Source organism: Pseudomonas sp. GM41(2012) (assembly GCF_000282315.2).
GTDB lineage: Bacteria > Pseudomonadota > Gammaproteobacteria > Pseudomonadales > Pseudomonadaceae > Aquipseudomonas.
The window spans coordinates 2,169,444-2,226,945 of the sequence record NZ_AKJN02000006.1; the positions used below are offsets into that span (position 1 = coordinate 2,169,444).

Annotated in this window: 50 protein-coding genes, 2 tRNA genes, 3 rRNA genes and 3 pseudogenes (2 of these 58 only partly in view); 20 read left to right on the forward strand and 38 right to left on the reverse strand. The window is 55.3% G+C overall.

Annotation, left to right across the window (positions count from 1 at the left end; translation table 11 throughout):
- Positions 1-127, reverse strand: a pseudogene (locus PMI27_RS32480) (LysR family transcriptional regulator) (its annotated part extends 29 nt beyond the left edge of the window); the annotation flags it as partial.
- A 144-nt stretch (positions 128-271) separates the two neighbouring features.
- Here PMI27_RS32480 and PMI27_RS16170 point away from each other — a divergent pair.
- Positions 272-925 carry a TetR/AcrR family transcriptional regulator gene (locus PMI27_RS16170; RefSeq protein WP_008145384.1) on the forward strand — a complete coding sequence of 218 codons (654 nt, stop codon included), beginning with the start codon at positions 272-274 and terminating at the stop codon, positions 923-925.
- Positions 926-994: 69 nt separating this feature from the next.
- On the opposite strand, the gene PMI27_RS16165 is transcribed toward PMI27_RS16170, so the two are convergent.
- Entirely contained in the window at positions 995-2,197 is a 1,203-nt protein-coding gene (locus PMI27_RS16165; protein WP_008145386.1) for a pyridoxal phosphate-dependent aminotransferase, read from the reverse strand.
- Positions 2,198-2,544: 347 nt separating this feature from the next.
- Here PMI27_RS16165 and PMI27_RS16160 point away from each other — a divergent pair, with 347 nt between their 5' ends.
- The 6 genes from PMI27_RS16160 to PMI27_RS16135 all read left to right on the forward strand — a co-directional run bounded on the left by PMI27_RS16160 (position 2,545) and on the right by PMI27_RS16135 (position 5,959).
- Entirely contained in the window at positions 2,545-3,186 is a 642-nt protein-coding gene (locus tag PMI27_RS16160; RefSeq protein ID WP_202962618.1) for a TVP38/TMEM64 family protein, read from the forward strand.
- An 81-nt stretch (positions 3,187-3,267) separates the two neighbouring features.
- Complete coding sequence (locus PMI27_RS16155) at positions 3,268-3,651, forward strand: nuclear transport factor 2 family protein (RefSeq protein ID WP_008145391.1); 384 nt, start codon at positions 3,268-3,270, stop codon at positions 3,649-3,651.
- A gap of 57 nt (positions 3,652-3,708) precedes the next feature.
- Positions 3,709-4,095 (forward strand): nuclear transport factor 2 family protein, encoded by a 387-nt coding sequence (locus PMI27_RS16150; protein ID WP_008145393.1) that lies wholly within the window; start codon positions 3,709-3,711, stop codon positions 4,093-4,095.
- Positions 4,096-4,158: 63 nt separating this feature from the next.
- Entirely contained in the window at positions 4,159-4,830 is a 672-nt protein-coding gene (locus tag PMI27_RS16145; protein ID WP_008145396.1) for an NAD(P)-binding oxidoreductase, read from the forward strand.
- Positions 4,827-5,471, forward strand: coding sequence for an NAD(P)H-binding protein (locus PMI27_RS16140; protein ID WP_008145398.1), 645 nt, complete (start codon positions 4,827-4,829; stop codon positions 5,469-5,471). The genes PMI27_RS16145 and PMI27_RS16140 overlap by 4 nt, the downstream gene beginning before the upstream one ends.
- 44 nt (positions 5,472-5,515) lie before the next feature.
- Complete coding sequence (locus PMI27_RS16135) at positions 5,516-5,959, forward strand: SRPBCC family protein (RefSeq protein ID WP_008145400.1); 444 nt, start codon at positions 5,516-5,518, stop codon at positions 5,957-5,959.
- 49 nt (positions 5,960-6,008) lie between these two features.
- On the opposite strand, the gene PMI27_RS16130 is transcribed toward PMI27_RS16135, so the two are convergent.
- The 3 genes from PMI27_RS16130 to PMI27_RS16120 form a co-directional block, all read right to left on the reverse strand.
- Positions 6,009-6,590, reverse strand: a complete 582-nt coding sequence (locus PMI27_RS16130; RefSeq protein WP_033053207.1) for a TetR/AcrR family transcriptional regulator — start codon at positions 6,588-6,590, stop codon at positions 6,009-6,011.
- Between the two features lie 147 nt (positions 6,591-6,737).
- Positions 6,738-7,124 (reverse strand): nuclear transport factor 2 family protein, encoded by a 387-nt coding sequence (locus tag PMI27_RS16125; RefSeq protein WP_008145403.1) that lies wholly within the window; start codon positions 7,122-7,124, stop codon positions 6,738-6,740.
- Positions 7,125-7,169: 45 nt separating this feature from the next.
- Positions 7,170-8,615: an APC family permease gene (locus PMI27_RS16120; RefSeq protein ID WP_008145405.1), complete on the reverse strand. Its 1,446-nt coding sequence runs from the start codon at positions 8,613-8,615 to the stop codon at positions 7,170-7,172.
- A gap of 435 nt (positions 8,616-9,050) precedes the next feature.
- Between PMI27_RS16120 and PMI27_RS16115 the strand changes: the two genes are divergently transcribed.
- Both PMI27_RS16115 and PMI27_RS16110 read left to right on the forward strand, forming a co-directional pair.
- Positions 9,051-10,064 (forward strand): helix-turn-helix domain-containing protein, encoded by a 1,014-nt coding sequence (locus PMI27_RS16115; RefSeq protein WP_008145407.1) that lies wholly within the window; start codon positions 9,051-9,053, stop codon positions 10,062-10,064.
- A 63-nt stretch (positions 10,065-10,127) separates the two neighbouring features.
- The gene (locus PMI27_RS16110; RefSeq protein WP_008145409.1) at positions 10,128-11,003 is read left to right on the forward strand and encodes a LysR family transcriptional regulator; all 876 of its coding nucleotides are present in this window, start codon (positions 10,128-10,130) and stop codon (positions 11,001-11,003) included.
- Positions 11,004-11,064: 61 nt separating this feature from the next.
- On the opposite strand, the gene PMI27_RS16105 is transcribed toward PMI27_RS16110, so the two are convergent.
- Complete coding sequence (locus tag PMI27_RS16105) at positions 11,065-11,934, reverse strand: isocitrate lyase/PEP mutase family protein (RefSeq protein WP_008145411.1); 870 nt, start codon at positions 11,932-11,934, stop codon at positions 11,065-11,067.
- Positions 11,935-12,415: 481 nt separating this feature from the next.
- Here PMI27_RS16105 and cnbZ point away from each other — a divergent pair, with 481 nt between their 5' ends.
- Positions 12,416-13,201 (forward strand): 2-amino-5-chloromuconate deaminase CnbZ, encoded by a 786-nt coding sequence (gene cnbZ / locus PMI27_RS16100; RefSeq protein WP_008145414.1) that lies wholly within the window; start codon positions 12,416-12,418, stop codon positions 13,199-13,201.
- A 162-nt stretch (positions 13,202-13,363) separates the two neighbouring features.
- Here cnbZ and PMI27_RS16095 read toward each other — a convergent pair whose 3' ends face one another.
- The 8 genes from PMI27_RS16095 to PMI27_RS16060 form a co-directional block, all read right to left on the reverse strand.
- Positions 13,364-14,392, reverse strand: coding sequence for an ABC transporter permease (locus tag PMI27_RS16095; protein ID WP_008145416.1), 1,029 nt, complete (start codon positions 14,390-14,392; stop codon positions 13,364-13,366).
- Positions 14,393-14,401: 9 nt separating this feature from the next.
- Positions 14,402-15,370 carry an ABC transporter permease gene (locus tag PMI27_RS16090; protein WP_008145418.1) on the reverse strand — a complete coding sequence of 323 codons (969 nt, stop codon included), beginning with the start codon at positions 15,368-15,370 and terminating at the stop codon, positions 14,402-14,404.
- Positions 15,367-16,938: a sugar ABC transporter ATP-binding protein gene (locus PMI27_RS16085; protein ID WP_008145420.1), complete on the reverse strand. Its 1,572-nt coding sequence runs from the start codon at positions 16,936-16,938 to the stop codon at positions 15,367-15,369. Before PMI27_RS16085 ends, PMI27_RS16090 begins: the two co-directional genes overlap by 4 nt.
- Before the next feature lie 56 nt (positions 16,939-16,994).
- Positions 16,995-18,155 (reverse strand): ABC transporter substrate-binding protein, encoded by a 1,161-nt coding sequence (locus PMI27_RS16080; RefSeq protein WP_024164564.1) that lies wholly within the window; start codon positions 18,153-18,155, stop codon positions 16,995-16,997.
- Positions 18,156-18,359: 204 nt separating this feature from the next.
- Complete coding sequence (locus PMI27_RS16075; RefSeq protein WP_008145424.1) at positions 18,360-19,481, reverse strand: LLM class flavin-dependent oxidoreductase; 1,122 nt, start codon at positions 19,479-19,481, stop codon at positions 18,360-18,362.
- Positions 19,482-19,527: 46 nt separating this feature from the next.
- Positions 19,528-19,944: a carboxymuconolactone decarboxylase family protein gene (locus PMI27_RS16070; protein WP_007988516.1), complete on the reverse strand. Its 417-nt coding sequence runs from the start codon at positions 19,942-19,944 to the stop codon at positions 19,528-19,530.
- Positions 19,945-20,041: 97 nt separating this feature from the next.
- Entirely contained in the window at positions 20,042-20,689 is a 648-nt protein-coding gene (gene ribB / locus PMI27_RS16065) for a 3,4-dihydroxy-2-butanone-4-phosphate synthase (RefSeq protein WP_008145428.1), read from the reverse strand.
- Positions 20,690-20,756: 67 nt separating this feature from the next.
- Positions 20,757-21,260, reverse strand: a complete 504-nt coding sequence (locus tag PMI27_RS16060) for a flavin reductase family protein (protein WP_008145430.1) — start codon at positions 21,258-21,260, stop codon at positions 20,757-20,759.
- A gap of 148 nt (positions 21,261-21,408) precedes the next feature.
- Here PMI27_RS16060 and PMI27_RS16055 point away from each other — a divergent pair, with 148 nt between their 5' ends.
- Both PMI27_RS16055 and PMI27_RS16050 read left to right on the forward strand, forming a co-directional pair.
- Entirely contained in the window at positions 21,409-22,035 is a 627-nt protein-coding gene (locus PMI27_RS16055) for a glutathione S-transferase family protein (RefSeq protein WP_008145432.1), read from the forward strand.
- A 16-nt stretch (positions 22,036-22,051) separates the two neighbouring features.
- Positions 22,052-22,813 carry an SDR family oxidoreductase gene (locus tag PMI27_RS16050; protein ID WP_008145434.1) on the forward strand — a complete coding sequence of 254 codons (762 nt, stop codon included), beginning with the start codon at positions 22,052-22,054 and terminating at the stop codon, positions 22,811-22,813.
- A 120-nt stretch (positions 22,814-22,933) separates the two neighbouring features.
- On the opposite strand, the gene PMI27_RS16045 is transcribed toward PMI27_RS16050, so the two are convergent.
- The 7 genes and pseudogenes from PMI27_RS16045 to PMI27_RS16015 form a co-directional block, all read right to left on the reverse strand.
- A complete protein-coding gene (locus PMI27_RS16045; RefSeq protein ID WP_008145436.1) occupies positions 22,934-24,175 on the reverse strand; it encodes an alpha/beta fold hydrolase in 1,242 nt (413 codons plus the stop codon).
- Positions 24,176-24,383: 208 nt separating this feature from the next.
- Entirely contained in the window at positions 24,384-25,121 is a 738-nt protein-coding gene (locus PMI27_RS16040) for a GntR family transcriptional regulator (protein WP_008145439.1), read from the reverse strand.
- Positions 25,122-25,522: 401 nt separating this feature from the next.
- Complete coding sequence (gene ggt, locus PMI27_RS16035; RefSeq protein ID WP_008145441.1) at positions 25,523-27,259, reverse strand: gamma-glutamyltransferase; 1,737 nt, start codon at positions 27,257-27,259, stop codon at positions 25,523-25,525.
- Positions 27,260-27,444: 185 nt separating this feature from the next.
- Entirely contained in the window at positions 27,445-28,704 is a 1,260-nt protein-coding gene (locus PMI27_RS16030; RefSeq protein WP_008145443.1) for a cation:dicarboxylate symporter family transporter, read from the reverse strand.
- Between the two features lie 110 nt (positions 28,705-28,814).
- Complete coding sequence (locus PMI27_RS16025) at positions 28,815-29,240, reverse strand: VOC family protein (protein ID WP_008145445.1); 426 nt, start codon at positions 29,238-29,240, stop codon at positions 28,815-28,817.
- Positions 29,241-29,467: 227 nt separating this feature from the next.
- A complete protein-coding gene (locus PMI27_RS16020) occupies positions 29,468-30,394 on the reverse strand; it encodes a LysR family transcriptional regulator (RefSeq protein WP_008145446.1) in 927 nt (308 codons plus the stop codon).
- Between the two features lie 421 nt (positions 30,395-30,815).
- A pseudogene (locus PMI27_RS16015) lies at positions 30,816-31,148 on the reverse strand (transposase); the annotation flags it as partial.
- Positions 31,149-31,673: 525 nt separating this feature from the next.
- Between PMI27_RS16015 and PMI27_RS16010 the strand changes: the two are divergent.
- Positions 31,674-32,591 carry a LysR family transcriptional regulator gene (locus tag PMI27_RS16010; protein WP_008145450.1) on the forward strand — a complete coding sequence of 306 codons (918 nt, stop codon included), beginning with the start codon at positions 31,674-31,676 and terminating at the stop codon, positions 32,589-32,591.
- 9 nt (positions 32,592-32,600) lie between these two features.
- Here the strand turns inward: PMI27_RS16010 and PMI27_RS16005 are convergent, their stop codons facing one another.
- The 7 genes from PMI27_RS16005 to PMI27_RS15975 form a co-directional block, all read right to left on the reverse strand.
- Positions 32,601-33,911 carry an OprD family porin gene (locus PMI27_RS16005; RefSeq protein WP_008145452.1) on the reverse strand — a complete coding sequence of 437 codons (1,311 nt, stop codon included), beginning with the start codon at positions 33,909-33,911 and terminating at the stop codon, positions 32,601-32,603.
- A gap of 48 nt (positions 33,912-33,959) precedes the next feature.
- Positions 33,960-34,580, reverse strand: coding sequence for an RraA family protein (locus PMI27_RS16000; RefSeq protein ID WP_008145455.1), 621 nt, complete (start codon positions 34,578-34,580; stop codon positions 33,960-33,962).
- Complete coding sequence (locus tag PMI27_RS15995; protein WP_008145457.1) at positions 34,573-34,965, reverse strand: RidA family protein; 393 nt, start codon at positions 34,963-34,965, stop codon at positions 34,573-34,575. The genes PMI27_RS16000 and PMI27_RS15995 overlap by 8 nt, the downstream gene beginning before the upstream one ends.
- An 18-nt stretch (positions 34,966-34,983) precedes the next feature.
- Positions 34,984-36,363, reverse strand: coding sequence for an MFS transporter (locus PMI27_RS15990; protein ID WP_008145458.1), 1,380 nt, complete (start codon positions 36,361-36,363; stop codon positions 34,984-34,986).
- 127 nt (positions 36,364-36,490) lie between these two features.
- Complete coding sequence (locus PMI27_RS15985; protein ID WP_008145460.1) at positions 36,491-37,432, reverse strand: 2-hydroxyacid dehydrogenase; 942 nt, start codon at positions 37,430-37,432, stop codon at positions 36,491-36,493.
- Positions 37,429-38,184 (reverse strand): class II aldolase/adducin family protein, encoded by a 756-nt coding sequence (locus PMI27_RS15980; protein WP_008145462.1) that lies wholly within the window; start codon positions 38,182-38,184, stop codon positions 37,429-37,431. The genes PMI27_RS15985 and PMI27_RS15980 overlap by 4 nt, the downstream gene beginning before the upstream one ends.
- Positions 38,181-39,482 (reverse strand): MFS transporter, encoded by a 1,302-nt coding sequence (locus tag PMI27_RS15975; protein WP_008145464.1) that lies wholly within the window; start codon positions 39,480-39,482, stop codon positions 38,181-38,183. The genes PMI27_RS15980 and PMI27_RS15975 overlap by 4 nt, the downstream gene beginning before the upstream one ends.
- A 156-nt stretch (positions 39,483-39,638) precedes the next feature.
- Between PMI27_RS15975 and PMI27_RS15970 the strand changes: the two genes are divergently transcribed.
- Positions 39,639-40,598: a LysR family transcriptional regulator gene (locus tag PMI27_RS15970; protein ID WP_008145467.1), complete on the forward strand. Its 960-nt coding sequence runs from the start codon at positions 39,639-39,641 to the stop codon at positions 40,596-40,598.
- 12 nt (positions 40,599-40,610) lie between these two features.
- Here the strand turns inward: PMI27_RS15970 and mrdA are convergent, their stop codons facing one another.
- Entirely contained in the window at positions 40,611-42,503 is a 1,893-nt protein-coding gene (gene mrdA, locus PMI27_RS15965) for a penicillin-binding protein 2 (RefSeq protein ID WP_008145469.1), read from the reverse strand.
- Between the two features lie 273 nt (positions 42,504-42,776).
- Between mrdA and PMI27_RS15960 the strand changes: the two genes are divergently transcribed.
- Positions 42,777-43,700, forward strand: coding sequence for a TIGR03571 family LLM class oxidoreductase (locus PMI27_RS15960; RefSeq protein WP_008145471.1), 924 nt, complete (start codon positions 42,777-42,779; stop codon positions 43,698-43,700).
- A gap of 114 nt (positions 43,701-43,814) precedes the next feature.
- Here PMI27_RS15960 and rrf read toward each other — a convergent pair.
- The 5 genes from rrf to PMI27_RS0229415 all read right to left on the reverse strand — a co-directional run bounded on the left by rrf (position 43,815) and on the right by PMI27_RS0229415 (position 49,032).
- Positions 43,815-43,930 (reverse strand): 5S ribosomal RNA (rrf, locus tag PMI27_RS0229395).
- 158 nt (positions 43,931-44,088) lie between these two features.
- A 23S ribosomal RNA gene (locus tag PMI27_RS0229400) occupies positions 44,089-46,980 on the reverse strand.
- 249 nt (positions 46,981-47,229) lie between these two features.
- Positions 47,230-47,305, reverse strand: a tRNA-Ala gene (locus PMI27_RS0229405).
- A 27-nt stretch (positions 47,306-47,332) separates the two neighbouring features.
- A tRNA-Ile gene (locus PMI27_RS0229410) sits at positions 47,333-47,409 on the reverse strand.
- 84 nt (positions 47,410-47,493) lie between these two features.
- Positions 47,494-49,032 (reverse strand): 16S ribosomal RNA (locus PMI27_RS0229415).
- The 16S, 23S and 5S rRNA genes sit together here with 2 tRNA genes alongside, the layout of an rRNA operon.
- Positions 49,033-49,692: 660 nt before the next feature.
- On the opposite strand from PMI27_RS0229415, the gene rhtA reads away from it, so the two are divergent.
- Both rhtA and PMI27_RS15950 read left to right on the forward strand, forming a co-directional pair.
- Positions 49,693-50,580: a threonine/homoserine exporter RhtA gene (rhtA, locus tag PMI27_RS15955; RefSeq protein ID WP_008156221.1), complete on the forward strand. Its 888-nt coding sequence runs from the start codon at positions 49,693-49,695 to the stop codon at positions 50,578-50,580.
- A gap of 168 nt (positions 50,581-50,748) precedes the next feature.
- Complete coding sequence (locus PMI27_RS15950) at positions 50,749-51,030, forward strand: hypothetical protein (RefSeq protein ID WP_008156219.1); 282 nt, start codon at positions 50,749-50,751, stop codon at positions 51,028-51,030.
- 15 nt (positions 51,031-51,045) lie between these two features.
- On the opposite strand, the gene PMI27_RS15945 is transcribed toward PMI27_RS15950, so the two are convergent.
- Positions 51,046-51,606, reverse strand: coding sequence for a TetR/AcrR family transcriptional regulator (locus tag PMI27_RS15945; RefSeq protein WP_008156217.1), 561 nt, complete (start codon positions 51,604-51,606; stop codon positions 51,046-51,048).
- 92 nt (positions 51,607-51,698) lie between these two features.
- On the opposite strand from PMI27_RS15945, the gene PMI27_RS15940 reads away from it, so the two are divergent.
- Entirely contained in the window at positions 51,699-52,427 is a 729-nt protein-coding gene (locus tag PMI27_RS15940) for an SDR family oxidoreductase (RefSeq protein WP_008156215.1), read from the forward strand.
- A gap of 36 nt (positions 52,428-52,463) precedes the next feature.
- On the forward strand, positions 52,464-53,054 hold the full coding sequence (locus tag PMI27_RS15935; RefSeq protein ID WP_008156213.1) for a 2-hydroxychromene-2-carboxylate isomerase: 591 nt from the start codon (positions 52,464-52,466) through the stop codon (positions 53,052-53,054).
- Here PMI27_RS15935 and PMI27_RS0229420 read toward each other — a convergent pair.
- Positions 53,051-54,049 (reverse strand): annotated as a pseudogene (locus PMI27_RS0229420) (zinc-dependent alcohol dehydrogenase family protein). The gene PMI27_RS15935 and the pseudogene PMI27_RS0229420 overlap by 4 nt on opposite strands.
- 104 nt (positions 54,050-54,153) lie before the next feature.
- Between PMI27_RS0229420 and PMI27_RS15930 the strand changes: the two are divergent.
- Entirely contained in the window at positions 54,154-55,074 is a 921-nt protein-coding gene (locus PMI27_RS15930) for a LysR family transcriptional regulator (protein WP_008156209.1), read from the forward strand.
- Here the strand turns inward: PMI27_RS15930 and PMI27_RS15925 are convergent.
- Both PMI27_RS15925 and PMI27_RS15920 read right to left on the reverse strand, forming a co-directional pair.
- Entirely contained in the window at positions 55,067-56,875 is a 1,809-nt protein-coding gene (locus tag PMI27_RS15925; RefSeq protein WP_008156207.1) for an aminopeptidase P family protein, read from the reverse strand. The two genes, PMI27_RS15930 and PMI27_RS15925, sit on opposite strands and share 8 nt — an antisense overlap.
- Before the next feature lie 64 nt (positions 56,876-56,939).
- Positions 56,940-57,502: the final stretch of a cysteine desulfurase family protein gene (locus PMI27_RS15920; RefSeq protein WP_008156206.1), read on the reverse strand. The gene runs 595 nt beyond the window's last position; 563 of the gene's 1,158 nt are visible here — the last part of the coding sequence; the start codon falls outside the window, past its right edge; it ends in the stop codon at positions 56,940-56,942.

Here is a 57,502-nt window from a genome sequence, read left to right on the forward strand (position 1 = left end):
GGAATGCTTTCTCGTTCAGCTTATCCATGACCATTGCAATGAACGCTGTTACCGCCAGCGGCAAATGTTGCCGACTGAGGTAAAGCACATGCAAGCCGTCACCCGTGCTGTGGTAATTCGGTAGCACAGAGTGATAAACCCAATCGACTGTCTGCTATGAAGGGGCTAGCAAGGCCCGTATCCATGCCTTTTGTGTATCATTCGATTCTACAGACCATAACTGAGCAGTTTCTTCAGCTGATTGGCCCTGCATCATCGAGGCAACGCACGAATGACCGACCCCATACCCACGCTGGCCGTCCCCCCTAAAAAAGGACGTCCACGCGCCTTTGATCGCGAGCAAGCCCTGTTTAATGCGCTCGAAGTGTTCTGGAAACGCGGATACGAACCGGCCTCCGTGGCGGAATTATGCACGGCCATGGGCATCAACCCGCCAAGCCTCTATGCCGCGTTTGGCAATAAATCAAAGCTCTTCCTCGAAGCGGTCAATTATTACGAAGCCAGATTCTGGGATGCTACCTGGGAACGCATGGATAGCGAGCCGGACCTGTACCGTGCCATCACCGATTTTTTCCATTCCGCTGCTGCGATCGTCACTGAGCCCGAGGCACCATGCGGCTGTATGGTCGTATTGGCGGGTGTCAATGTGTCAGAGAGCGCTCAAGAGATCACCAACGCCCTCAAGGCACTTCGCCAGGAAGGTCGGGATTATCTGCAGCAGCGCCTCGACCGCGCCGTGGAAGATGGACAACTGGCGGCTGATGTTGACACCCTCATCCTTGCCGCCGCGTTGAATACACTGTTGGAAGGCATGTCGTTGCAGGCGCACGATGGACTTTCACGGCAAACCCTGGAAGGTATCGCGGCAACGGCCGTCGGCATGCTTCCATTACCTGCAATTCGCTCAACCAAGGAATACTCGTAGCGCTTGCTCCTTCGACAGCGGCAACCTCTCGGCCTCAGCGCTACGCCTCGGTATCATCCGGAAAGCGGATCAGACGAGCTGGTCACAAGCCTGGCGTATCCGCGAACAAGCGTGTTCAAGCACTGCTGTGGAGGTAGCAAAGGAAATTCGGAAGTACCCCTCCAAACCAAATGCACTACCCGGCACGACCGCCACCCTGGCCGCCTCCAGCAAATAGCGACTGACCTCTACATCATTTGTGAGCTCGACACCCACAGGCGTCTTGCGCCCGATAAGGCCGGCACAAGAAGGAAACAGATAGAACGCCCCCTCGGGACGGCGACACATCAAGCCAGGTGTATCGTTGAAAGCATCCAGGCATAGATCTCTGCGCTGACGGAACACTTCGTTGCGTTCGGCCAGGAAGTCAATCGGGCCATCCAGAGCGGCAACCGCGGCGGCTTGGGATATCGCGCAGGGATTGCTGGTGGTTTGGGATTGGATAGTTGCCATGGCCGCTATCAGATCCTTTGGCCCGCCGGCGTAACCGATGCGCCAGCCGGTCATCGAGTAGGCTTTGGACACCCCATTTACTGTCAGAACCCGATCGCGTAACGCCGGCACCTGCGAAGCCATGGTGGAAAACACCCAGCCGTCGTAACTGAGGTGCTCATACATGTCATCCGTCAGCACATAGACCTGTGGATGGCCGAGAAGTACGGCGCCCAATTCCTTCAGTTCAGTCACGCTGTAGCCGGCCCCGGTTGGATTGCTCGGGGAGTTCAGGATCACCCACTTGGTTCGCGCAGTAATGGCCTTCTGGAGCTGAGCTGCCGTGATTTTGAAATGTTGATCCGCCGGGCAACTCACCTCCACCGGGGTCCCCCCCGCCAAGCGGACCATGTCCGGGTATGACACCCAATAAGGTGCGGGAATGATGACCTCATCTCCCGGATTGAGAGTGGCCAGCAAAGCGTTGATCAGGACTTGCTTGCCACCGGTCCCTACGCTGATTTCACTGGTGTCGTAGGTCACGCCGTTTTCGCGCTGAAACTTGCGCACAATCGCCGCCTTGAGCTCGGGGGTGCCATCGACATCGGTGTAACGGGTTTGTCCTGCATCAATCGCAGCCTTTGCCGCTGCATTGATGTGGTCGGGTGTCGGAAAGTCGGGCTCTCCGGCCGACAGACTAATCACATCAACACCTCGGCGGCGCAATTCAGCCGCCTGACGTGTGATCGCCAGCGTTGGTGATGGTTTGACCGCGTGCAGCAGATGTCCCAGCAATTGCATGAAGCCACCCTTCAGTTGTTGTTGATTGCTGAAGGGATCCTAACGGGCTTAAAACAGCAATAAAAACAATATATTTCTTTGTAATACATAATATTTATTTGCTTATTGTCCCCTGCGTACTGCCCCGCTCTCCCGTCCATCCAGGCGTTTTGTCAAAGAACAATGCAGCGAAGCGATCAAACGCCTTGACACTATCTGTAGTGCTCGCTATAGAATAGCCAGCCTAATATATAGCGCTCACTACAAATAGTTTTTATCAACGCCGTTCGGATGCGGTCGGAGCACCCAATGCTGCAATGTGCCATGTCATTCACAGTAGACCGATGGGTGTGCGCGGAGTCGATGGTGTGATCGAAGTGATCATGCAGTCAGCCACCCAATGGGTTGAGGCTTTGCGCTCAATGGGCGGAACAGGCAGCGCCTTGTATGCGCTGGTCTTCCTGCTGGCAACAGTGGCCTTTGTGCCCGCCTCGCCCCTTACGGCTATTGCCGGTTTTTTATACGGGCCGGTAGGGGGAACTCTGCTTGTGTCGCCTGTCGGTATGGCGTCGGCAACGATCGCATTCGTCATGGGGCGCACTTTTTTGCGCCCATTTGTACTGAGACGACTGGCAACTCGCCCTCGGCAAGCCGCGATTGACAGAGCGCTCGCCCGAAATGGCTTTCGAATTGTCTTGCTTCTGCGCCTGGCTTCCATCGTGCCCTTCGCCCCTCTGAGTTACGCCCTCGGCGCAAGCCGTATCAGTGCTCGGGATTTTCTACTGGCGTCCTGGCTCGGGCTGCTGCCAGGCACTTTTTTGTACGTTTATCTGGGGTCACTGGTTTCCAGTGTCAGCGACATCCTCAGTGGCGAAGCCACTGCCGGCAATGCAACCCGCGTGTTGACTGGCATGGGGTTGGCGGCAGCGGTGCTGGCATTGCTGAGCATTGCTCATTGCGCACGCAAGGCCGCCAACCAATCCATCGAGAAAGAGTTGAAGCATGAATGAACGGTGGAAACCGGCCCACTCAATTCAGGTTTCGGCGTGGACCGAGCCTTGTCATTCCCCCCTTAAATCAGGAGAAACACCATGACCAAGCCTACTTATGTGCAGGAATACAACGCCATCGTTGAGGTACTGAACCAGTACAACGAAGGTGGTAAACAGGCCAAAAGCAGCATCATGAAACCGGCCTTCAGCGAGCAAGCGACCATCTTTGGAGTCGATGCCGATAACAAATTGGCGGGCGGCCCCATCCAGGGTTTGTTCGACATCATCGACAGCGCGTTTCGTCCATCGCCTGAAGCCCAGGGCGTGATTGTCAATATCGATATCGTCGGCACTGCCGCCAGTGCTCGTATCGACACCAACGATATTTCCGGCTTCTGCTTCACCGATTTCTTCAACCTGCTGAAAGTTGAAGGCAAGTGGACCGTGGTGAGCAAGATCTACCACACCCACGTTGCCCCTTAACCCTGACCGCAAGCCAACCGGGCGCCGTTGGCGCCCAGTCCAAGAAGGATTTTTTCGATGAGCAAGAACATCAAAGCGGTACCCACCCAGGAATACAACGCCGTTATCGCCGTTGCCCAGCAGTATGCTGACAGCCTCAAAGTAGGCAGTGCTGACGGTTTGGCTGAAGCCTTTCACAAGGACGCGGTCATGTACGGCTTCACCAACGGCAAGCTTTTAGGCGGCTCGATCACCAACCTGTTCGACTTCGTTCGTAGCAACGGCAAGGCACCGGACATCACCACTCGCCTCGACGTCCTGGCCATCACGCCTACGACTGCGGTAGTGCGCGTGGACATGGAAAATGATGCCATCGGCGCCGACTACAACGACTACCTGACGCTGATCAAAATCGACGGTAGCTGGAAAGTCATCGCCAAGGTCTACCACCAGTTCGAAGGCTGATCAGTCTGTATCGGCCCGCCGTAGCGGGCCGGTCTGTGCAGCGTCGCTCGATCAGGAGGAACCATGAACACAGTTTTTATCGTCGGTGGTGCGGGCAAAGTCGCCCGACGCCTTGCTCAGCAGCTGGTGGCACGCGGTCACGAACCTCGCTCGCTTTACCGTCATTCGGAACAAGCCGAGGAGCTGAAAGCACTGGGCGCCACACCGATAGCCGGCAGTTTGCTTGAACTCGATGCGAAGGGGCTGGCTGGACTCATGACCGGCAGCGACATCGTGGTATTCGCGGCCGGTGCTGGCGGCAAGGGCGGATCGCAAATGACCAACGCCATTGATGGCCGCGGACTTGAAATGGCTGTGGCGGCGGCTGCACTTGCGAACATCAAGCGCTTCATTCTGGTATCGGCCTTTCCGGAAGCCTCACGCGGCGAAACCGTCTCCGAGACCTTCGAAAACTACATGAAGGTCAAGAAGCTAGCGGATATCCATCTGGCCGAGACTGATCTTGACTGGGTCATCCTGCGTCCTGGCACGCTACGGGATTCCCCCGGCACCGGCAGAGTCCGTGCAGGCCTCGCAATCCCCTATGGCGATGTGCCCCGCGACGATGTAGCGGCGGCCTTGCTACAGATTATCGAAAGGCCCGCCGTGAACCGAATCATCATCGAACTGACCCAGGGCGATACACCGGTCGGTGAGGCGATTCAGCGACTCACTCGCGATTGGAGCCAACAGTGAAATTGCTGCTCATCGGTGCGAGCGGATTCGTCGGACGCCATGTTCTGGAACTGGCACTGTCGGATCCACGCGTCAGCGTCGTATACGCTCCGACACGTCGTGCGTTACCTCAAGACCCGAAGCTCATCGCTCCTGACATAGATTTCGACCGCCTCGACCAGCAGGCCCCTTGGTTGCATGTCGATGCGGTGATCTGCACGCTGGGCACGACCCTCAAAACGGCGGGGTCCAAAGCGGCATTCAAGCAAGTCGACCATGATTATCCGCTGGCCGTTGCCCAACTGGCACGAGCGCATGGCACGCCCACTTATGTGCTCAATTCAGCCATCGGCGCAAATGCCCAATCCCCTTTCTTTTACAACCAGGTCAAAGGCCATCTGGAAAAAGAACTGGCGGACTTGGGCTTTGAATCGCTGACGTATGTGCGGCCAGGGGTCATTGGTGGAAAGCGTGAGGAAATTCGTAATGGAGAACGCGTGCTGGTGTTCTTCCTCAAGGCGGCAGCTGCACTCTTACCTGCACGTTGGCGGCTCAATCCGCCTTCTGCCATCGCTCATGCATTGCTGGAGGCGGCCATTGATCCTGCCTCTGGCGTTCATGTGGTGCCGTCCGACCGCCTGGTCCAGATCGGCAAGCCATAACGAATTCACATTTGCAACATAACGACAGACAGAGGTTTTAAACCATGGCAAAAATTGAGTATTGCGCCCTCATTGACGGCGAAGCCAGTCGTGTCTGGGATGTGCTGAAGCAATTCGGCCAGATCAGCAAGTGGCACCCTGCTATTCCTGAAAGCATTATCGAGGATGGCCAACCTGACGGACTGGTTGGCTGTATTCGCCGTCTGACTTTGCAAGACGGAGCGGTTCTGCGCGAGAAGCTGCTGGCGGTTGACGAAACCAACCTGCTCTTCTCCTACCGCTTCGAAGAGGCGCCGCTGCCGGTGGACAACTATGTGGCCATTGTGAAGCTGCTGCCACTGACAGGAGAAAACAAGACTGTCGTCCTGTGGTCGGCAAGTTTTGATACCCGCGATCCCGATCCACAGGGCGAGCAGACTGCTGTTATTCAGTCGCTCATCGTCGGTGGCCACGAAAGCCTTCAGCGCTATCTGAACGAGACTGCGTAAGCAAAATGCCCCGAACAACCATGCGGTTGCCGGGGCGTTTAACTCAGGGCTAAGACAGAAGACGTCGACTCATCTCAAGCGCGCCTTCAAAAGGTTGATGGGTTCTGCCGACCTTGACGAGCAAAGAGGCCCCTAACCACATCTGGTAAAGCCCTTCTGCCAGCGTGGGTGCGTCAGCAGTTGCCGTGATGGACCCGTCCGCCTTCCCCTGCTCAACACAACGTGTAATCCGCTGAATGATCAGCGCGGTGCCTTTTTCGAGAACGGTGCGCATGTTTTCGGACAGATCACAAACCTCAGCACCTAATTTGACCACCAGGCATTTCTGGTCAGTGTGATCGAATGCCTGTGTCTCAGCCCAATATCGCAGATAGCTCAGCAGTCGCTCAGCCCCTGTACCCTCCCCGGCCAACAGCAAATCGACCCGCCCGATGTACTCCTGAAAGTACTCATCAAGCAGGGCCTGGCCAAACTCGTCCTTGGAACGGAAATAGTGATAGAAAGAGCCTTTGGGCACGCCAGCCGTAGCGAGGATTTCGGTCAGGCCGACAGCCGTGTAGCCCTTATGGGTCATAAGCGCTCTGGCGACATCAATGATGTGCTGACGCATGTCGTGGAGGGGTTTCTTCATAATGCGCCGCATGCTATCAAAAAATCGATCAATCGTCTGGTGCCTAGGGACGCAGTCGTTTGTTCGAACTTTCACATGGGTGCATGTTAGTGCGGCGAAGGCTGCCCGCCACTTCGAAAAGCGGGCAGCGTGCAAGCAGGGTGTCAATCAGTCCTGAAACTGGTGATACACCTTGGCGATCACCTTCCAGGCACCATCAATGCGGATCAACGTCAGGTAATCGTTATAGTCAGCGCCAATGGCGTCCTGTTCCATGTCCACGCGCACTACTGCGGTGGTTGGCGTGATGGCGAGAACGTCCAGTCGAGTCGTGATGTCCGGCGCCTTACCGTTATCGCGAACGAATTCGTACAAGTTGCTGATCGAACCGCCCAAAAGCTTGCCATTGGTGAAGCCATACATCACCGCTTGTTGATGAAACGCCTCTTCCAGGCGTTGAGGACTGCCAATACGCAAGCCATCGACATATTTCTCGGCAACAGCAATGACCGCGTTGTATTCACTTGTTGCGACCGCTTTAATATTTTTGCTCATGGTTGTTTTACCTTCTTCAGACTTTAACGACAGGCATAAAAATTTTCAGCCTACTTGTTTTAATAAAGCGAACCGTGCAGGACTCATGACTTTCATCAGCAACGCTGCGATACACCCGACCACAAAGGAAACCATGACAATCACTTCCATGATTGATGCCGCAACGGCTGCATTATCGCCCCCAATTAAAGCGGGCAAATTCTGAACTGCAACGATTAAACAAGCGACCAATCCGATAAGACCACCTATGGGTGCTACGACAGTATTCAAGACGGGGTGAAACTCAACGCTCCTTCTAAAAAATACCAGTACAGAAACGCAAGTCAGGGAGAGAATCACCATATACCCGAGTGTTCCCGCTGTTGCACCCCAGGCGTAAATCTGTGTGACCGGATCCATTCCGATCATTGCGCAAACAGCGACAGCCAGCAAGGACAGTGTTGTTTGCAATACCGAGGAGACAAAAGGCGAACCATGTTTCTCATGAACACTGCCAAGCTTCGAATGCAAAACCCCAAAGCGCCCCAACACGTATTGGTAACGAACTACGATATTATGCAGAGAGAGCACACAGGCAAATAAACTGGTCACCAACAACACCTGCATGACATCAACAAAAGCTTTATTGGTATATCTTTCCACCATAGTCAAATACATATCACCAGGATGCTCAGAGGCTTGCTGCACGACCTGTGATAGCCCAATACCGTTCACTTGGCACCACATGGATACTGCGTAAAACACACCAATCAGGAACACCGCAATGTAGGTTGCCTTAGGGATCGTCACATTGGGGTTTTTCGCTTCCTCCCTGTAGACCACCGTCGATTCAAAACCGGTAAAACAATAAATTGCAAACATGATGCCCAAGCCTGGTGAACCTGAAAGAATGGTCGCTGATGAAAAAGGTTCCAGGGCATCCGAGCCAACACTACCACTGCCTATAATCGCCGCGTCTACCACCAGCACAATCACTATCTCAAGCACCAGCGCTACGCCCAAAAACTTACTGCTCAATTCAATTTTCTGATAACCCAAAACACCCACAATAGCCGTAATCACTAGTGCAAGCAGCCACCACGAAATACTAATACCCAAGGTCGTCAGCAACAGCTGAGACAGTGCATAGCCTATATAAGCCTCCAGCGCGACCAGTATCATAAAATATGAAATCACTGCCATCGTCGCCGAACCCAGCCCTATGGATCGACCCAGCCCTTTCTGGATATATGAGTAGAACGCCCCTGCATTGGTGATATACCTCGACATGTAGATAAATCCCACACTGAAGAGAAACATGATCACCGTTGCAACCATTGCATCAAACGGCGCCGCCGCCCCGTTACCCATCGAAATAATTAACGGGGTATTGGCCACCATGACCGTCAGAGGTGCGGCCGTTGCGACTACCATCAGCACTATCGAAGTCACACCCAAGGATCCGGACAGCCCCGGTTTATTATTAATAATTTCAGGTTCTGTAGTGTGCATATTCGCCCCTATGGATATCGTTTTCCATACAAATAGATCACTGAATATTCCAGACCTCCCTGCCCTGGCGGCGAGTTGGATTTCGTGGAGCGAGCAAACGGGTTCGACGCTCTTTAAACTTATCAAATCGCCACTTCAGTAAGTCTGCATATATCTCTATAGCGATGAGGCATTAGAGTCAGGCACTGTTGACCACCTGAAACTTTAGTTTTTTGCCTGTCATCCACTTAGACTAATTGCATCGCGTTCATTCTTACGCCTGGGGCGAAGGGTTCGCTATCAAATATCGGCGCGTTTTGATGCGTCGTGCGTCTCTTTTTTCAAAGTGCACTAAAATGACGCACCCATGAGCGGTGTCTATGCTTTAAATGCGTTAAATGACTCGAGGTTGGAACGAAGATTGCTGCATTACAAGCAGTCCTCGGAGATTGCAAAATGCAGCAAAGTCCAAATACGACCCATTCGTCTTCGATCCCCGCGAGAGTGGCGTGCGTAAGGTCAAATGATCCGTTTCTACAATCGAGAATTCTTCCTGACTGGGTGCAAGATTACACCCAGCTTTCATGTGGCAACTTCGAGGGAGGTGTCGCACGTGCCTCTCTCGGACGAGTCCAGGTATTCCGCGAATGGATCAATCAGGCCATTGACCAACGATCGGTTGCCGACACCGATATTCTGATGATTGGAGTCACCCTGCATCAAGGCACGTGCTCCTGGCAGAATCGAGAGATGCAGGCTGATTCGTTATTCATCATGCGCCAGGGTGAGGAAGCGCGCTTTCGTGCAACCGCTGAATCGGACATTCTCGCTGCGACCATCGACGCCTCGTTTCTCGAAACGCTTTCTCAAGGCCTCTACGGGGTTGGCACAACCCGCCTGATCAACGGAGCGTGCATGCTCAAGGGGGATGCTCAAGGGATATCTCGATATAAATCCCTTCTGCTGTCGGCACTCGGCTCAGCAGTCCAGCACCCGGAATCGATGGACAGTGAGTCCGCACGACTACAGCTTTCCGAGGATGTGGCCGTAGCAGCGCTTCAAGCGATGGGGAGTCTGTCGATAAACACAACACACTTACCCAGGGATCATCGAGTTCATCGAGCGATGGTGGACAGGGCGCGGTTGTTTATTTTGAGTCATCAGACAGGCAGCCCGACGGTAGAGGATCTGTGTGAACACTTGCACATGAGCAGGCGCGGACTCCACAGCGCTTTTATGCAAGTGGTCGGGGTAAATCCTTGCACCTACATTCGCCAGATCCGCCTCCATGAAGCCAGAAAAGACATCATCAATGGCGCGCCCTCGGTATCCGAAGCGGCCATGCGATGGGGGTTTTGGCACTTCGGAATGTTCTCTCAGTATTACAAAACCCAATTTGGAGAGTTACCTTCCGAAACGCATCGCAACCCTCCAGGCGTTGCAATGGGAACTTGGCCCCCATTGTCCTGACGCACCACCAAAGCGCAAAAAAAATAAATGTATTTCAACCAAAAACACAATTAATATTTGCCGATGATTAAAGAACTGAAAACATTCATCGCCGTGGCGAGAGAAGGCACTTTTGCTGCTGCCGGTAGCAAAATAGGACTTACACAAGCGGCAGTCAGCGCACAAATGCAACGCCTCGAGGCAGAGCTAGGGATCGAGCTGTTCGATCGCAAAGGACGCTCGGCTCATCTGAACCGAATGGGGCATCAGGTTTTACTGCAGGGGCAGGAACTGGTCCGTCAGTTCAGTAATCTAGGCACTACGACGGTAGGTCTCCCCGCCAGCATTTTGGTCACTGTCGGTGCCATTGCCTCCGTGCAGCGCTCTTTTTTGCCTGACGCCCTCGCTCATTTTCATCAGCAATGTCCTCAGTGCCGAACTCGCGTCATTCCTGGCCTGTCCATGGAATTGGTCAACCAGGTTGATTCTGGCGAGATCGATATGGCTGCAATCATCCGCCCTCCGTTCTCACTTCAAAGCGATTTGCGCTGGACCACATTGGCACGTGAACCCTACCGCCTGATTGTCCCGGTCGACATGCCGGGCGATGACTGGTCCGAACTGGTTTCCAGCCAGCCTTTCATTCGCTATGACCGATCTTCTTTTGGTGGTCGGCAGGTCGATAGATTCTTGCGACAAACGCATGTGTCTTTACGAGAGGTGTGCGAGCTCGATGAGCTGGACGCGATCATCAAATTGGTTGCCAATGGGGTCGGTGTAGCATTGGTCCCTGAAACAGCGACACATCAAGGATGGCCTGCACAAGTACGCGCTATAGACTTGAAACAACGCACCTTCCACCGAGATATAGGCCTCGTGCACCGCGCACGCAGAAGCCTGACGGAACCGGTGAAGGTGCTTGCTCAATTGATTACCGAACAGGTCCACAAAAATCAGTAAACACCGCCACGGCCTAACTTGCGTTTTTTTACTGGCAGGCGTGACAGTCAAAAGTAATCCACTACTCATCAACATTCATGAACGCTTTGGCCCACACCTGGAAACGCTCTGGTCGCGTATAGGTGTGGGTCAATTCTGTAGCGCTCAGGTCAGATGTGCTACGAGTGACATTGCGCTGTTCGCGCAAACAGTCATAAGTCGCTTTGATCGAAGCGAAATAGGCGGCATGGCCGGCAACAACAATCCGTACACCCAGCGAACCTAGGCGTTCGCTGTCGCAAAGTTGAGGATTTCCATAAGTCACCAGCATCAGAGGAAGCGTCATGCCTTCGGCAATCTGCTCCAAATGCTCAAAATCCTTCACACCTACGAGGCAAATGGCATCGGCACCGGCAGCTGTGTAGGCCTGAATGCGGCTCGCCACTTGTGCGACGGATAACGAGCTTGCGTTGGTGCGGGCAATGATAGCGAGCTGCGAATCAACTCGAGATTCAACGGCCGCTTTGATTTTTCCGGCGCCCTCCTCAATGGAGATGAGATCTGTCGATTTACGGCCAAACTGCGCCGGCAAGAGCGTATCTTCGATAGTCAGTGCAGCGACTCCAGAACGCTCCAGCTCAGCGACTGTACGCATGACATTCAGTGCATTGCCATAACCATGATCCGCATCGGCAATAATCGGTAGTTGTGCGACTCGTCCAATCCGCGTCGCCTGCTCTGCAAATTCACTCAGCGTAATAAGGGCGAAGTCGGGCGCAGCCAATACCTGCAGTGAAGCGACTGATCCGCCGAGAATGCCGACTTCAAACCCCAGGTCCGCAGCAATTCTTGCGGACATAGGGTCGAACACAGATGCCGTGTGGTAACAGGCAGACGATGCAAGCAGCTTACGAAATTCGCCCCTCAGCGCTTGATGGGAAACTCTAGACATGATCGCTCCTCTGGCGAGTGACACTGACTAATTTAGTGGCAGGACGATCACGACTCCGGCGGATGTTGACTCCAACATGCCCAGACACCCGTCGACTTTTACAAACTCAGGTAATTAATCATTTTCGGCGCTATCTACCACGCATTTTACGTATTGAAAAAATGATTAAAAAGCTGAGATTTTTTTACCTGACCATAAATTTTATCGATGAATCCCACCTGTGATTACTGAGTTGAAAATCTTGTCGGCCCAGAGCAGATTCCAGCCTCAGCGCCGGTAGACGACGCTCGATGTTACACACTCGACATCCCAACCAGTAACGCGCCTAAATCGTGCATATTTTGCACGACAGTTATGCGTTACAGCTCCGTTATTTTCTTTTTATGCAGCACTTACACTTCATCCAAGGATCCGGTCGGGAAGATACCGGCCTGGCGCAACTCCCGCGATTTAACTGTTCACACTTTGCAGGAATCCAGCAATGACCCAAGACTTTTGTTCTTCCCAAGGCCCAGACGCGGTGCTCCTGCTCGACAACGCGGCGGGTAACTACAAAGTCCTGCCTGGCGGTGTGGCGTATTGCACCGGCATCGTGCCCCATGAGGGTTTCGAGGTGATCCGGGTACAGTTGCAGACATGGCTGCCACTGGATCAAGCCTATCCATTCATCGAAGCTTTTCTGAGCAAAGTCGGGCGACCTGTCCAGGCCTTCTGTGGCATCGAGATGCGCGTGCCGGCGCAATTGACCTCGCAAGACTGGTCTGACTTCAATACTCCATACCTGGCGCAATTGCGTCGCTGGGGATTGTTGCATGGAGACCTCAGTGGAGTGTGCCGCTCGAACATCGCGCTCGCGGATCACCCCCCGCAGACAGCATCTATGTGCGCCTTCAGCTACACAGCGCCTACGACGTCGAAAGAGGGAGGGTTTTGCCTGTCCGGCACAGCGGATATTACGCCGGATGGCAACGTCATCGCCGAAGGCGACACTGGCCCGACGGCCATGCATCAACGTGCCAGGTATACCATTGACGTGATCAGCGCGAGCCTCTCCAGACTGGGCCTGTCCTGGAGAGATGCCAACCAGATAGCGATTTTTCATGTGCATGAGATTCCCAATCTCTGGGGGAGCACGTTGCTTGGAGAATTGGGCGAAACACTGAGTCGGGGGGTGGTCGTATACAGAGCACGTCCACCGATTTCGGGTGGTGAAGTGGAACTCGAGGCGAGAGGGGCAAGGCGTGAACTGATTTTGGCAGGTGATTAACGCATGCCGATCAACTAACCACTCCTGCCCTCCTGCGAACTAACAGGCTTTAAAGTGCAACTCATCAGGCCCCCTGCCTTATGAGTTGCACATTATCTGCCCGGGTTGCAGTGCATTCCATTCTGTTAAGAGGCACCGCTCCGCTCCTGTCACTGCTACTTATCAGATTTGATTACGGATATGAGGAAGACGTGCATAGACCGCAACCATGGGTACGATCAGCAATCCGATCACTGCCTGCTGGCCGGCATAAGTCATCCCCATGCCAACCAGCAATGAACTCAGAACGGTCAGTACCAGTACGCCCAAAACGGTGGCACCGTATCCTCCCGCTCCCCCCAGAAGAGACGTACCGCCGATGACCACTGCGGCAACGGTACTGAACAGGTAAGGATCTCCCACACCGACATAACCGCCCCCGGAAAATCCCAGCAGCAGCACACCCGTCAGTGCTGACATCACACCGGAGATACCATGCACCGCAGTCCAGGTGCGTATTTCCGATATCTGCAGGCGCGATGCCGCAGTCCGACTCCCACCGAGGGCGTAGATACTCCTGCCAAACCAGGTATTTTTCATCACCCAGATGATGCCAACGCTAATCACTAACCAGACAATCACAACGGGCGGGATTGGCAGGCCGAAAAACGTTCCATTAAAAGCCGAGAAGTTAGTGAGCCATGCCGGAACCGGCGCGAAACTATTGCCTCCGAATGCAGAGCCCAGCGCTGTATAGATCTCGGTTGCCCCAACTACCGCGAAGCCCAGCCCTAATGACATGATCAACGCCTGGCCTTGTAATCGATAGCTAAGCAAGCCGTTGATGCAACCAACCACCAGCCCCAGTGCCAGAATTATGATGATCGCCGCGGCGGGTGGTAATCCGTTATTAAGCAGTCTAGGCAAAAGAATATTGGCGGCGCCGATCACAAATGGAATAGAGAGATCCAGTCCACCCAACAGCGAAACCATTGTCTGCCCGATCGACGCCAAGCCCAGGAACGCAGCAAGCAACAGAATCGATCTGGCGTTTTGCAAGGAAAGAAATCCACTTACGGTCAATGCACCGCACACGACAAGCATAATCAACAGCGCAGCACCGATGGCGATGGCTCGATTCTCGCGCAGGCTATCGTGCAATCGGCTCGCGGGGGCTTGCTTCAACTGCGGAAAAAGTCGGAACACAGTCATATGAGACTCCTATCGGGCTGGCACCCGGCTGACCGCCAGTACATTTACCAAGAGGGAAATAATCAGGATCAGCCCGAATGCGAACTTGGTCGCTGACCCCGAAATAGTCCCAAAGTTGAATGTCGCCAGTAGGTTGGCAATCAGGAACATATTCAAAGCGCCAAGGATCGACCCTATCGCCCCACCACGTCCTCCCGCCAAACTTGCGCCCCCAAGAACCAAAGCCGTCACCGCCTGAAGCGTGTAGGTGCTGCCCTGGGTCGGATCTCCAGAAGAAATTAACGCGGTGTAACTCACTGCCGCCAACCCTACAAAAACGCCACTCAAGATATGAGCACCAATACGTACGGTCTCAATCTTGACTCCCGCGGTATAGGCCATTCTTTCATCGGCCCCAGTCAAGCGTAGATGGGTGTGAAAGGCCGATCTCCAGAACAGGAACCACAGAGCAATAGCCCCTAACAGCACAAAACTCACCGGTGACAGAAGACTGATACCGGCCCCCCAACTCATCATCCAATCAGGCGCCAAACCGCCAGCCCGTTGCATGATCAGTAGATTGACGCCTGTCAATATGAGGTAGCTGGACAACGTAACGATGATTGGTGCGACGCGGACATGGATAATGATCAAGGCTTGTCCTATTTGCCATAAGACCCCTATCAACATGGCCCAGCCAAAAATTGCTATGGGATGAGTGACTCCGTTCTTTGTGAGCCAGGCTATCAACGTCACGTTGATGAATCCCATTAACGGGCCCACTGACAGGTCTACGGTTCCTCGTCCCGCCATGACTGTTGGAGTAAGCGCCAGGGTGCAAAGGATCAGAGGGGTCGCCACCAGTACCGCACCCGCCAGACCACTGAACGAAAATAAGTTGGGCGTTCGAAACAACGCCAGCACCGCCAAGGCAAAAAACAGTGCGCAAGGCACCGCCAGGTAGCGATACTGCACCAGCAATCGTTGTGAAGGACTCATGCGCCTACGCCCTCCCGACGGCCAGATGGCTGATGCTCGCAGGATTCCTGCCCAAACATCGCGGCCAACATTTCATCCTCATTTATAGAGTTGTCACTTAGGGATCGGAACACCGTGTTTTTTACAAACACGTCAACCCGGTCTACGAACCCCAGGAACTCCTCCATTTCAGAAGACATGTAAATGACGGCGCCTCCCGCATCGGCGAAGCGTCGTAACTCTGCATAGAGGTCACGTTTCGTACCTAAATCGACGCCGCGGGCGGGATCGTTCAACACGATCACCCTCGGGTTGCGCGCAAACGCACGACCAATCAACACTTTCTGTTGATTACCTCCTGACAGCGACGTGATTTTATTCGACGCCAGGCCAATCTTGATGTGCAGACGATTCACCTCCGCCTGGTAGATCTCGTTGATACCAGACCGTCGAATGACTCCAAGCGGGCCAAGGCAACTGCGGTATATTCCGATAGCCAAGTTCTCGAAGATGCTTTGATCGGGGAAAATTCCTTCGCGTTTTCGATCGCCTGATACATAGGCCACACCCAACCGCTCGGCGTCCGCGAGGCTAGACAGTCGGGAGGTACCGTCCTCAGCGTGAACCTCAAGTACACCGCTGTTAGCCACTTCGATTCCGGCGACTGCACGCAAGAACGCATCTTGCCCCTGCCCGTCCAGACCGGTCACACCGATAATCTGTCCTTGCAGCAGTGAAAAGTTAAAAGGTTCGGCACCCGCCGATAACTTCAGATCATTGACCGACATGATTCGCCCCCCCTCGATCCTCCGCGCAGTACCAGCCACGTGGCATGCCGAAATCACTTTGCGCTCGTGCGGCGTCATCATCGCCAGCAGATTCTCTTCAGTGATTTGCGACTTCTCAAGAACGCCGACGCTTTCGCCGTCGCGCAAAATCGTTGCACGATCAGCAATGCGTACAAGTTCAGCGATTCGATGCGTCACGATCAAAATCGTTGCGCCGTCAGACCGCAAACGATCTATTTCCGTGTGCAACCGGGAAGTTGCATCAAGATCCAGCGCCGCGGACGATTCATCAAGAATCAAAACCTTGGGACAACGCAAAATAGCGCGAGCAATAACAATCCACTGCTTCACACTTAGAGGCAACGTGCCAACCAATGCATTTATGTCCACTGGTTGACCGACTAAACGCGCCATCAATTCAGCCGCTGCGCTTTCACGTTCTGCTCGAGTAGAGACTGTTCGAAAAAGCTTGTCGTGACCGACATAAAGGTTGTCAAGAACGCTTGCCTCCTGAGCGACGAGCACCTCCTGAAAAATCGTCGCCAGGCCCGCGTCACGTGCCTCAATCGGTGAACGAGGGCTTCGCCCCAGAATGGAGACCTCCCCCAGGTCCGGTAAAAGTACACCGGACATGATTTTTGCCAGCGTGCTTTTTCCTGATCCATTCTCACCCACTATGGCATGTACTTCACCGGCACGAGCCTCCAGATCCACTCCTCTGAGTGCTCGTGTTTCTCCGAAGGACTTGGCAACACCCTTTAGACGCACAGTGGTAATACCGACAATCTGTTCAGAACTCATAGCAGGTCCCTTCTTCCAGGCTGGCTAGTTGAGCGTTAAGCGAATTGGCTTTTGAATTAAGGCTTGGGACGCCAAGTGAGCGGATCTTCAGGGCGCAGGAAGTAACCTGCTGCCACTTCCTTTGGCCACCATCCATCATTCGCCGGCTCTAACCAAGCCGTAGAGTTGGGATCACAGTTCTCCCCAAGGGTGGCGTTCACTTCATCAATGCTGTAAGTGATAACCGGGCGCGGAATAGATTGAACCTTGGGACCCTGCCCCTCTAAGGTGCGCATCATTACGTCCCAGACCATGCGAGCTTCGGCGCGAGGAGGCCAGAAATGAAAGCTTTGCTCAATGAATCCCGGATTATTGCGCCAAAAACAGGCCGCTGATGCCTCGCCACCAAGCACGACCGGCATCAGATCGCGACCCGACTGCCGCACGGCATTCAAAACACCATTTTCCGAGGCTGACTGCACGATAATGCCATCCACCTTGCCGGGGTTTGTGGCCAGGAATTTTTGCACCTCGACCTGAGCCACCTGATCGGTCCAATTACCTGCGACATTGCCTACAAGTTTGATATCGGGGAATTCAGCCAATACGCCCTTCGCGCCTGCATCAAAGCTGTCTGAGGATGCAAAACCCGGGATACCCGACACCAACAGTACGTTACCCTTACCGCCGATTTTCTCGGCCAACCATTTGCCCGCAGCGTAACCGCCTTGGGTGTTATTTTCGGTAACGTTGATGGCATAAGGCGATGTGACATAACCCGAGAAAGAAAATACCGGGACGCCTTTCGAATGGGCATATTCGATCGTCTGATTGATGGCCGTAACATTTGAGCAGCAGATGATGATTGCATCAACACCGCTATCAACCATTTGGCGCATTTGTTGGATTTGGACTGCGTCTTTCAAGTCGGACTGAGTGACGACCAGATCCGATATAAGCCCTGCTTTTTGATAGGCAGGCAGAATAACATTAGTCATCTCATCCTGAATGGAGGCTCGCCACGTGTTACCCGCATATGTCGAAGCATAGCCGATCTTCCAAGGTGGCTGTTTTTTCGCGACAAAATCTCGAAATGCACTGGGCCCCAAAGGAAGTTGAGGATCAACTCGTTGATAAAGCGCCTGTTGGTCCGTGGGTAGTTCATCGACCCCCTTAGCACTAACAGCACTCGCCAGCAAAAAAATTACGGGAATTGCCGCATAAGCAAATCGCTTCATTTCATTGTCCGCCTAATATTATTGTATTTATTATTGACGCCTGACTTAATACAAACTCAGCAAACTACTGCATCGTCTCCTTTTTAAAACGCCCCCGAATACGCACGGGCAAATGGGGCTACGATTACTGCGCCGACAACGCGAAAATTTTTGACGTGTTACTCATAAAGGGTGTTTGCAATCTGCAAACACCCTTCGATGCCATTACTGTCGCAGACCCGCCTGCTTAAGCAAAGGCATGACCCGCTCATTAAAGAAAGGAAGTTCTTCATTATAATCGACCATCGTCAACAGCGTTCCGTCGACACCCGTCTTCTTCAGATCGATCAATCCTTGAGCGACTTGCTCAGGCGAACCTACAATCGGGAAGCCCCCCCAACCCGCGATAAAACGCTCCTTAAACTTCTGATACATTTCCGGAGAGTGATTTTGCGACTGTACTTGCAAGACCTCAGCGAGGTTGTCGCACGCCACCATGTCACCCTTCTCTTTCACGTAATAATCATAATATTCACGTGCTTCCTTTTCTGTTTCGCGAACGATGACCGGGCACGAGGTAAACGTTCCCAACTCTCGGCCAAATTTTGAGCGAGCCAGTTCTTTAACATGCTTGACCCAGGCGGCGCCCTTTTCCATGTCTTGCATGAAACCAAAGTTGAAGTCACAGTGTTTCGCTGTGAAATCCAGTCCTTTGCCAGACGATCCTGCGCAAATCATTACCGGGCGACCGGCCTTGTTATAAGGCTTCGGCTCCATCACGGCGTCTTTGGTCTTATGGAAGTCGCCATTGTAGTCGACACCATTGCGTTCCCAGAGAGCGGCCACGATATCCATCCACTCGTCAGCGTATTCATAACGCTGATCGTGCTCCATCATTTCACGGCCAAACATTTCCATTTCCGGCGTAAACCACCCGGTGACCAGGTTGAGGCCGAAACGCCCCTTGGAAATATGGTCAATCGTGGTCGCCATTTTTGCGGCAACGATCGGGTGAATGGTCGGTACGTGAGTGGTGGAGAAAAACTGTAGTTTGGTGGTCACCGCGGCCATGGCGGCTGCCCAGGTGAATGTTTCCATGTTACTGCCGTTGAAGTTTGTCTCCCCGCCAAATCCACGCCAGCGAGCGATGGGCACCATACACTCCCATCCCGCTGCTTCAAGCTGCTTGGCGATTTTGACGTTGTGTTCAAATGTGGGCTCAAATGTTGACTCGGCAGTCGTAATAGCACAGGCATTTGAACAGTTGGTTCCGAAAACGCCCAGTTTAAGCGCGTTATCGTTGAACATCGGGTTACCCGTTTCGTGAAAACGTTCCTGCATGTCCATTTTTCATTCCTCTTTTTATTTTTTTAAACATTTAAGTGCCGTTGGATTAAACGCCCATATCGTCGAAAACTTCCTGAGCCAAACGGAAGCCATCAATGGAAGCTGGCACGCCACAGTAAATAGCCACTTGAAGGAGCACCTCTCGGATTTCTTCTTTGCTCAAACCATTATTAATAGCGCCGCGCACATGCAACTTCAATTCATGCGGGCGATTCAGTGCGGAAATCATACCCAGGTTCAAGAATGAACGCGTGCGGCGATCCAGGCCCGGACGATTCCAGATAGCATCCCAGCAGTATTCGGTTACCAGCTCCTGAACCGGCCAGTTAAAATCAGTCGCCTTTGCAATAGAGCTATCGACATAGGCTCCACCCAAAACTTCACGGCGGGTTTTAAGGCCTTCGTGAAATCGCTCAGACAGTTGGCTTCCGTCGGGTGAAGTGATCTTGGCTTGACTGTTCATTCTATCTTCCTCGAGGTGAGTTATAACCTTCGTAACCATACGGCCACGTAAGTAGCCATCGTGCTAGAGGTTTTACGGTTTAAAAAATCATGTAGGTTTATGCAACCAGACTAGGTCTTACATATTGAAACTGAAGAGATTTCCTTGCTTTCCATGCAATCAGGTCAGCAATCGAAATAATGATGAGTCCGTTATCACGCGCGAAGATCTCCAGGTCCGCACGACGCGCCATGCTGCCGTCGTCCTTCAGGATCTCGCAGATGATGCCCACCGGCGATAGACCTGCCAGTTCAGCCAGATCTACAGCAGCCTCGGTGTGACCGGCTCGCTCCTCAACGCCACCTTGGCGAGCAATGAGTGGGAAAATATGCCCAGGTCGGGCCAGCGATTCAGCCTTGGTTTCAGGTGCGGAGAGTGCTCTGAGTGTCAACGCGCGTTCGGCAGCCGAAACGCCGGTGGTAATCCCCGCGATGAGATCAACCGACACGGTAAATGCCGTTTTCATAGAGTCGGTATTTCGTTCCACCATCAAAGGTAATTCGAGTCGGCGTGCGACAGGTTCTGGCATAGGCGCACACACAATGCCTCGGCACCGACTCACCATGAATGTCAGCGCTTCTGTCGTCGCGAACTCTGCGGCCATGACGACATCACCTTCATTCTCACGCCCCTCATCATCCACCACGATGACCATCCCGCCAGAGGCAATCACTTTTAATGCGTTTTCAATCGTTGCAAAGACCATAACAACCTCTACTGAACGCTAACGGCATGCCGCTCAAGAGATGACACCAAAGCGCCAGACAACAGCATCATTTGATGGCCGCGGATCTTGCGAAGCCACCGTTTTCGTAAAGCAGCGGGGAGATATCCAGGCGCGTATCGACCCACAGCACTCTGCCAAAGATCACGTCGTGCGAGCCGATGGTTGTGACCGAACTGACCTCGCACACCAGCGAAGCTTGGGCATCCACCAGCACAGGTACACCGTGTTCTTCGATCCATTGACCGTGCTCGAAACGCTCCTCGCCCTTCAACTGGCCGCTGAAAATCGGCACGAGATCGACGTGGGAGTGATGGAGCATATTGACCGCGAACCGCCCGCTCTCCTCCAACGCAGCGCTGATGGACGCAGAGCGGTTAACACAGACCAGAATGGTTGCAGGATCAGTAGTCACTGATTGCACAGCGGTGGCAGCCATTCCGAAAGGCTGCCCGAGGTGGCGGGTGGTGATCAGCGAAATCGTCGAGGTCAATCGACGCATCGCTTGCTTGAAGTCGTTAACCAGCTCTATTTCTTGTTCTTGTTTTTTCATGTCTGCCTCGTCCAAGGAGTCGCATGGGTCATGTGAAACCAAACGTACAGATCGTCAGACAATCTGTCAAAACTATTTTGGCTGATTGACAGATTGTCTGACGATACTTATAAAGAATCTCGAATTTCATTCAACAAAGGACGCAGACATGCCACGCACGCTGTTTGGCCACATGAAATCCAGCAATGTCATGAAAGTCGTCTGGCTTATGGACGAGCTGGGCCTCGAATACGAGAGGGTCGATATCGGGAACGTCTTCGGCGGGCTTGAAGAAGACGACTATCGGAGCAAAAACCCGACCAGCCTCGTTCCTACGCTGGTCGATGGCGATTTCACTCTCTGGGAAAGCAATGCTGTGCTGCGCTATTTGTGCAACGCCTATGCCCCCGACAGCTCGCTCTACCCCGCTGACCCGAAAAGACGCGGTGTGGTCGACCAATGGCTGGACTGCCAGCAAACTCAGTTGACCCGACCGCAAACGGTGGTGTTTTTTCAGTTGATTCGCACACCGCTGGAGAAGCGCGACACGCAAGCGCTGGAAACGGCAATTCGGGAAGCCGGTAGAGTGTGGAACTGGATAGAAACCCGACTCGGCGAGCACGATTACATCTGTGGCAGTGAGATGACCATCGCTGATATTGCCTGGGCCGTTCATGGGCACCGCTGGCTGAACATGGACTTTTCGCGAGCAGATCTGCCCAACGTGAAGGCATGGTATGAGCGAATGCTGACGCACGATTCGTTCCGCCAGAAATGGGCCGGACCGGTGACTTGATCAGGGGATGACGACAATGGAATTAGAAAACAAGGTATGCATCGTGACTGGCGCAGCCAGTGGCATTGGCAAAGCCATCGCGACAATATTTGCGAAGAATGGCGCTTCGGTCATCGTGGCAGATGTGAACGTCGAGGCCGCACAGGCGACCGCAGATGAGATTGGTGCCACCGCTATTGGCTGCAATGTGGCGATCAATGCAGAGGTGCAGGCGTTAGTCGAAACGACGGTTGCCCGCTTCGGCCGTATCGATGTGCTGGTCAACAACGCCGGTTTCGGTCTGACCGGGAACGTTGTCACCATTGAAGAGCAGGATTGGGACCGGCTGATGTCGGTCAACCTCAAGGGCATGTTCCTGTGCGCCAAGCATGTCATACCGATCATGGCCCGGCAGAAGTCCGGCTCGATCATCAATACCACGTCGTATACGGCCACCAGCGCCATTGCAAACCGCACGGCCTATGTTGCCTCCAAAGGCGGCGTTTCAGCGCTGACGCGAGCGATGGCACTGGATCATGCGGCGGATGGCATACGCGTAAACGCGGTAGCGCCTGGCACTATCGACAGCCCTTATTTCGACCGGATCTTCGCTCAATCTGAAACACCGCAAGCATTGCGGGCCGCTTTGGAGGCACGGGCGGTGATGAATCGAATGGGCAAGCCCGAGGAAATTGCAGAAGCCTTCCTGTTCCTCGCTTCTGACCGCTCTCGCTTTGCCACCGGCAGCATCCTGACCGTGGACGGCGGTTCTTCAATTGGCAACCACTTGGTCGACTAACCCTGTACCTGTGACCTTTGGCCCGGTGAATAACCGGGCTTTTTTTTCGTCTGTCGAGTCCACCACTCCAATAGAAAGCTGACCCGCCGGAGGGGTTAAGGTCAGCTTTCCTGCCGATATTCAGGCCCCCTTCAGCTCCGTCTTGCTTACGACATGCTCGAGCCCCTGCATCAGGTACGGTCGGAAGTTATCCGGGTGCTCCGTCATGGGGAAGTGCCCCAACCCCTCCATGACCAGGTGCAAGGCACCGGGAATCAGATGGGCCAGTTTGGCGCCATCCGCCGGGGTTGCGGAATAGTCATAATTGCCTGAGAGCAGCGCGACTGGTGTGCGCGCGGCATCGATACGCGGCGCGGTCTCGGCACCATCGAACTCATCACTGTAAAACGCCAGATCGCCTGGGTAGACACCAGGTCCTCCCTGCGAATAAATCCAACTGGCGCGGCGGCGATCCTCAATGGGGCTGGTCGGACTCATCAGGCCTCGAACATAAGCGCCGTTGTGTAGCCCCCCATGTACTTGCACATGGTTCTGATAGGGATTTCGGCGGCCACGGGACTGGAAAGGAGGCTCCAGCGCTACAACACCGATCAGGTGTTCAGGGTGCTCGGCCGCCAGCACCAAGGACATTGCAGCGCCCATCGAGCCCCCGACGACGATGGCAGGGGCGCCTATCACCTGCTCAATAAACGCCGTACACCATTGCTGGTAGCATTCGCTTGTCAGCAAATATGGGGCACCGTCCCAGTCGCGGGGTGGCATCGATTTACCGTGAAATGGAAGGTCGATCGCATACATGCGAAATTGCCGAGCCATTTCGATATCGGCCATTTGTCCAAAATACTGGCGGCCGTCTGCACCGGCAGTGTGGAGGAACAAGATCGGCACGCCCTCCCCGGCTACTTCGTAATAAATCTCATATTCCCGCCCCAGTACGCTGACAGCAGCATACTGCCCTTGAATTTGCGAAATCGATCGCTGCACAGGCAGCGCTGGAGCCGCAGGAGTCAAGGTGATCAGTTCGAACAAGCGCTCAAGAAACGGCCGCGCCTGGGCGATCAGTTGTGCATCGCCGCTCACTTCGAAAGCAGGATTGGCAATCTGTAAAGCGGTGAAACTATGGTAGGTCGCGACAGGCGGTACGCACAGCACATGCCCCCATTGCTCTTCGGCGGCCTCGATGCGGATGGCTGGCTGGCCGGAAAAGCCTTTGAACAGATGACCTTCGGCAACACTGAGTCCAGTGCTTTGCGATCCGACGCTGAACTCGACGGTTATTGAGAGCCCCGGGGCAAGCCGGCGCAGTTCGGGGTCGGGGTAGGCGTTAACCAGCCTCTCTTTCAAACTGATGAATGCAGTCATTATTTTTCTCCTGCGTCACTCTTGCAGTGACGAGTCATCACGTCAGTGTCTTACAGCCCAAATGGGGCCGTACCGATTTCAACCGGTCACGCGCTCTTCTGTTACCTGTCCCGAAAGCGGCACACGAAGCACTGGCTTACGGGCAACCGAGCAGCAGAAAAACGGCGCAACCACGCCGTGATGAATATCCAGATTTGCAGACAATCTGTCAATCAGACATAACTGGGTCTTCCTGCTCGACGCTTTCCAAATAATTGATGGCCACCCTGGCCGACAACTCGATGTGTGCTCGGCAAGCTTCTGCCGCCCTGGCACCATCCCTCGACTTGATCGCTGCCACGATCTCTTTGATTTCCTTGACTGAGTGCTGGAGACGACCGGGCTGGGTCATGGAGGTGGCGCGCAACAATGTGATCCGGTTGTGTAACGTGGTCAGCATCTGCACGATGAAAATATTATTGCTGCCTTCCATTAAGCAGACGTAAAACTGGGTCTTGGCTTCAATCAACGCATCACGCGCAGCCCTCAAACTATCGAGGTCCCGGTCAGGGTATTGCCAATATTGCTGAGCCCGAAACTCGAATACCGCAGCGGCTTCCTCAAGGCGACGGATCTGCGCATCCGTACCCACCAAGGCGAATTCCTGCCCTGAGAAGCTTTCCAGGAGTCCGCGTACTGCGTACAGCTGGCGCGTTTCATCCAAGGAGATTTTGTTCACGGAAGGCCCCTTGTGGGGGTTGCAGGTAATCAAACCTTCCGCCTCAAGCTGTCGTAACGCTTCTCGAATGGATGTGCGGCCAACTCCAGTCATCTCGCAAAGCTCACGCTCGACCAGTCGCTGGCCAGGCCGAAGCACACCGGAGGAGATGGCTTCTCGAATCTTGTCTTCTACTAACAAGCGCAGCGTCGCGCCGCGCTTGGGGACTTGGAGGCTTGATTCACTCATCTACGCACTCTCCCTCATATGGTTTTAATCAGGCTATTCACAAAAATGACAATTCAAACTCGGTTTGACGCAAATATCAGGGACGCAGGTGCGCTGCCCAGAATCATACATTTCGCCGAACAGATTGTCTGATTGTATGTGATGAATCCATTGTGCTGCCACAAAGTCAAATTTCGAGCACGGCTGCAGACTGACGCGCCGCATCGCACGTGCCAGAAAGAAGGAGTATCAGCGGGTCGAATGACTTGAGCGACAGGAGGATATAGCGGAGTGAACAAATGAGGGGCCAGGTGAGAAGAAACACCCAAGCTTTATCGCGGTGGAATGAGGAAGCCTGCACAGCAAAGGTGCAGGCTAGGTGCCCGGCGATGCGACAGCGTGCTGTCGCATGCTTCAAACGGTTACTTCGCCAGCGACGTCACGCCCCTTCCCCTCGGGTCTGAAACGGGCTCAGGGACTCGACCCTCAACCTTGATCGCCTGGACATCACCGTTAAAACCCTGATCAGCCAAGTTATAGCCCCTGGCTTCAAGATCGGTTGCCAACTGCCCGGAGATAGGGGCATAAGGCTCCCAGAAAATGGTGTTCGCCGGCAGCAACTGGTGATGGAAGCGCATCGTTGCAACGGCATCCTTCAATGGAAGCTGGAAGTCATAGGTATTGGTAACCACCTGAAAGATTGACGTAAAAATCCGCGAGCCGCCTGGTGTGCCAATGACCAGTGCAACTTTACCGTCCTTCAGGAAAATCGTCGGCGTCATCGAAGACAGCGGACGCTTTCCGGGTTCAATCGCGTTGGTGTCATTGCCCACAACCCCCATCTGATTCGGCACACCCGCAAGGGCGGAGAAGTCATCCATTTCGTCGTTGAGCAGAATGCCAGTCTTGCTGGCGACCACACCGGAGCCGAAGAATCCGTTGAGCGTATAAGTGTTAGAGACCGCATTCCCCCATTTGTCTACGATTGAAAAGTGAGTGGTTTGCGGCTTTTCCGGGGATGCGATGTTCAGACCAGCGACCACTTTACCGGTGTCCGAAGGCACTGAAACATTGACCTGCGCTGCACGGCTGGCCAAGTACTTTTCATCCAGCAACTGCTCCATGGGCACCTTGTAGAAATCAGGATCACCCAGGTATTGAGCGCGATCCGCAAACACGCGCTTCTCGATTTCAGCGACCAGGTGCATGTAGCTGACAGAATTGAGCGGAACGCCCTGGAAATCCTTTTGACGCGCTTCCTTCATCTTCAACAGCTGCACCAAAGCAATACCGCCGGAGCTTGGAGGCGGCGCCGTGACGATCTGAAAGCCATTCCAGTTCGCCTGTATCGGCTCTCGCCAGACGGCCTTGTAGCCCTTGAGATCCGCTTCACTGATCAAGCCACCGTGAGCCTCCATATCACTGACGATCAGTTCGGCGGTCTTGCCGGTGTAAAAGCCATCCGGCCCCTGCGCGGCGATTCGCTTCAGCACCGCCTCCAACTCAGGTTGTTTGAATGTTGACCCCGCGTGCAATTTGCCGAAGTACTCGGCGAAATTGGTTTTACCGGAGAATCGCTTTTCATTTTCGGTCGCTGCCAGATTGGCCAGCGTGTCATCAACGACAAACCCCTCATGCGCATAGTGAATCGCCGGCGCGATCAGATCCGCCCACTTGAGTTTGCCAAAACGTTGATGAGCTTCCCACATGCCGGATACCGCGCCAGGCACGCCCACTGCGCGGTGGCCAATGACACTTCCGTCAAGATTGTCAGCCGCAATCACCTGGCCTTTGCTGTCGACAAACATGTCTCTCGTCGCCTTGAGCGGCGCACGTTCGCGGTAATCCAGGAAGTAAGGTTTGCCCTCGTGGTAAACAGTCATGAACCCGCCACCACCGATATTCCCAGCCTCGGGGTAGGTCACCGCCAGCGAAAACGCAATGGCGACTGCCGCATCAATGGCATTACCGCCTTTGGCGAAGATGGAATTGGCCGTGTCCGCGGCCAAGCGGTCTGGTACGGCTACAGCAGAAGCGTCCAACTGAGAAAGAGGGTTTGCTGACGCCAGCTGAGGAACGTTAGCGGTGAGGAACGACGCACACAGCGCACTCAACAAAGCACACCGACGTGCCAAGTCGAGCAAAGATTTTTTGCACATAAACCACCTGTATTTTTATTAATAATTGGCAGCAACGTTTGACGAGTCCAAGTGTGCGATTGAGCTATTACAACCGCACAACTCGGAGCCTGAAGAACAGCAAAAGCGGAATAGTTATTATCTGTACCGCGTAAACAAAAAGAGCCCTCGGCGTAGATCACGCCGAAGGCTCTTTTAAAGGGAGGTTACGCTTGCTCCCCTACTCGCTCGACACGTGAAGGTTCGAGACTGGCCTTCTCCCACTTGGCAATTACCAAGGGAGCGATTGCATTACCCAGCACGTTCAACGTTGTCGTCCCGCTATCGATAATTCTGAAGATACCAGCGATCAACGCGACCCCTTCCAAAGGAAGCCCGGCAGATGCCAGGGTGGCAGACAGAATAATGATGGCAAAGCCAGGCACTCCAGCGGCTCCCTTCGACGTCAACACCATCGTGACCACCAGCAGAATCTGCTGAGTCAGCGACAGATCGATGCCATACAGCTGAGCGATAAAAATCGTCGCTACGCCGAGGAAGATGGACGCACCATCCAGGTTGAACGCATACCCCACCGGCACCACGAAGCTGACGATGCGTTGAGGGACGCCGTAGTTCTCCAACTTTTTCATCAACTGCGGCATGACCGCTGCGGACGCCGCACTGGAGAACGCCAGAATCAGCTCATCCCTGAAGTACTTGATCAACTTGAAGACGTTTTCGCCAATCAGATAGCAAATGCCTCCAAGGAAAATCAAGGCAAAGGCAATCAGCGCGAGGTAAACCACACCAATCAACTTGAGCAACGGTAACAACGAGGCAAAGCCAAAGGTCGCGACGGTCGCACCGATCATGCCGAATACGCCGATAGGCGCATAAGCCATGACAAACGAGACCACCTTGAACATCGCATCAGACAAGCCTTGAACAACAGCAATGACCGGAGCGCTTTTCGCTTTTGGCAGTGTGTTCAATGCCATTCCCAGGAGCACGGCAAAAAACAGCACTGACAGCAACTTCCCTTCCGACATCGCCACAATCACGTTATCGGGAACAATGTTTTGCAGAATAATCAGCGCGCCTTTTGAAGGCTCCATGTTGACTGTCGATGTACTGTGCGAGATGCCAGCAATTTCAGTACCTTTACCAGGCTCGAAGAAGTTGGCGAAGCACAGTCCGAGGACAATGGCCAAACTGGTAATCGCGAAGAAGTAAGCCAGCGATTTGGCCCCCATGCGTCCGAAGGACTTGTTATCGCCGCCTCCGGCAATACCGAGGATCATGCAGCAGAAAACAATGGGAACAACAACCATCTTCATCATCTTGATGAAAATGTCGCCAAGGGGTTTAAGAATTTCGGTACTGACCCAGACCTGATTTTGTGGATGGGTATTGAAGTACCAACCGACGAGCACGCCGAGCAAAAGCCCAGCAACAATTTGCCAAACTAATGGGATACGTTTCATGTCTAGCCTTTTTGTTGGAATGAAAGGACTGCTTGAGGGCAGTAGCTAGATTCATGAGCTTCCAGCTCATTAAGGTTTCCTGGCGCAATATTCGTGCGCCAGGTTATTTATTACTTAGCGAAGAGCTGGCTCATATCCTTGAATGCTTTGAACTCAAGCGCGTTACCACATGGGTCGAACAAGAACATCGTGGCTTGCTCGCCAACCTGCCCTTTGAATCGAATGTAGGGTTCGATAACGAACTCAGTACCGAAGGACTTCAGGCGCTCGGCCAGTGCTTCCCATTGCGCCCATTCCAGAATAATGCCGAAGTGGGGAACCGGTACGTCGTGGCCGTCTACCGGATTGCTGTGAACACTTTCTTGCGACGCGGTCTTAGGATGCTCGTGGATGACCAGTTGGTGACCATAAAAATCAAAATCGACCCATTGAGTGCTGGAACGCCCCTCGGAAAGCCCAAACACTTCGCCGTAAAAAGTACGGGTAGCGGCCAGGTTGTAAACAGGAATTGCCAGGTGGAAAGGAGAAAGACTCATCAGGACTCCGAATGCAGTTTTTATAGGTTTATGAAGTCGGACAGCACGCTTACTGTCCGACAGCTTCTTTGAAGATGGATTTATGCTAAAGCGGCTCCACCGTAAATAAAATCAATATATATTTTTCATAAACACAAATTATTTTTATCAATTATTCAACGCAAAATACACCGCTCGTTACGGCGTATCGGAGTACTTATGCCCGGTTTAGAAGGCTCCCGATTTTCCTACTGGTCCCAACCTGCCTGAATAGCGCGGGTGATTTCGTCGACGAATACGCGTGTTTTGGTTGGAACGAGTCGCCCCGGCGGCATCAACGCGTAAATCCCGCCACTCTCCGAGCCCTGCCATTGCGGCAGGACAGGCACAAGTTCACCAGTGCGAACCGCGGGCCCCGCTAGCCAATCCGGAGTAAGGATGATGCCGACGCCTTTAGCAGCCGCTTGAAGCAGTGACTCTGAATTGTCCGAAATCAACGGGCCAGTTGGCCGTACCGTCCGGTGCTGATTGCCGTTTTTCAGTACCCAGTCTGGCCAGCTTGAGTGACTACTGAATCCCAGGCAGGCATGTTCAGCCAACGCTTCAGGCGTCTGAGGTTGACCGTGCAAAGAGATGTAGCTTGGAGATGCATAAAGCAGGTTGCGAAATGGCGCGATCTGCTTGGCGACGAGCGTGCTATCGCGCAACACCCCCACGCGGATAGCCACGTCAAAACCCTCCGCCACTACGTCGACGTAGCGATCGGCAAAACGCGCATCCACTCGGATTTTTGGATGCTGTGCGATGAACGCGGGCAGTAATGGCGCCACCCATCTGCGTCCGAAGGTGACGGGGATCGACACCCTGAGTAATCCCTGAGGACTGGTCGCGAAGTTACTCGCCTCTTGGCCGGCGCTGTCCAGTTCATCCAACAGTGCCCGTACACGTTGATAGTAAAGCGTTCCGACTTCAGTCAGAGAGACGCGCCGCGTGGTGCGGGACAACAGTCGAATTCCGAGTCGCTCTTCCAGTTGCCCGATCCTTCGCGAGATGATCGTGGCGTCTCGTCCTATGACCTTGGCCGCATCTGTGAAGCTGAGGGCCTCTACTACCGCCACGAAGGCCGATAGCTCGTCCAGGGTCACGCGACCTAACAACTCCTGCATATTATTCATGACGTTTATTCATTCAGACCTGACTTCCCAACATTGTGCGTCTAATAAACGTTTTCGGAAATCAGCCGATCGAAGGGGACACACTCATGAAACGTTGAAAGAGCATTGGCGGCGACCCAGGTTTCGGATTCGCCACCGCCCGGCGATTCAGGCTTGAGAATAGTCGGCAGTGAAACTCTAGTTGCGAATGCATGTGAGAGTATTCAGCCTGACAGTCAACTATGGGGCGACTGCTACCCTTCGAGACAGGCAGCAATCGGCCGATTCTGTTGAAAAAGTCGAATTTTCAGATCGCCTGAACTCAGGCACGACCACCACTGGAGAACCTACTCACCACATTGAGTGGTTTTTCGGCCCTTCGGCGACCTTTGCTGCTCTGTTATTGGGTTAGTTTGAGGTTTTTTGCTTGGTGCAGGCGCACCTATCCCGTGACTGGTGGCCCTTGCGATGAAAATTTGGCCAGCCGTCGCAGGTTTTGCACCGCAGCGGCCAGCGTGAATTCATCCGTCGCGCCACTCATGCCACGTAGTCGCAAGCGATCCAATTTCAGGATGCGCTTGAGGTGGGCAAACAACATCTCGACCTTTTTACGTTCGTGGCGAGAGCGCTGATACGCCGGCGTTGCTGCAATGCGCCGAGCCACATCCCGAGCGGCTTCATGGACGCTGCGGGCGATCTTGCGAAACGCAGTGTTCGGGCAGCACTTGGCTTTCATCGGACACGTCGCGCAGTCGGTCTGCCGGGATCGGAAGATGGCCAATTGGTCGACTCGCGCCTTAAAATACTCGCCTGCCCGGGTCATGGCCTCAATGTCCCGTTCAAGAATAGCCCTAGCGTACATATCTCTAAGGGCGCCTGGATCCAACTATGCTATTTCGTATTCCGGTGCACCGTAATACCGAATACCGTAAAGATCCCCGATCAAGCCCTCCAGCCTCCAAAGCTTCACTTGCGAACGTAAAAAGACCCGACGACACGAAGTCATAGCTTTCGGGATTAGCTGACCTATGACGCCTGTAACAATTACTCCGCATTCAAATCACTGTGATCAATACCGGCTTCTTCAACTACGATGTGAATACCACAAGAATTCTTCACCTATACGCGTGCAGCTGAACAATCGGTTAGAGGCAACCTTTTCCCCCCTGAATTTTATTTTTTACTGCTGCTACCTCCAGCAATGTTAATGTCTGCTGAATTTGCGTTTTATCGATTCCCCGGCCGACGCTCGTAAGCGATTGATCTTTTTCACGTGACTTTTACTGTTTGAAGAACGCCTATGCAACGCCTGCTCAATGACCGTCTGGACTGGAACCTGCTGCGCACCTTCCGGGTGATCGGTCAGGAGCTGAGCATCAGCCGCGCCGCCGCCCGCCTGCACCTGACGCAACCGGCGGTGAGCCAGGCGTTGAAGCGTCTGGAGGAGCAACTGGGCCGACAACTGATCGCCCGTCGCGGGCCACGGTTTGCCCTGACCGAAGTCGGCGAGCAGATCTTCGAACTCGCCGGGGAAATCTACGGGCAGATGTCCCAGGTCAGCAGCGTGCTGGAGCAACCGGCCGACGAAGTGATCGGCAAGGTTCGCTTGCTGATCATCAGCCGGATCTTTTCGGAGCGCTTCGATGACTTCCTCGCGGACTTTCATCGCCAGCATCCGCGAGTGGATCTGGAAGTCGACGTGATGCGCAGCTCCGACATCGTCAGCGCCCTCCAGGAAAAAACCGCGACCCTCGGCCTGAGCCTCAATCGGCGCCCGCAACCGCGCCTTGAACAACGGCTGTTCCTGCGTCAACGCTATGCGTTTTTCTGCGGCAAGCACCATGCGCTGTTCGGCCAGCAGAACGTTGCCGAAGGGGATTTGCAGCGGGAGAATTTCGTCAGTTTCACCAGCGATCAGATCGGCGGCATGCTTTCACCGCTGACGATTTTTCGTGATCAGCAAGGCTTCAGCGGACGGATCGTCGCCTCGTCACCGAGCCTGGAAGAAGTCCGGCGACTGGTGATCGCCGGGTACGGGATCGGCTGTTTACCCGAGCACGTGGTGGCGGCGGACGTCGACGCCGGATTGCTCTGGCGCCTGCCGCCCCACGAAGGGATTGCCGATGTGGACATTCATTTGCTGTGGAACCGCGAGCAGCGCATGAGCCGGGCCGAGACGATTTTTCTCGAGAGCCTGCAACAGTGCTTGCTGGACTGAGTGGCCCGATCAGAACAACGGCAGACTGTAGCTGACCACCAGGCGGTTCTGGTCCGCATCGCGCGACGCTTCACTGCGCGACATGCCGTTGCGCCAACCCAGTGCGACGTTTTTCAACGGCCCGCTCTGGATCACATAGTCGAGGCTCAGGTCGCGCTCCCATTCCTCTTGCTCAGGCCCGGCCACCGTTTTGATTCCGCTGCCTGAGAGGTACATCGCCGAAGCTTTGAGCCCCGGCACGCCAAGGGCGGCGAAATCGTAGCTGTACTGAGCGAAACCGGTTCGCTCTCCGGCGCGGGTGAAGTTCTGGATGTAGCGGTCGGTCAGCAGGTAGACACTTGCGCCGCCAGCGCCTTTGTCCGGCAAACCACCCTGGTTGAGCTGCACGAATCCGCTGTCACTGGACACCTGCTGATAACCGGCCATCAGCGCGTGAGCGCCGATGTTCCAGGTGAACGCCAGGCTCCAGGTATTGTTGTCGATCTTGCCGTCGCCGTTCTGCGTATAGCCACTGGTGCGGTAGCCGCTCGCCCGTCCGCTGGCCGAGTCATTGGCGCCGTCGGCGGAGGTCTTGAAGTAGCGCAAATCGGTTTTCAGCGCGCCGAAATCCCCCAGTGTCAGGTTATGCACCAGACCGGCAAAATGCTGTTGGTAATAGTCTTCGAGATTGGCGTAGTAGTACTGCGCCAGAAGCGCATCGGTGACTTTGTAATCGACACCGGCAAAATTGAACGCGTTGCTTTCCCGAGTGCCGCCGGCCACGGCCAGGCCGGTGCTGTCGCTGGAACCGCGCCCCGTGGCGTGTTCGAGATGACCACCGGTCAGGGTCAGATGCTCGAAGTCATTGGAGACGATCTGCCCACCCTCGAATGTCTGCGGCAGCAGCCGGCCGTCGTTGGCCTGCAGAATCGGTAACTTCGGCGTCAGGGTGCCGTAACGCATTTCAGTCTTGGCAAAGCGCATCTTCGCCGTCGCACCGAAACGCGACCATTGCTCGGCGGCGCCGTTGCCATCGTTGGGGATCATCGAACTGCCGACATGGCGACCATCACCGCTGTCCAGGCGAATACCCAGCAACCCTAGCGCATCGACTCCAAAGCCGACGGTGCCTTCGGTGAATCCGGACTGATAGTTGAGCATGAAACCCTGCGCCCATTCTTCGGTTCTGGAAGGGTTCGCGGTGCCATCGCGATTATCGTTATTGAAGTAATAGTTACGCATCCCGAGGGTCGCTTTACTGTCTTTAATAAAGTCCGCCATGCTTAACGGACTGAATAGCGCACTGCCGATCGCAATAAGTGCCAACGGTTGTTTGTTCATTGATTTTGAAGTTCCTGAGCAGCCAGCTCTGGGGCTGGCTGCCGGTCATTAAGAGAGTTTGATACTCAAGACACTGGACACCGGCTCGCCCGCCATTAACCGGGTCAGCAGTTGCGGTTCTGCCCGGTCCGATGCCAGCGCACGCTCGATGACGTTTTGCGCGGTGACCGGATCGAGAAACAGCACGCCGTTGTCGTCCGCCAGCACGAAATCCCCGGGATGCACCGTGACGCCAGCACAGTGGATCGGCTGATTGATCTGACTGTCGCCACGGCCATGCAACTTGGTGGTCAGCAGGCTGGTGCCGCGAGCGAAGACCGGTAACCCGGCCTCGCGCAGTTCGAGCAAGTCGGTCACCGCGCCGTCCACCACGATGCCCACCGCACCGGCGCAACTCGCGGCGCAACTAGTGACCGCGCCGACGGGTGCGTGTTGCCAGTCGCCATCGGTGTCGATCACCAGTACATCGCCCGGTTTTATCAGTGCCAGAGCCTGGTTGACGGCGATGGCATCGGCGCCCACCAGTTTCAGGGTCAGCGCACGGCCGACCAATTTCACATTGGGCACCATGGCCCGCAGTTGCGAATCGGCGAAGCCTTCTTCGAGAAAATGCCCGAGCGTTGGAAAACTCACCGCGTTGAGCTGCTCGATCAGCTGCGATTCATCCATGTTGTGCCTCCTTGGCAATCAACTCGGCGACGCAGTCGATTTCCAGCGACACGCCCCACAACGCCACGCACACCGTGGTGCGTGCCGGCGGTGCATGGCCGAGAAACTCGCGATACACCGCGTTGAACGGCTCCAGTTGTGCGGGATCGGTGAGGTACGCGTTGACCTTGATCACGTGGCTGAAGTCGGACCCGGCTTCAATCAGGATCGCTTCCAGATTGCGCAAGGTTTGTCGCACTTGTTCGGGGAAATCAGCGGGCTGGTCATCGAGCCCGCTCTGAGCCGGAATCTGCCCGGCGGTGAACACCAGGTGGCCACTGACCACCGCTTGGGAGTAAGGGCCGACCGGGCCGATGAAGCCCGGGGCTGACTGAATTCTGCGCATGTTGTTGAACTCCATTAATCAGGCGGCGGCCGATTTGATCGGTTTGCCGAGGGCTGGATCAGCGGCTGGCACTGCCGTTGGGACATCGCTGATGTCTCGCTTGAAGGTCTCGGTCAGCAACAACAGCGCCACCAACGAAATCAACGCCGCGCCGATCATGTACCAGGCCACCGAAGAGCCTTTGCCGGTCGCCGCCAGCAATGCGGTGGTGACGATGGGTGTCGCCGCACTGCCAAGCAGACCGGACAACATGTAGCTGATCGACAACCCGGAATAACGCACCCGAGTGCCGAACAGTTCGGCGAGGAAAGTCGCGATCGGTCCGTAGTTGGCCGCGAATGCGGTCATCAACAGCAGGTAACCGAAGATCACACAGGGCAACTCTTTGGTGTCCATCAACCAGAACATCGGGAACGCGACCAACGCTTCGGCGACGATGCCGGCAACGATGATCGGCTTGCGTCCGTAGCGATCCGACAGCGCGCCGAACACTGGCAACATGACGATGCACCAAGCGCAGGAAAGCAACACCACGCCGAGCATCACGCTGCGGCTGAAACCCAGATTCTGCGTGCCGTACGTCAAGCCGAAGGCAACGATGATGTTGAACGACGCCCCGGTCGACATGGTGGCGATTCCGCCCAGCACCACTTGTTTCCAGTACTTGCGGAAGACTTCCGCCAGCGGCATTTTCACCTGCACCTCGGCTTCCTTGACCTTGTTGAAGGCCGGGGTTTCAGCGATGTTCAAGCGGATGTACAAGCCCACGGCGATCAGCAGTACGCTGGCCAGGAACGGAATACGCCAGCCCCAGGCCAACAGGTCTTCAGGGGACAGCCACGCGGCAATCAACAGGAAGGCCAGATTGGCAATCATGGTCCCGGCCGGAACGCCGATCTGTACCCACGAGCCGTACAAACCGCGTTTGTTGGCGGGCGCATGTTCTACGGCCATCAGCACCGCACCGCCCCATTCGCCGCCCAACGCCAGGCCTTGAATCACCCTCAGCAGCAACAACAGGATCGGCGCCCAGATACCAATGGCCGCGTAATTGGGTAATAACCCGATGGCGAACGTAGCGGCACCCATGGTCAACAGTGAAACCAACAACATCGACTTGCGTCCCAAGCGGTCACCGAAATGACCGAACAGTGCCGCGCCGACAATCCGCGCCAGGTAGGCCGAAGCAAACGTACCGAACGCCAGTAATGTACCGATCAACGGATCGAAATCCGGAAAGAACACTTTGTTGAACACCAGCGCCGAAGCCGTGGCGAACACAAACAGGTCGTACCATTCCACTGTGGTGCCAATCACACTGGCCACGGCAACTTTCTTCATGCTAATTGCAACTTCCGGAGGTGCGCCGGACTTTTCTACAGGCGATAGATCGCTCATTACTGTCTCCAGGAGTTCATCAAGAACTCATATGTAATTGTTTTAACTGGCAGTAAAACGTTTGAGATAAGGGATTGTTGTTATACGTCGCCCAACTCAATGGGCGAGTTTGCAAGGCGTTTTCTAATTAATAACCGAGTGTTCGGTCTGCACAATTTAATAACGGTTCTCCGGTATTTAAACGGCGAAAGTTCTCTGCTACTTGTTCGGCGATACAGTCGTGGGAGGCTGCAGACGCCATGTGCGGAGTGATGGTGACGCCGGGCATTGTCCAGAGACGGTGATCGACCGGCAGCGGTTCTTGTTCGAACACATCCAGCAAAGCGCCGCGCAGTTTGCCTCGGGTCAGGGCCTGTTCGAGGTCGTCGATATTCAGATGACCGCCGCGACCACAATTGACCAGCGCGGCGCCATTGGCGAGCCGCTCGAACGTTGCGCTGCCGAGGATGCCGCGGGTTTCGCTGGTCAGCGGCAACAGGTTGATCAGCAACTCCAATCCATCGAGAAACGGGTTCAGTTTTTCCGCTCCGGCGAACGTCTGTACGCCCGGCAAGTCCTTGCTGCGGCGCGCCCAACCACTCACGTTGTAACCGGCGGCGGCCAGGTCCTGGGCAATCGCGCTGCCCAACGACCCCAGCCCCATCACCCCAACCTTGAACTGCCCCGCAGCCCGTTGCTGCGGCCGCTCCCAACGCTGGTCCTGTTGCTGCAACAGCACCTGATCGAAGCCGCGGTGATAGTGAATCGCCGCCCAGCGCACGTACTCGGTCATGCCTTGGCGGTGACCGGGATCGACCACTCGGCAGATCGGCAGATCCGGGCACGAAGGGTCGTGATCAAGGTGATCGATGCCGGCGGCCACCGAGTGAATGACTTGCAGGTTCGGCAATGCCGCGAGGCTGCCCGGCAAGGGAAACCAGCACGCGGCAATCTGCGCATTGGCAGCCTGCGGATCATCGGCCAGAACTGCCTTGAGTTGCGGCGCACTGCGGGCAAACGCGGCCTGCAGTTGCTTGAGCAGCAGGTTGTCACGGGACAGCAGAACCACGGTGTTGGTGACGGTTTTCACGATAAGTAGGACTCGCGCTGGGATTCGATCAGGGTTAAAGCGGCCTCCCAGGCCAGGTCGATGATGTTGTCCTGCTCATCGCGGTCAAACTGCTCGGCGGTGTGTGCACAGACTTCCGGGGATGGGTAATGCAACGCCGAACCACCGGACAACGCCGCAACTTGCGCCTGACAGGCACGCTCCAGGAAGTGAATTTCCTGGAACGCCTGGGCCACACCAGAACCCCCGACCAGCAGTCCATGATTGCGCAGGATCATCGCCCGGTGCGGCCCCAGATCGGCAATCAACCGCTCGCGCTCATCCAGCGACAGCGCGATGCCTTCATAGGTGTGATACGCCAACTTGCCGTAGAACTTCAGCGCGTGCTGACTGATCGGCAGCAAGCCTTGCTTCTGGGCGGCGACCGCCATGCCGGCGGCCGTATGAGTGTGGATCACGCAGTTGAGGTCCGGGCGGGCCATGTGGATCGCCGAGTGAATGACGAAGCCGGCGGCGTTGACCCGATGACCTTCATACTCCGGATCAACGACTCGCCCGTCCTGATCGATACGCACAAGGTCCGAAGCACGCATGCGGTCAAAAATCACCCCGTAGCGGTTGATCAGGAAGTGATGCTCAGGCCCCGGAATTCGCAGGGTGATGTGGGTGTCGATCAGGTCAGTCATGCGAAAGTGCGCGACCAGGCGATACAGCGCAGCCAGTTCGCAACGGGCTTGCCATTCAACCGGGCCGATGTGTTCAGGTTTACTCACGAATACACCTCTTTAGCAGCGTGGGTGACGACCGGGTTGGCGCGCAGGCGAGCCAGGCCGCAAACACCGATCAAGGACAGGGCCGAGAGCAAGGTGAAGAACACCGCCAACGGCAACCATTGTCCGGAAAACTTGCTCGCCAGCAGCGTGCCGATCAGCGGCGTGGTGCCGCCGGCCAGCGCGCAACTGAGTTGGTAGGCGATAGAAATGCCCGAGTAGCGCAGGTGCACCGGGAACGCCTGGGTCATGTAACCGGCGATCACCGCGTACAGCGCCGAGAGAATCACCACCGCCAGAGCGATGCCGACAGTCATCAGCACAATGTTCTGTGTGCCCACCAGCATGAACATCGGGTACGGCGTGACCATGCACAGCAACGCGACGAGTTTGAGGAAGCGGCCTTCGCCAATGCGCTCGGCCAGCAACGCGGAGAGCGGTTGCGAGAGCAGCTGAATGACGGTCACCAGGAACAGGCAATCGAGAATCGTCGAACGTGCGATGCCCTGATACTGGGTGACGTAGGTGATCATGAAGGTGTTGGTAAAGAAGAACCCGGCCGAACCGATGGTCACCGCCGCGGCAGCAAACAGGATCTGCCGCCAGCAGGTGCGGATCACGTCCTTCACCGGGTACTTGGAAGTCTCGTTGTTGTCCCGGGCCTTGGCGAACTCCGGCGACTCGTGGACACCGGAACGGATCATCAGGCCGACCATCATCAACACACCGCTGGCGAGAAACGGCAGACGCCAGCCCCAGGCAAGGAAGTCCTCTGGCTCAAGGGAGGTGACCAGACGAAAGGCGATCAACGCCAGCAGCAAACCGGCCGGGCTGCCAAGTTGCGCGAACGATGCATAGAACGTCTTGCGCTTGGCCGGTGCGTGCTCGCTGGCCATCAACACCGCCCCGCCCCACTCGCCACCGACTGAAATGCCCTGGATCAAACGCAGCACAATCAGACCGATCGGCGCCCAGATACCGGCGCTGGCGTAGCTCGGCAACATCCCGATGCCGGCGGTCGCCAACCCCATCAGGGCCATGGTCACCAGCAGCATTTTCTTGCGACCGAGGCGATCACCCAGATGACCGAACACCATGCCGGCCATAGGGCGAGCGATGAAGCCGACGGCGAAACTGCCGAACGCTGCCAGGGTGCTCATCACCGGGTCGTGGCTGGGAAAGAACACTTGCCCGAGCACCAGCGCCGCCGCCGTGGCATAGATGTAGAAGTCGTAGAACTCGATGGTCGTGCCAATGAAGGCTGCCGCCGCCGCTCGACGCGGTTGAGGGGTAGTGTGCATGCAAGGACCCTGTGTATTTATAGTTTTGGGCAGGTACTGAAGGCTGTTTACGGATTGCACTCTGTGGCGCTTGTTAGCTTTATCGCTTCCGTGCCAGGATTAGTCAATTTTCAAATTCTTATCTTTACTATTAGCCTTGCTACTACCAGGAATTTTATGCCCTCCACTTCTAACCCTTGGGTCGGTCGCCGCTTTCTGAATGACCGCCTCGACTGGAACCTGCTACGCACCTATTTGGTGATCGGCCAGGAAGGCAGCATGAGCCGGGCCGCCGCGCGATTGCACATCACGCAGTCAGCCGTCAGCCAGGCACTGAAACGGCTGGAAGAACAATTGGAATGTGTGTTGATTGCCCGTAGCGGGCGTCGGTTTGATCTGACGGAAACCGGGGAAGAAGTCCTGCGCATTGCGGCGGACATTTACGGCGATATTTCACGACTGGGCACGGTGGTGGAAAGTCGTAACGACGACGTGGTCGGCAAGATTCGCATCCTTACCGTCAGCGGCGTGCAAGCACGACATTACGACGAGTTCCTCGCCGATTTTCACGAAACTCATCCGAAGATCGAGTTTGAAGTCGAGGTGATGGGCAGCTCGAACATCATCAGTTCACTGCTGCAAAAGACGGCGACCATTGGCGTCGGCCTGTGCCGTTTACCGCAGCCGCGGCTGGAGCAGCGAGTACTGTTTCGTGAGACTTATGCGTACTTTTGCGGGCAGCGTCATCGGTTGTTCGGGCAAGAGAATCTGACCCTGGAAGAGCTTGCGGCGGAGAACTTTGTCAGCTTCACCAGTGACCAACTCGGGGGCAATCTTTCGCCCCTGACATTGTTCCGCGACCAGCAAGGCTTTACCGGCAAGATCGTCGCTTCATCGACGAGTTTCGAAGAGATTTATCGCTTGATCTGCTCAGGATTCGGCATTGGCTGCTTGCCGACGCACTTGGTAGGAAGGGATGTCGAGCAAGGTTTGCTCTGGCGTTTGCCGCCGGAAGATGGGGTGGTAGATTTCGATATCCAGCTGCTGTGGAATCGCGAACAGAAGATGAGTCAGGCCGAAACCGTGTTCCTCGAAAGCTTCCAGCACATGCTCAGTATTCGTGAACCTGTGCTGTGAAGCCTTGATCGCTTAGACGTGAGGGTCGCCCGGTGCTTTGCTCGGCGTGGCGTATTGCGGCTTCAGGTGGCCGTCCTGATCAAGTAGCCAGGCATCCATGATCTGCCGCACCACGGGACCTGCGACGCGACCGCCGGCCTCGCCGTTTTCGATCATCACCGAGATGACGATCTTCGGATGTTCGGCCGGGGCAAAACCGACGAACAAGGCGTTGTCGCGGTTACGCTCGAGGGTTTTCGCCCGGTTGTAACGCTCGCCCTGCTTGATCGCCACCACTTGCGCGGTACCACTCTTGCCGGCGATGCGGTACTGAGCGCCCAGCGCTGCCGCCCGCGCAATCCCGCGAGCGTCGTGCATCACCATTTGCATGCCGTGGTTGACCTGCTCCCAGTCTCGCGGGTCTTTCAACAGGATGTTTGGAATTGGATGCTCATCCACTGGCGCAACACCGTCCACGGTTTTGGCCAGGTGCGGCCGGTTCCAGACACCTTTGTTGGCGATCAGTGCAGTGGCCTGGGCGAGCTGCAATGGAGTGACCTGCATGTAACCCTGGCCGATGCCGAGGATCACGGTCTCACCCGGGAACCATGCCTGACGGCGCGTGGCACGCTTCCAGGCTTGCGATGGCATCAGGCCGGCAGACTCTTCGAACATGTCCAGCGAGACTTTCTCGCCGAGGCCGAACATGGCCATATAGTCATGCAGTCGGTCGATGCCCAGCTTGTGGGCCAGGTCGTAGAAGTAGGTGTCGTTGGAGCGCATGATCGCCGCGTCCATGTCCACCCAGCCATCGCCGCTGTGGTTCCAGTTGCGGTACTTGTGATCGAAGTCCGGGAGTTGGTAGTAACCGGGGTCGAAGACGCGGGTCTGCGGGGTGACAACGCCGGCGTCGAGGCCGGCAATGGCCACTTCCGGCTTGATGGTCGAACCCGGTGCATAGAGGCCGCGCAGTACGCGGTTGAACAGCGGCCGGTCGATCGAGTCGTGCAGCGCTGCGTATTCCTTGAAGCTGATTCCGGTAACGAACAGGTTCGGGTCGAAGCTTGGCTTGCTGACCATCGCGAGTACTTCGCCGGTCGACGGATCGAGTGCGACCACCGAACCGCGACGATCACCCAAGGCTTCCTCGGCGGCTTCCTGAAGTTTGACGTCGAGGCTCAGTACGATGTTTTTGCCCGGGATCGGATCGGTGTGCTTGAGCACTCGCAGGACCCGGCCCTGAGCGTTGGTTTCGACCTCTTCGTAACCCACTTGGCCGTGCAACTGCGACTCGTAGAATTTTTCGATGCCGGTCTTGCCGATCGATTGAGTGCCACGGTATTCCACCGTGTCCAAGGCTTTGGATTCTTTCTCGTTGATGCGGCCGACATAGCCGATCGAATGCGCAAAGTGCGCGCCCATCGGGTAGTGGCGAACGAATTGTGGCTCTACGTCGATCCCCGGCAGACGGAACTCGTTGACCGCCAACACGGCGATCTGTTCTTCGCTGAGCTCGTAGAACAAGGTGACCGGCACGAATGGATGTCGGGTCTGCTTCATCGCCTTGTCGAACAGCGCTCGATCTTCTGTCGGCAAGTGCAGGAGGCTGACGACTTCATCCAGTTCCTCTTTAACATCGGAGGCGCGTTCACGGGTGATGGTCAGGTTGAAACTGGGGCGGTTGTCCGCCAGAACCACGCCGTTGCGGTCGTAGATCAATCCGCGCGTGGGGGTGATCGGCAGGACGTGGACCCGGTTGTTTTCGGAGATCGTCGAGTGATAATCAAATTCGACCACCTGCAGGACATACATACGCACGACCAGCGCGCAGGTAATGGCAACAACGAACAGGGCGCAAGCCATTAGTCTTTTGTTGACCAGGCGCGTCTCTTTTTCGTGGTCCTTGATCGGTATCGGTTGGGGCATTTCTGCAGCAGCTCTTTGACTGTAAAGGGGGTGCCGATCCGTAGGCTTGAAATCAGTCCGTTAAAAAAACGAGCTGCACCATACCAAAAACCGGGCGGTCACTTTAGTGCGATTTCCTCTAACGGTTGTCCTTGAAGGCCAAAACGACGGTCGGTTTTTTTATAACTCGTGCGTTTTGCTCAAGATTGATATTCCCATTCATGCATTTTTCTTGAAGAAGGGGCTGTAGATACTGGGTGCATGTCATTCCGCTTGTCTTTTTGGAGACTTTTCATGCATCCACGATTTAAACGTTTATTGGGCTCCAATGGATTTTCCATTGGGCTTGAACTGCCGCTGGATAACGATTGGTCCAGCGATGGGCAGCGGCTGCGAATTGCCGAGGAGCGGCCGTTTGGTGTTCCGGACTTGAAGCAGCACGCCGCTATGGCGCGCCTCGCAGACAAGGCTGGTTTCAGCGCTCTGTGGGTACGCGATGTGCCGGTTTATGATCCCGATTTTGGTGATGCGGCACAGGTGTTCGAAACCTTTTCCTACCTTGGCTACCTGGCAGGGATCACCGACAACATCATGCTGGGGACAGCGGCGGTTGTATTACCGCTACGTCAACCTTGGTTAACGCTCAAGGCAGCCAACAGTGTTGATGAACTGAGTGATGGACGCCTGCTACTGGGTGTAGCCAGTGGCGACCGACCTATGGAGTATCCGTTATTTGGTGTGGACTACGATCAGCGGGGAGAGATCTTTCGCGATACGGTCGAGTTGTTGCGCAGCCAAGGTGCAGGCCGCCTACCAGAAAGTGCTCGCCTGTTACCGGAGCTAGATCAGCCGGTGCCATTGCTGGTTGCAGGTCTTGGTCAACAATCCCCGGCGTGGATTGGCCAACACATGGATGGCTGGCTCGCCTACCCCGGCACTCCGGATGAGCATCGGCGCCGAGTGGGACTGTGGCGGGAGGTCGGTGGCGACAAACCCTACATCAGCTTCGTTCACCTGGATCTGGCGGCCAATCCTCATGCACCGATGCGACGTGTACGTTTTGGCGGCAGCTGCGGGAGGCTGACATTGATTGATGAGCTTCAGGCTTTGCGTGACGCCGGTGTGCAGCACGTTGGCTTGCATCTGCGCCGTAGCGAACGAACGGTTGCCGAGGTTATTGAAGAGATCGCTGAATACGTACTGCCGAAGTTTCACTAACGATGCTGCTGGAACCAGGGATAGCCGATGAGCTGTCCCTTGTCGTCACGTCACTTTCCTGCGGACAAAACAAAACCCCTACCTGCATACGCAGATAGGGGTTTCGGAATTTAATCTTGACGATGACCTACTCTCACATGGGGAAACCCCACACTACCATCGGCGATGCATCGTTTCACTGCTGAGTTCGGGATGGGATCAGGTGGTTCCAATGCTCTATGGTCGTCAAGAAATTCGGTAGCCAGGTCGTTTACCTTTCGGTTCACGCTCCAGCGAATGGGTATGCGATAGTTTGGTGTTTTGTGAGTATCTCGAACTTTCGGTTCGTTTCGTCTTCACACACCGCAATCTGATGCTCTTTCGAGTAGTCAAATTGCTTGGGTGTTATATGGTCAAGCCTCACGGGCAATTAGTATTGGTTAGCTCAACGCCTCACAGCGCTTACACACCCAACCTATCAACGTCGTAGTCTTCGACGGCCCTTCAGGGGACTCAAGGTCCCAGTGAGATCTCATCTTGAGGCTAGTTTCCCGCTTAGATGCTTTCAGCGGTTATCTATTCCGAACATAGCTACCCGGCAATGCCACTGGCGTGACAACCGGAACACCAGAGGTTCGTCCACTCCGGTCCTCTCGTACTAGGAGCAGCCCCTCTCAAATCTCAAACGTCCACGGCAGATAGGGACCGAACTGTCTCACGACGTTCTAAACCCAGCTCGCGTACCACTTTAAATGGCGAACAGCCATACCCTTGGGACCGGCTTCAGCCCCAGGATGTGATGAGCCGACATCGAGGTGCCAAACACCGCCGTCGATATGAACTCTTGGGCGGTATCAGCCTGTTATCCCCGGAGTACCTTTTATCCGTTGAGCGATGGCCCTTCCATACAGAACCACCGGATCACTAAGACCTACTTTCGTACCTGCTCGACGTGTCTGTCTCGCAGTCAAGCGCGCTTTTGCCTTTATACTCTACGACCGATTTCCGACCGGTCTGAGCGCACCTTCGTACTCCTCCGTTACTCTTTAGGAGGAGACCGCCCCAGTCAAACTACCCACCATACACTGTCCTCGATCCGGATAACGGACCTGAGTTAGAACCTCAAAGTTGCCAGGGTGGTATTTCAAGGTTGGCTCCACGCGAACTGGCGTCCACGCTTCAAAGCCTCCCACCTATCCTACACAAGCAAATTCAAAGTCCAGTGCAAAGCTATAGTAAAGGTTCACGGGGTCTTTCCGTCTAGCCGCGGATACACTGCATCTTCACAGCGATTTCAATTTCACTGAGTCTCGGGTGGAGACAGCGCCGCCATCGTTACGCCATTCGTGCAGGTCGGAACTTACCCGACAAGGAATTTCGCTACCTTAGGACCGTTATAGTTACGGCCGCCGTTTACCGGGGCTTCGATCAAGAGCTTCGCGTTAGCTAACCCCATCAATTAACCTTCCGGCACCGGGCAGGCGTCACACCCTATACGTCCACTTTCGTGTTTGCAGAGTGCTGTGTTTTTAATAAACAGTCGCAGCGGCCTGGTATCTTCGACCGGCATGGGCTTACGCAGTAAATGCTTCACCCTCACCGGCGCACCTTCTCCCGAAGTTACGGTGCCATTTTGCCTAGTTCCTTCACCCGAGTTCTCTCAAGCGCCTTGGTATTCTCTACCCAACCACCTGTGTCGGTTTGGGGTACGGTTCCTGGTTACCTGAAGCTTAGAAGCTTTTCTTGGAAGCATGGCATCAACCACTTCGTCACCCAGAGGGTAACTCGTCATCAGCTCTCGGCCTTAGAATCCCGGATTTACCTAAGATTCCAGCCTACCACCTTAAACTTGGACAACCAACGCCAAGCTGGCCTAGCCTTCTCCGTCCCTCCATCGCAATAACCAGAAGTACAGGAATATTAACCTGTTTTCCATCGACTACGCTTTTCAGCCTCGCCTTAGGGACCGACTAACCCTGCGTCGATTAACGTTGCGCAGGAAACCTTGGTCTTTCGGCGTGGGTGTTTTTCACACCCATTGTCGTTACTCATGTCAGCATTCGCACTTCTGATACCTCCAGCAAGCTTCTCAACTCACCTTCACAGGCTTACAGAACGCTCCTCTACCGCATCACCTAAGTGATACCCGTAGCTTCGGTGTATGGTTTGAGCCCCGTTACATCTTCCGCGCAGGCCGACTCGACTAGTGAGCTATTACGCTTTCTTTAAAGGGTGGCTGCTTCTAAGCCAACCTCCTAGCTGTCTAAGCCTTCCCACATCGTTTCCCACTTAACCATAACTTTGGGACCTTAGCTGACGGTCTGGGTTGTTTCCCTTTTCACGACGGACGTTAGCACCCGCCGTGTGTCTCCCATGCTCGGCACTTGTAGGTATTCGGAGTTTGCATCGGTTTGGTAAGTCGGGATGACCCCCTAGCCGAAACAGTGCTCTACCCCCTACAGTGATACATGAGGCGCTACCTAAATAGCTTTCGAGGAGAACCAGCTATCTCCGAGCTTGATTAGCCTTTCACTCCGATCCACAGGTCATCCGCTAACTTTTCAACGGTAGTCGGTTCGGTCCTCCAGTTAGTGTTACCCAACCTTCAACCTGCCCATGGATAGATCGCCCGGTTTCGGGTCTATTCCCAGCGACTAGACGCCCTATTAAGACTCGCTTTCGCTACGCCTCCCCTATTCGGTTAAGCTCGCCACTGAAAATAAGTCGCTGACCCATTATACAAAAGGTACGCAGTCACCCAACAAAGTGGGCTCCCACTGCTTGTACGCATACGGTTTCAGGATCTATTTCACTCCCCTCTCCGGGGTTCTTTTCGCCTTTCCCTCACGGTACTAGTTCACTATCGGTCAGTCAGTAGTATTTAGCCTTGGAGGATGGTCCCCCCATATTCAGACAAAGTTTCTCGTGCTCCGTCCTACTCGATTTCATGACTAAGAGATTTTCGCGTACAGGGCTATCACCCACTATGGCCGCACTTTCCAGAGCGTTCCGCTAATCTCAAAGCCACTTAAGGGCTAGTCCCCGTTCGCTCGCCACTACTAAGGGAATCTCGGTTGATTTCTTTTCCTCAGGGTACTTAGATGTTTCAGTTCCCCTGGTTCGCCTCTTAAGCCTATGTATTCAGCTTAAGATAACCATCTTATGATGGCTGGGTTCCCCCATTCAGACATCTCCGGATCAAAGTCTGTTTGCCGACTCCCCGAAGCTTTTCGCAGGCTACCACGTCTTTCATCGCCTCTGACTGCCAAGGCATCCACCGTATGCGCTTCTTCACTTGACCATATAACCCCAAGCAATCTGGTTATACTGTGAAGACGACATTCGCCGAAAATTCGATAATACTCAATTAAGAGCAACTCACAAATTTTACCTTAGCCTGATCCGTTACCAGTGAAAGTAACGTTCAGTCTATCTTTCTATCACATACCCAAATTTTTAAAGAACGATCTAGCCAAAGACTAGAAATCAACATTCACCATCATCACGATGGAATGCTCATTTCTAAGCTTTCAACAAACAGAAGCAGTAGTGGTGGAGCCAAACGGGATCGAACCGTTGACCTCCTGCGTGCAAGGCAGGCGCTCTCCCAGCTGAGCTATGGCCCCGTATTTCTACAGGTTCCCACACAAAATTGGTGGGTCTGGGCAGATTCGAACTGCCGACCTCACCCTTATCAGGGGTGCGCTCTAACCAACTGAGCTACAGACCCAATTTCGGGCTGCTTCTTTTATCGTCTTCTTCAATGAATCAAGCAATTCGTGTGGGAGCTTATGGAGCAGCTGATGTCGTCGATTAAGGAGGTGATCCAGCCGCAGGTTCCCCTACGGCTACCTTGTTACGACTTCACCCCAGTCATGAATCACACCGTGGTAACCGTCCTCCCGAAGGTTAGACTAGCTACTTCTGGTGCAACCCACTCCCATGGTGTGACGGGCGGTGTGTACAAGGCCCGGGAACGTATTCACCGCGACATTCTGATTCGCGATTACTAGCGATTCCGACTTCACGCAGTCGAGTTGCAGACTGCGATCCGGACTACGATCGGTTTTCTGGGATTAGCTCCACCTCGCGGCTTGGCAACCCTCTGTACCGACCATTGTAGCACGTGTGTAGCCCAGGCCGTAAGGGCCATGATGACTTGACGTCATCCCCACCTTCCTCCGGTTTGTCACCGGCAGTCTCCTTAGAGTGCCCACCATTACGTGCTGGTAACTAAGGACAAGGGTTGCGCTCGTTACGGGACTTAACCCAACATCTCACGACACGAGCTGACGACAGCCATGCAGCACCTGTCTCAATGTTCCCGAAGGCACCAATCCATCTCTGGAAAGTTCATTGGATGTCAAGGCCTGGTAAGGTTCTTCGCGTTGCTTCGAATTAAACCACATGCTCCACCGCTTGTGCGGGCCCCCGTCAATTCATTTGAGTTTTAACCTTGCGGCCGTACTCCCCAGGCGGTCAACTTAATGCGTTAGCTGCGCCACTAAGAGCTCAAGGCTCCCAACGGCTAGTTGACATCGTTTACGGCGTGGACTACCAGGGTATCTAATCCTGTTTGCTCCCCACGCTTTCGCACCTCAGTGTCAGTATCAGTCCAGGTGGTCGCCTTCGCCACTGGTGTTCCTTCCTATATCTACGCATTTCACCGCTACACAGGAAATTCCACCACCCTCTACCATACTCTAGCTTGTCAGTTTTGAATGCAGTTCCCAGGTTGAGCCCGGGGATTTCACATCCAACTTAACAAACCACCTACGCGCGCTTTACGCCCAGTAATTCCGATTAACGCTTGCACCCTCTGTATTACCGCGGCTGCTGGCACAGAGTTAGCCGGTGCTTATTCTGTCGGTAACGTCAAGACACCAACGTATTAGGTTAACGCCCTTCCTCCCAACTTAAAGTGCTTTACAATCCGAAGACCTTCTTCACACACGCGGCATGGCTGGATCAGGCTTTCGCCCATTGTCCAATATTCCCCACTGCTGCCTCCCGTAGGAGTCTGGACCGTGTCTCAGTTCCAGTGTGACTGATCATCCTCTCAGACCAGTTACGGATCGTCGCCTTGGTGAGCCATTACCTCACCAACTAGCTAATCCGACCTAGGCTCATCTGATAGCGCAAGGCCCGAAGGTCCCCTGCTTTCTCCCGTAGGACGTATGCGGTATTAGCGTCCGTTTCCGAGCGTTATCCCCCACTACCAGGCAGATTCCTAGGCATTACTCACCCGTCCGCCGCTCGCCACCAGGTACAAGTACCCGTGCTGCCGCTCGACTTGCATGTGTTAGGCCTGCCGCCAGCGTTCAATCTGAGCCATGATCAAACTCTTCAGTTCAAACATCTTTGGGTTTTTAAGAAACCCTAAACTTGGCTCAGCAATCGTTGGTTACATCTTTGATTTCTCGCGGAGTAACTTGTGATGCTGATAATCTTGTTGACTATCAGTCTGACTCCACAAGCACCCACACGAATTGCTTGATTCAGTTGTTAAAGAGCGGTTGGTTAAGATCTTTCGTCTCAACCGAGGCGCGCATTCTACAGCAGCCTCTGTTGCTGTCAAGCGGTTATTTTTCGAAGTTTTCAAAGTTTCCTTTGCAACTTCAACCACTTGCGCTTTCGATCTCTCGTTAGCGGGAGGCGAATTCTACAGCGTTACTCGCTGCTGTCAACACCTCTTTTGTTCCGCTTTCGACCGAGAAGATCGAATCGTCAACTAGGCAAAAACAGACCGCCCGATCAACTCCTTCTGGGCTTCGATGACCTGAAGCAACCCGCTGCCGAAAACTGCGTAACTCGTTGTTTACCAAGGAGTTTTCCGTTTCGACTGCGCCGGAAGTGGGGCGAATTATAGACTTCCAGAATCTGCCGTCAACCCTTAATTCGCTTTTCTATAAGGACGCTCAAAATCGCTGCTTATATATAGACGCGCCGGCCATGAATGCGCAGTATATTGCCCAATAACACTCTCGCTTCCTACTTCGGACGATGCCACGCAATGAATGACCAACCTCGCAGCCTTGCCTCGACCCTGTTTTCGGTTGGCCTGCTATTAATAGCCATGGCATCAATCCAGTCGGGAGCCTCCCTTGCTAAAAGCATGTTCCCCATTATCGGTGCGCAAGGGACTACCACCCTGCGGCTGATCTTCGCCAGCGTGATCATGATGTTGATACTGCGCCCCTGGCGAGCGAAGCTCACCGCAAAATCCCTGCGCACCGTCATCGTCTACGGAATGGCGCTGGGCGGCATGAACTTCCTTTTCTATATGTCCTTGCAAACCGTCCCCCTCGGCATCGCGGTTGCGCTGGAATTCACCGGCCCACTGGCGGTTGCCATCTACGCCTCACGTCGCGCGATCGACTTTTTGTGGATCGCCCTGGCAGCCGTCGGCTTGCTGCTGTTAATACCTATGGGAGAAACGACTGCGGGGATCGATCTGGTAGGCGCCGGTTATGCATTGGGCGCAGGTGTCTGCTGGGCGCTGTACATTCTGTTCGGCCAAAAGGCCGGCGCCGACAATGGCGTGCAGACTGCCGCACTGGGGGTGATGATTGCGGCATTTTTTGTAGCCCCTATCGGCATCGTCCATGCTGGCGCCGCGCTGCTCACTCCCTCACTGATCCCCGTGGCCATCGCTGTCGCCATTCTATCCACCGCCGTGCCCTACACGCTGGAGATGGTCGCCCTCACCCGAATCCCGACCCGGACATTCGGCACGTTGATGAGCATTGAACCTGCGATCGGCGCACTGTCAGGCCTGTTGTTTCTCCATGAGTACCTCTCACTGTCACAATGGATAGCCATCATGTGCATCATTTTGGCTTCCATAGGCGCGACCATGACAATGGGGAGTGCGGCCAAGCCTGCTGTCGCTGCAGATTGAGACAGGATTTTACGAGGGTCTGGTATTTGCCGCGCAATTAGGCCATGTTTAGGCCCGTAACCCAGTGTCAGACATGGATTTTTCAGATAGGGATATCAGAACGCTTCAAGTGAAAGCGAATGCAGCCAGACCCGGGCGCAAAGATCCGGGGACGCTATAAGGATAGTAATGAAACGAATTTTGATACTGATCGCCGTACTTGCGGTTGCGGGCTGCGCGGCGACATCGAAAACCCAGGTAAAACACGGCAAGAGAGGGCTGCATATCAACTGTTCCGGGCTCTCGTCATCCTGGGACAAGTGCTACACCAGTGCTGCCAACTCATGCGCACCCAAAGGTTACAAAGTCATCGCCAAGTCAGGGGACGCTGTGGAAGAACCAGGCGATTACCCGTTCGGCCTCAACCCTGCCGGCTATACCAGCCGCAGCATGATCGTCATCTGCAAATAGATTGATGCCGCCTTGTCAGGTTCGTGGACCTGCGATCTGGCGGCCAATCTCATCGTAACTGGACTTCAGTACCGCGCGCTGGATGTCTGGCGTGGCCAGCATTCGCGCAATGACCAACGCACCGATGCATTGCGACAGAATCGCCCAGGCCAGGCTGTCGCTTTCCAGAGCCTGCGCCCAACTCTTCTGAAGCCGACAAATCCAGTTCTCCGCCTGCTGACGAATCATCACGTCTGAACGTGCAATCTCAGCCCCCAATGCCGGCAAAGCACAGCCGGACTCCGGGTGCTCGACATGAGCCATGCTCAGGTAGTGTTTCAGGCAGCGCTGGAGCTTCTCACGATTCTGGTCCGCCCCTAAACGCTCCAGACTTTGAGACAGCTCACGCTCGACGATTGAAGCGAACAGCTCATCCTTCGATGAAAAATGACTGTAGAAAGCCCCGCCGCTCAAGCCGATTGCCTTCATCAACCCGTCGACACCCACCGTTGAAAAACCAGACTTCTTGGCCGACACCGCACTGCTTTCGAGTAGTTTCTCTTTGGTTTCCAGTTTGTGATTGGCCGAGTAACGCATTGCCTTGCCCTCAGGATTGATCACCTTGACGCTTGCCGAATCGTAGCATAACGTTCGTTTAGTTAACGATCGTTTAGCAAAGGGATCTACCCATGAATAACAAGAAGGTCGTGCTGGTTGTAGGTGCTGGGGACGCCACCGGCGGCGCAATTGCAAAACGCTTTGCGCAGGAAGGATTTGTGGCGTGTGTCACCCGCCGCAGCGCGGACAAACTCCAGCCGCTGGTGGATGCCATCAAGGCCGAAGGCGGTGAAGCCCACGGGTTTGCCTGCGATGCGCGCAAGGAAGAGGACGTGATTGCATTAGTTGAGCAGATCGAAAGCCAGATTGGCCCAATCGAAGCGTTCGTCTTCAACATCGGCGCCAATGTGCCTTGCAGCATTCTCGAAGAAACCGCGCGCAAATATTTCAAGATCTGGGAAATGGCCTGCTTCTCAGGATTTCTCAACGCTCGTGAAGTGGCCAAGCGCATGGCCAAGCGTCAACGCGGGACTATCCTGTTCACCGGTGCTACCGCCGGCCTGCGTGGAGCCTCAGGATTTGCGGCGTTCGCCGGCGCCAAGCACGGAATTCGTGCCCTGGCGCAGAGCATGGCACGTGAACTGGGGCCGATGAACATTCACGTCGCCCATGTTGTAGTCGACGGTGCCATCGATACCGATTTTATCCGTGAGAGTTTCCCCGAAAAGTACGCGACCAAGGATCAGGACGGCATTCTCAATCCAGAGCACATTGCCGAGAACTATTGGTACCTCCACAGCCAGCCCCGTGACGCATGGACCTTCGAGCTGGACCTCCGCCCCTGGAGCGAACGCTGGTAAGCCCTCCCCAACAAAAATAAACAGAGCGCATCGACCATGAGCAAAACCGTGGAGTTCTACTTCGACCTCGGCAGCCCCGCCACCTACCTGGCCTATACCCAACTACCGAAGATCTGCGAGCAGACCGACAGCCAGTTGATCTACATACCCTTCTTGCTGGGCGGCGTCTTCAAAGCCACAGGTAACGCCTCCCCCGCGACGATCCCCGCCAAGGGCCGCTACATGTTTCAAGACCTGGACCGCTATGCAAAGCGCTATGGCGTGCCACTGAAGTTCAATCCCCTCTTTCCTATCAACACCCTGATGCTGATGCGCGCTGTCACCGGCATGCAGTTGCGCCATCCCGAACGCTTTCAGGCATTCATCGATTGCCTGTTTCACGCCCTCTGGGTTGAAGGCCGCAGCCTCGATGACCTGGCGACCGTCGCGTCAGTACTGACACAGAACGGTTTCGATCCAAATGAGGTGCTGGCCTTGACCGCCGACGAGGAAGTCAAAGCCACTCTCAAGGACAACACAGAGAAAGCAGTGCAACGGGGTGTATTCGGTGCCCCAAGCATGTTTGTCGATGATCAGCTGTTCTTCGGCCAGGATCGCCTGGACTTCGTCCTTGAAGCCCTGAGTTAAATATCGACAACCAACCGCCCCTGCGCAGCTCCCGAAACGAGCAGCTCATGGGCGGCCTCGGCGGTTTGCAGCGTGAACTGCCGAGGGTCGAGCAGCGGTTTCAACTGCCCCGCCTCGATCAACCGCGCAGCCTCACGAAGTATCTCCCCATGGTGCTCACGCCCCTTGCCAGTCAGCAACGGCAACAAGGTAAACACTCCAGAATAAGTCGCCCCACGAAACGAGAGCGGCGCAAGACTGTGCTGCCCCCATCCGAGACAACTCACGACATGCCCCTCGTAAACCCGAGCAGCCTTGAATGAAGCGTCCAGTGTCTCACCACCCACCGTATCGTAGACAATGTCGAAGCCCTCCCCAGCCGTGTGCTCAGCCACATACTCCTCAACCGAAGATTTACGATAATCAATAAACGTCGCACCGAACCCTTCGATGATCGCCTGCTTCCCGGCCGACCCGGTAGCAAACACGTCAGCACCGAAAGCCCGGGCAATTTGTATAGCCACATGCCCGACACCACCCGCACCGCCGTGAATCAGCACTTTCTGCCCCGCCCGCACCCGCGCACGATCCACCAATCCTTCCCACGCAGTGATCAGTATCAACGGCAACCCTGCCGCCTCGCGCATGCTCAAATTGCCTGGCTTGCGCGCCAGCAGTCGTGCATCGACGGCGGCGTATTCAGCCAGTGAACCCTGCGCACCGCCAATGCCGGTGGCCATCGCATAGACCTCATCACCCGGTAGCCATCCGCTGACACCCTCCCCCTATGCCTCCACTGTTCCTGCGAGATCAATACCCAATACCGCCGGCAATGGCTGGCGCGCATGAGCAGCCTGACCCGACCGAATCTTTCCATCCAGGGGGTTCACCCCACTGGCCTTGATCCTGACCAATACCTGACCGGCCTCAGGCACGGGCCGTTGAACGGAAGCCAAGCGTAAAGGCCCGTTGGCCGAATCAACAATCAGAGCGCGCATTTCAAGTGAGTCAGTCATTTCGCAATTTCCCGTCAGAGGTGGCTGTGGGATAAATCTTCCTCCCGTTCACTCATGCCGATAAGAAGCTATATAGCTATAGTGACCATGCCCATTTGGCATCAATGAGAAACCCCGTGGACAAATTCAATGCAATGGCGATCTTCGTCCGCGTTGTCGAACGTGGCAGCTTTTCTGCCGTCGCCAGGGAATTGCAGACCAGCCAGCCGACCATCAGCAAAGTGCTGCGAGCACTGGAAACTGAACTGGGTGGAAAGCTGATTTCCCGCAGCACCCGACAACTGTCCCTGACCGACGAAGGTCAGCGGTACTACAGCGAATGTCGACAAATTCTGGCGGCCGTAGACGCCGCAGAACACAGTTTTCACTCCGGCCGCGAAGCTATTGCCGGAAACCTGAAAATCGGATCGTCCGTGAGTTTCGGGCGCCTGCAGATTGCTCCGCGACTGCCGGCATTCCTCAAAAAATATCCACAAGTGCAGATTGATCTGCAACTGAGCGATCAAAATCAGGACCTGGTCAGTGAAGGACTGGACGTCACCTTCAGGATCGGCGAGTTGAACGACAGCGGGTTGATTGCCCGCCGTATCGGCACAACCCACCGAGTGACCGTCGCAGCGCCCGACTACCTTGCGCAACACGGCCGGCCGCAAACGCCCGAAGAATTACGCGGACACAACTGCCTGCAGTTCAACCTGCTGAACAGTCAGAACCTATGGGTTTACGAGAGAGATGCCCAACGTCACGAAGTGCGAATCAAGGGCAACGCACAAAGCAACAACTCCGAGGCCATCCGCGAGATGGTACTGGGGGGATTGGGGATTTCGCTGTCGCCGGTCTGGCTGTTCAGCGAGGACTTGAAGGCGGGACGCGTGACCGCGATGTTGCTGGAATACAGCGCCCAGTCACTGCCGATTCATGCCGTGTCCCCGGCGAATCGTCGCCAATCCGCCAGAGTCAAAGCCTTTGTCGACTATATGAGCCAGGCGCTCGAAGAAGCGCCTGAACTCCAACCAATCAAATAGCCGCCGTCCGGGTGTTCAACCACTCAAGGGCTGCGCCGTCGAGCAATGGACTCAAGCGCTCACGCACCTCGGCGTGGTAGGCGTTGAACCACTGCTTTTCGTCGTCAGTCAGCAGCGACGGTTCCAGGCAGCGAGTGTCGATCGGGCACAAGGTCAGGGTTTCGAATTTCAGGAACTCACCGAATTCGCTTTTGCCCGCCTCGCGGTTCAACACCAGGTTCTCGATCCGCACACCCCAGCGGCCCGGACGGTAAGTGCCCGGTTCGATGGACGTGATCATGCCCGGCTGCATCGCGGTTTGCGGTGCCGCAGCGGCCTGATAGGCGATTACCTGCGGGCCTTCATGCACGTTGAGGAAGTAGCCGACGCCGTGACCGGTGCCGTGACCGTAATCAACGCTTTCAGCCCAGATCGGCGCGCGGGCAATCGAATCGAGCAACGGCGAGAGAATGCCACGAGGAAATTGCGCACGGGACAACGCAATCACGCCTTTGAGCACCCGCGTGCAATCGCGCTTCTGCTCATCGGTCGGCGTACCGACCGGCACCATCCGCGTGATGTCAGTAGTGCCGCCCAGGTACTGGCCGCCGGAGTCGATCAACAACAGACCGTCGCCTTCGATCACCGCGTGTTCTTCTTCGGTGGCGTGGTAGTGCGGCATCGCGCCATTGGCGTTGAACGCGGCAATGGTGTTGAAGCTCAGCGATACATAGCCCGGACGTCGGGTACGCGCCGCCGTCAGGTGTTCGTCGATGGTCAGTTCGGTGATGCGCTCACGACCCAACGCAGTGTCCAGCCAGGTGAAGAATTCGCACAGCGCCGCGCCGTCCTGCTCCATGGCCTGACGAATGTGCTCGGCATCGGCCAGGCTTTTCTGCGACTTGGCCAACGTAGTCGGGTTCAGGCCTTCGATCAGCTTCACGCCGCTGTCCAGGTTATCCAGCAAGCCGGCGGTGACGCGCGCCGGATCGACTTGCAGGCTCGCCCCGCTCGGCACAGCGCGCAAGGCGGCGGCCACTTCGCTGTAATCGCGCAGGGTCACGCCGTCCTGTTCGAGGATCGCGCGCAGCCCGGCATCGACCTTGCTCAGCGCCACGAACAGGGTTGCCTGCTGCTGGCTGATCAAGGCAAAGGAAACAAACACCGGATTGAACGACACGTCACCGCCGCGCAAGTTGAACAGCCAGGCGATGTCATCGAGGGTGGCGATGAAATGCCAGTCGGCACCGCGATCTTTCAAAACCTCACGCAGCCTGGCCAGTTTCTCGCCGCGGCTGACCGTCGCCTGAGGTGGCAAGTGTTGATAGATCGGCTCATTCGGCAGCGTCGGACGGTCGCTCCAGACTTCGTTCAACACATCGATGTCGGTGCGCAGACGTGCGCCGCGTTCTTCGAGCTTGCCACCCAACGTACGTGCCGAAGCCACGGCCATTACCGCACCATCTACCGCGACGACGCCGCCTTCAGGGGTTTGCTCGGCCAGCCAGTCCAGCGGGCCGGGTTGGCCCGGTTGCAGCTTGACCAGTTCGATGCCGCTGCCCTTGAGTTCCTTGGTCGCTTGTTCCCAATAACGGCTGTCGGCCCAGACGCCGGCAAAGTCCGGCGTAACGATCAGCGTGCCGACCGAACCATGGAACCCCGACAACCATTGCCGCCCTTGCCAGTAACCCGGCAGGTATTCCGAAAGATGCGGATCGGCCGACGGCACCAGCAGAGCGTGAATGCCCTCCCGGCTCATCAGTTCGCGGGTTTGCGCCAGGCGTTGGGGCACCGATCCATTGATCGAAGGCTGCGTACTCATCGTGTCTCCTGCTAATCACTTCATCATTATTGTTGAGTGTCGATCAACGCCGGCACTTTCAGACCTATTGCCAAAATGCCGGAGCACTGGCGCAGGCCGCTTTAATCAGGTGTACCGCTTGGTCGATGTCCTGCTCGGTGGTGAACCGGCCGAGACTCAAGCGAATGGTGCGACTCGCCGAACGGGCGTCATGCCCCAGGGCCAGCAGCACATGGGAAGGCGCATTGCTGGAGGAGTTGCAGGCCGAGGTCGCGGAAAACGCGATCGAGGTGCTCAACGCCGCAGAATTGAACTCGCCTTCGTTGAAGGTCAGGCTCAAGGTATGAGGGATGCGCTGGGTCGGACTGCCATTGAGGCGAACCCCGGGAATACTCAGCAACTGCTCAAGCAAGCGTTCACGCAACCGGACGATCGTGGCTTTCTCTTCATCGAACGAAGAGGCTGCCAAGGCGAACGCCACACCCATGGCCGCGATCTGGTGAGTCGCCAGGGTCCCGGAACGCAAACCGCCCTCGTGACCACCGCCATGAATCTGCGCCTGCAAACGTTGCTGCGCGCGCGGCCCGACGTACAGCGCGCCGATGCCTTTGGGGCCATAAATCTTGTGGGCGGAAAATGACATCAGAT

Coding starts and splice junctions, on each gene's coding strand:
- PMI27_RS16170 (WP_008145384.1), top strand. CDS start 272: ATGACCGACCCCATACCCACGCTGGCCGTCCCCCCTAAAAAAGGACGT.
- PMI27_RS16165 (WP_008145386.1), bottom strand. CDS start 2,197: ATGCAATTGCTGGGACATCTGCTGCACGCGGTCAAACCATCACCAACG.
- PMI27_RS16155 (WP_008145391.1), top strand. CDS start 3,268: ATGACCAAGCCTACTTATGTGCAGGAATACAACGCCATCGTTGAGGTA.
- PMI27_RS16150 (WP_008145393.1), top strand. CDS start 3,709: ATGAGCAAGAACATCAAAGCGGTACCCACCCAGGAATACAACGCCGTT.
- PMI27_RS16145 (WP_008145396.1), top strand. CDS start 4,159: ATGAACACAGTTTTTATCGTCGGTGGTGCGGGCAAAGTCGCCCGACGC.
- PMI27_RS16135 (WP_008145400.1), top strand. CDS start 5,516: ATGGCAAAAATTGAGTATTGCGCCCTCATTGACGGCGAAGCCAGTCGT.
- PMI27_RS16130 (WP_033053207.1), bottom strand. CDS start 6,590: ATGAAGAAACCCCTCCACGACATGCGTCAGCACATCATTGATGTCGCC.
- PMI27_RS16125 (WP_008145403.1), bottom strand. CDS start 7,124: ATGAGCAAAAATATTAAAGCGGTCGCAACAAGTGAATACAACGCGGTC.
- PMI27_RS16120 (WP_008145405.1), bottom strand. CDS start 8,615: ATGCACACTACAGAACCTGAAATTATTAATAATAAACCGGGGCTGTCC.
- PMI27_RS16115 (WP_008145407.1), top strand. CDS start 9,051: ATGCAGCAAAGTCCAAATACGACCCATTCGTCTTCGATCCCCGCGAGA.
- PMI27_RS16110 (WP_008145409.1), top strand. CDS start 10,128: ATGATTAAAGAACTGAAAACATTCATCGCCGTGGCGAGAGAAGGCACT.
- PMI27_RS16105 (WP_008145411.1), bottom strand. CDS start 11,934: ATGTCTAGAGTTTCCCATCAAGCGCTGAGGGGCGAATTTCGTAAGCTG.
- cnbZ (WP_008145414.1), top strand. CDS start 12,416: ATGACCCAAGACTTTTGTTCTTCCCAAGGCCCAGACGCGGTGCTCCTG.
- PMI27_RS16095 (WP_008145416.1), bottom strand. CDS start 14,392: ATGACTGTGTTCCGACTTTTTCCGCAGTTGAAGCAAGCCCCCGCGAGC.
- PMI27_RS16090 (WP_008145418.1), bottom strand. CDS start 15,370: ATGAGTCCTTCACAACGATTGCTGGTGCAGTATCGCTACCTGGCGGTG.
- PMI27_RS16085 (WP_008145420.1), bottom strand. CDS start 16,938: ATGAGTTCTGAACAGATTGTCGGTATTACCACTGTGCGTCTAAAGGGT.
- PMI27_RS16080 (WP_024164564.1), bottom strand. CDS start 18,155: ATGAAGCGATTTGCTTATGCGGCAATTCCCGTAATTTTTTTGCTGGCG.
- PMI27_RS16075 (WP_008145424.1), bottom strand. CDS start 19,481: ATGGACATGCAGGAACGTTTTCACGAAACGGGTAACCCGATGTTCAAC.
- PMI27_RS16070 (WP_007988516.1), bottom strand. CDS start 19,944: ATGAACAGTCAAGCCAAGATCACTTCACCCGACGGAAGCCAACTGTCT.
- ribB (WP_008145428.1), bottom strand. CDS start 20,689: ATGGTCTTTGCAACGATTGAAAACGCATTAAAAGTGATTGCCTCTGGC.
- PMI27_RS16060 (WP_008145430.1), bottom strand. CDS start 21,260: ATGAAAAAACAAGAACAAGAAATAGAGCTGGTTAACGACTTCAAGCAA.
- PMI27_RS16055 (WP_008145432.1), top strand. CDS start 21,409: ATGCCACGCACGCTGTTTGGCCACATGAAATCCAGCAATGTCATGAAA.
- PMI27_RS16050 (WP_008145434.1), top strand. CDS start 22,052: ATGGAATTAGAAAACAAGGTATGCATCGTGACTGGCGCAGCCAGTGGC.
- PMI27_RS16045 (WP_008145436.1), bottom strand. CDS start 24,175: ATGACTGCATTCATCAGTTTGAAAGAGAGGCTGGTTAACGCCTACCCC.
- PMI27_RS16040 (WP_008145439.1), bottom strand. CDS start 25,121: ATGAGTGAATCAAGCCTCCAAGTCCCCAAGCGCGGCGCGACGCTGCGC.
- ggt (WP_008145441.1), bottom strand. CDS start 27,259: ATGTGCAAAAAATCTTTGCTCGACTTGGCACGTCGGTGTGCTTTGTTG.
- PMI27_RS16030 (WP_008145443.1), bottom strand. CDS start 28,704: ATGAAACGTATCCCATTAGTTTGGCAAATTGTTGCTGGGCTTTTGCTC.
- PMI27_RS16025 (WP_008145445.1), bottom strand. CDS start 29,240: ATGAGTCTTTCTCCTTTCCACCTGGCAATTCCTGTTTACAACCTGGCC.
- PMI27_RS16020 (WP_008145446.1), bottom strand. CDS start 30,394: ATGAATAATATGCAGGAGTTGTTAGGTCGCGTGACCCTGGACGAGCTA.
- PMI27_RS16010 (WP_008145450.1), top strand. CDS start 31,674: ATGCAACGCCTGCTCAATGACCGTCTGGACTGGAACCTGCTGCGCACC.
- PMI27_RS16005 (WP_008145452.1), bottom strand. CDS start 33,911: ATGAACAAACAACCGTTGGCACTTATTGCGATCGGCAGTGCGCTATTC.
- PMI27_RS16000 (WP_008145455.1), bottom strand. CDS start 34,580: ATGGATGAATCGCAGCTGATCGAGCAGCTCAACGCGGTGAGTTTTCCA.
- PMI27_RS15995 (WP_008145457.1), bottom strand. CDS start 34,965: ATGCGCAGAATTCAGTCAGCCCCGGGCTTCATCGGCCCGGTCGGCCCT.
- PMI27_RS15990 (WP_008145458.1), bottom strand. CDS start 36,363: ATGAGCGATCTATCGCCTGTAGAAAAGTCCGGCGCACCTCCGGAAGTT.
- PMI27_RS15975 (WP_008145464.1), bottom strand. CDS start 39,482: ATGCACACTACCCCTCAACCGCGTCGAGCGGCGGCGGCAGCCTTCATT.
- PMI27_RS15970 (WP_008145467.1), top strand. CDS start 39,639: ATGCCCTCCACTTCTAACCCTTGGGTCGGTCGCCGCTTTCTGAATGAC.
- mrdA (WP_008145469.1), bottom strand. CDS start 42,503: ATGCCCCAACCGATACCGATCAAGGACCACGAAAAAGAGACGCGCCTG.
- PMI27_RS15960 (WP_008145471.1), top strand. CDS start 42,777: ATGCATCCACGATTTAAACGTTTATTGGGCTCCAATGGATTTTCCATT.
- rhtA (WP_008156221.1), top strand. CDS start 49,693: ATGAATGACCAACCTCGCAGCCTTGCCTCGACCCTGTTTTCGGTTGGC.
- PMI27_RS15950 (WP_008156219.1), top strand. CDS start 50,749: ATGAAACGAATTTTGATACTGATCGCCGTACTTGCGGTTGCGGGCTGC.
- PMI27_RS15945 (WP_008156217.1), bottom strand. CDS start 51,606: ATGCGTTACTCGGCCAATCACAAACTGGAAACCAAAGAGAAACTACTC.
- PMI27_RS15940 (WP_008156215.1), top strand. CDS start 51,699: ATGAATAACAAGAAGGTCGTGCTGGTTGTAGGTGCTGGGGACGCCACC.
- PMI27_RS15935 (WP_008156213.1), top strand. CDS start 52,464: ATGAGCAAAACCGTGGAGTTCTACTTCGACCTCGGCAGCCCCGCCACC.
- PMI27_RS15930 (WP_008156209.1), top strand. CDS start 54,154: ATGAGAAACCCCGTGGACAAATTCAATGCAATGGCGATCTTCGTCCGC.
- PMI27_RS15925 (WP_008156207.1), bottom strand. CDS start 56,875: ATGAGTACGCAGCCTTCGATCAATGGATCGGTGCCCCAACGCCTGGCG.